This window comes from Candidatus Poriferisocius sp. (assembly GCF_965204145.1).
Lineage (GTDB): Bacteria > Actinomycetota > Acidimicrobiia > Acidimicrobiales > Bin134 > Poriferisocius.
Map to the genome: position 1 here is coordinate 3,304,202 of NZ_OZ241977.1, position 55,672 is coordinate 3,359,873.

The 55,672-nt window shown below is 64.8% G+C and carries 57 protein-coding genes and 4 tRNA genes (2 of these 61 cut by a window edge); 13 read left to right on the plus strand and 48 right to left on the minus strand.

What is annotated here, in order from left to right; all coding sequences use genetic code 11:
* From ACOGI7_RS15445 to ACOGI7_RS15500, 12 genes are all read right to left on the minus strand, one after another.
* On the minus strand, positions 1-1,422 hold the 5' portion of the coding sequence (locus ACOGI7_RS15445) for a DNA-directed RNA polymerase subunit beta (protein ID WP_419849630.1). 2,205 nt of this gene lie to the left of the window's left edge; 1,422 of the gene's 3,627 nt are visible here — the first part of the coding sequence; the start codon lies at positions 1,420-1,422; its stop codon lies off the left edge, out of view.
* Between the two features lie 208 nt (positions 1,423-1,630).
* A complete protein-coding gene (gene rplL / locus ACOGI7_RS15450; RefSeq protein WP_419849631.1) occupies positions 1,631-2,026 on the minus strand; it encodes a 50S ribosomal protein L7/L12 in 396 nt (131 codons plus the stop codon).
* Between the two features lie 68 nt (positions 2,027-2,094).
* Positions 2,095-2,676 carry a 50S ribosomal protein L10 gene (rplJ, locus tag ACOGI7_RS15455; protein ID WP_419849632.1) on the minus strand — a complete coding sequence of 194 codons (582 nt, stop codon included), beginning with the start codon at positions 2,674-2,676 and terminating at the stop codon, positions 2,095-2,097.
* Between the two features lie 204 nt (positions 2,677-2,880).
* Positions 2,881-3,582: a 50S ribosomal protein L1 gene (gene rplA / locus ACOGI7_RS15460; protein ID WP_419849633.1), complete on the minus strand. Its 702-nt coding sequence runs from the start codon at positions 3,580-3,582 to the stop codon at positions 2,881-2,883.
* A 14-nt stretch (positions 3,583-3,596) separates the two neighbouring features.
* Positions 3,597-4,022: a 50S ribosomal protein L11 gene (rplK, locus tag ACOGI7_RS15465; RefSeq protein WP_419849634.1), complete on the minus strand. Its 426-nt coding sequence runs from the start codon at positions 4,020-4,022 to the stop codon at positions 3,597-3,599.
* Positions 4,023-4,076: 54 nt separating this feature from the next.
* Entirely contained in the window at positions 4,077-4,922 is an 846-nt protein-coding gene (nusG, locus tag ACOGI7_RS15470; protein ID WP_419849635.1) for a transcription termination/antitermination protein NusG, read from the minus strand.
* A complete protein-coding gene (gene secE / locus ACOGI7_RS15475; RefSeq protein WP_419849636.1) occupies positions 4,919-5,194 on the minus strand; it encodes a preprotein translocase subunit SecE in 276 nt (91 codons plus the stop codon). The genes nusG and secE overlap by 4 nt, the downstream gene beginning before the upstream one ends.
* Positions 5,195-5,270: 76 nt before the next feature.
* Positions 5,271-5,343 (minus strand) — tRNA-Trp (locus tag ACOGI7_RS15480).
* 75 nt (positions 5,344-5,418) lie between these two features.
* Positions 5,419-5,604 (minus strand): hypothetical protein, encoded by a 186-nt coding sequence (locus tag ACOGI7_RS15485; RefSeq protein ID WP_419849637.1) that lies wholly within the window; start codon positions 5,602-5,604, stop codon positions 5,419-5,421.
* Positions 5,601-6,200 carry an RNA polymerase sigma factor gene (locus ACOGI7_RS15490; protein WP_419849638.1) on the minus strand — a complete coding sequence of 200 codons (600 nt, stop codon included), beginning with the start codon at positions 6,198-6,200 and terminating at the stop codon, positions 5,601-5,603. Before ACOGI7_RS15490 ends, ACOGI7_RS15485 begins: the two co-directional genes overlap by 4 nt.
* Before the next feature lie 91 nt (positions 6,201-6,291).
* Positions 6,292-6,368, minus strand: a tRNA-Met gene (locus tag ACOGI7_RS15495).
* Positions 6,369-6,409: 41 nt separating this feature from the next.
* A tRNA-Thr gene (locus tag ACOGI7_RS15500) sits at positions 6,410-6,482 on the minus strand.
* 75 nt (positions 6,483-6,557) lie between these two features.
* Between ACOGI7_RS15500 and ACOGI7_RS15505 the strand changes: the two genes are divergently transcribed.
* Positions 6,558-7,103, plus strand: a complete 546-nt coding sequence (locus tag ACOGI7_RS15505) for an N-acetyltransferase family protein (RefSeq protein WP_419849639.1) — start codon at positions 6,558-6,560, stop codon at positions 7,101-7,103.
* Positions 7,104-7,280: 177 nt separating this feature from the next.
* Positions 7,281-7,871, plus strand: coding sequence for an NYN domain-containing protein (locus ACOGI7_RS15510; protein ID WP_419849640.1), 591 nt, complete (start codon positions 7,281-7,283; stop codon positions 7,869-7,871).
* Between the two features lie 108 nt (positions 7,872-7,979).
* Here ACOGI7_RS15510 and ACOGI7_RS15515 read toward each other — a convergent pair.
* Positions 7,980-8,061 (minus strand) — tRNA-Tyr (locus ACOGI7_RS15515).
* Positions 8,062-8,140: 79 nt separating this feature from the next.
* Here ACOGI7_RS15515 and ACOGI7_RS15520 point away from each other — a divergent pair.
* A complete protein-coding gene (locus tag ACOGI7_RS15520; protein ID WP_419849641.1) occupies positions 8,141-8,629 on the plus strand; it encodes a YajQ family cyclic di-GMP-binding protein in 489 nt (162 codons plus the stop codon).
* A 24-nt stretch (positions 8,630-8,653) separates the two neighbouring features.
* On the opposite strand, the gene ACOGI7_RS15525 is transcribed toward ACOGI7_RS15520, so the two are convergent.
* The 3 genes from ACOGI7_RS15525 to acs form a co-directional block, all read right to left on the minus strand.
* Entirely contained in the window at positions 8,654-9,514 is an 861-nt protein-coding gene (locus ACOGI7_RS15525; protein ID WP_419849642.1) for a M48 family metalloprotease, read from the minus strand.
* A 71-nt stretch (positions 9,515-9,585) separates the two neighbouring features.
* Positions 9,586-10,077: a hypothetical protein gene (locus tag ACOGI7_RS15530; protein ID WP_419849643.1), complete on the minus strand. Its 492-nt coding sequence runs from the start codon at positions 10,075-10,077 to the stop codon at positions 9,586-9,588.
* On the minus strand, positions 10,074-12,032 hold the full coding sequence (gene acs, locus ACOGI7_RS15535; protein ID WP_419849644.1) for an acetate--CoA ligase: 1,959 nt from the start codon (positions 12,030-12,032) through the stop codon (positions 10,074-10,076). The genes ACOGI7_RS15530 and acs overlap by 4 nt, the downstream gene beginning before the upstream one ends.
* A 150-nt stretch (positions 12,033-12,182) precedes the next feature.
* Here acs and ACOGI7_RS15540 point away from each other — a divergent pair, with 150 nt between their 5' ends.
* Complete coding sequence (locus ACOGI7_RS15540) at positions 12,183-12,596, plus strand: DUF6941 family protein (RefSeq protein ID WP_419849645.1); 414 nt, start codon at positions 12,183-12,185, stop codon at positions 12,594-12,596.
* Positions 12,597-12,602: 6 nt separating this feature from the next.
* Here the strand turns inward: ACOGI7_RS15540 and ACOGI7_RS15545 are convergent, their stop codons facing one another.
* Positions 12,603-13,520, minus strand: a complete 918-nt coding sequence (locus tag ACOGI7_RS15545; RefSeq protein WP_419849646.1) for an SAM-dependent methyltransferase — start codon at positions 13,518-13,520, stop codon at positions 12,603-12,605.
* A gap of 166 nt (positions 13,521-13,686) precedes the next feature.
* Between ACOGI7_RS15545 and ACOGI7_RS15550 the strand changes: the two genes are divergently transcribed.
* Positions 13,687-14,451, plus strand: coding sequence for an acetoacetate decarboxylase family protein (locus ACOGI7_RS15550; RefSeq protein ID WP_419849647.1), 765 nt, complete (start codon positions 13,687-13,689; stop codon positions 14,449-14,451).
* Here ACOGI7_RS15550 and ACOGI7_RS15555 read toward each other — a convergent pair whose 3' ends face one another.
* From ACOGI7_RS15555 to ACOGI7_RS15645, 19 genes are all read right to left on the minus strand, one after another.
* Positions 14,452-15,396, minus strand: coding sequence for an SDR family NAD(P)-dependent oxidoreductase (locus ACOGI7_RS15555; protein ID WP_419849648.1), 945 nt, complete (start codon positions 15,394-15,396; stop codon positions 14,452-14,454).
* A gap of 27 nt (positions 15,397-15,423) precedes the next feature.
* Entirely contained in the window at positions 15,424-16,671 is a 1,248-nt protein-coding gene (locus tag ACOGI7_RS15560) for an alkyl sulfatase dimerization domain-containing protein (protein WP_419849649.1), read from the minus strand.
* A 35-nt stretch (positions 16,672-16,706) separates the two neighbouring features.
* On the minus strand, positions 16,707-17,972 hold the full coding sequence (locus ACOGI7_RS15565; RefSeq protein WP_419849650.1) for a sulfotransferase family protein: 1,266 nt from the start codon (positions 17,970-17,972) through the stop codon (positions 16,707-16,709).
* Between the two features lie 76 nt (positions 17,973-18,048).
* Entirely contained in the window at positions 18,049-18,948 is a 900-nt protein-coding gene (locus ACOGI7_RS15570; protein ID WP_419849651.1) for an Fpg/Nei family DNA glycosylase, read from the minus strand.
* A 51-nt stretch (positions 18,949-18,999) separates the two neighbouring features.
* Positions 19,000-20,214, minus strand: coding sequence for a cytochrome P450 (locus tag ACOGI7_RS15575; protein WP_419849652.1), 1,215 nt, complete (start codon positions 20,212-20,214; stop codon positions 19,000-19,002).
* 10 nt (positions 20,215-20,224) lie between these two features.
* A complete protein-coding gene (locus tag ACOGI7_RS15580) occupies positions 20,225-21,724 on the minus strand; it encodes an NADH-quinone oxidoreductase subunit N (RefSeq protein WP_419849653.1) in 1,500 nt (499 codons plus the stop codon).
* A 9-nt stretch (positions 21,725-21,733) separates the two neighbouring features.
* Entirely contained in the window at positions 21,734-23,305 is a 1,572-nt protein-coding gene (locus tag ACOGI7_RS15585) for a complex I subunit 4 family protein (protein WP_419849654.1), read from the minus strand.
* Positions 23,306-23,320: 15 nt separating this feature from the next.
* A complete protein-coding gene (gene nuoL, locus ACOGI7_RS15590) occupies positions 23,321-25,447 on the minus strand; it encodes an NADH-quinone oxidoreductase subunit L (protein ID WP_419849655.1) in 2,127 nt (708 codons plus the stop codon).
* A gap of 7 nt (positions 25,448-25,454) precedes the next feature.
* Positions 25,455-25,754 (minus strand): NADH-quinone oxidoreductase subunit NuoK, encoded by a 300-nt coding sequence (gene nuoK, locus ACOGI7_RS15595; protein ID WP_419849656.1) that lies wholly within the window; start codon positions 25,752-25,754, stop codon positions 25,455-25,457.
* Positions 25,755-25,797: 43 nt separating this feature from the next.
* The gene (locus tag ACOGI7_RS15600; RefSeq protein WP_419849657.1) at positions 25,798-26,295 is read right to left on the minus strand and encodes an NADH-quinone oxidoreductase subunit J; all 498 of its coding nucleotides are present in this window, start codon (positions 26,293-26,295) and stop codon (positions 25,798-25,800) included.
* The gene (locus tag ACOGI7_RS15605) at positions 26,292-26,825 is read right to left on the minus strand and encodes a NuoI/complex I 23 kDa subunit family protein (protein WP_419849658.1); all 534 of its coding nucleotides are present in this window, start codon (positions 26,823-26,825) and stop codon (positions 26,292-26,294) included. Before ACOGI7_RS15605 ends, ACOGI7_RS15600 begins: the two co-directional genes overlap by 4 nt.
* Positions 26,826-26,834: 9 nt before the next feature.
* Positions 26,835-27,887, minus strand: coding sequence for an NADH-quinone oxidoreductase subunit NuoH (gene nuoH / locus ACOGI7_RS15610; RefSeq protein ID WP_419849659.1), 1,053 nt, complete (start codon positions 27,885-27,887; stop codon positions 26,835-26,837).
* The gene (locus ACOGI7_RS15615; RefSeq protein WP_419851531.1) at positions 27,884-28,966 is read right to left on the minus strand and encodes an NADH-quinone oxidoreductase subunit D; all 1,083 of its coding nucleotides are present in this window, start codon (positions 28,964-28,966) and stop codon (positions 27,884-27,886) included. Before ACOGI7_RS15615 ends, nuoH begins: the two co-directional genes overlap by 4 nt.
* A gap of 92 nt (positions 28,967-29,058) precedes the next feature.
* The gene (locus ACOGI7_RS15620) at positions 29,059-29,709 is read right to left on the minus strand and encodes an NADH-quinone oxidoreductase subunit C (protein ID WP_419849660.1); all 651 of its coding nucleotides are present in this window, start codon (positions 29,707-29,709) and stop codon (positions 29,059-29,061) included.
* A complete protein-coding gene (locus ACOGI7_RS15625) occupies positions 29,696-30,196 on the minus strand; it encodes an NADH-quinone oxidoreductase subunit B (protein WP_419849661.1) in 501 nt (166 codons plus the stop codon). Before ACOGI7_RS15625 ends, ACOGI7_RS15620 begins: the two co-directional genes overlap by 14 nt.
* An 8-nt stretch (positions 30,197-30,204) precedes the next feature.
* Positions 30,205-30,570 carry an NADH-quinone oxidoreductase subunit A gene (locus tag ACOGI7_RS15630; protein WP_419849662.1) on the minus strand — a complete coding sequence of 122 codons (366 nt, stop codon included), beginning with the start codon at positions 30,568-30,570 and terminating at the stop codon, positions 30,205-30,207.
* 44 nt (positions 30,571-30,614) lie between these two features.
* Positions 30,615-31,454 carry a DegV family protein gene (locus ACOGI7_RS15635; RefSeq protein ID WP_419849663.1) on the minus strand — a complete coding sequence of 280 codons (840 nt, stop codon included), beginning with the start codon at positions 31,452-31,454 and terminating at the stop codon, positions 30,615-30,617.
* Positions 31,451-33,442: a DUF6049 family protein gene (locus ACOGI7_RS15640; RefSeq protein ID WP_419849664.1), complete on the minus strand. Its 1,992-nt coding sequence runs from the start codon at positions 33,440-33,442 to the stop codon at positions 31,451-31,453. Before ACOGI7_RS15640 ends, ACOGI7_RS15635 begins: the two co-directional genes overlap by 4 nt.
* A 46-nt stretch (positions 33,443-33,488) precedes the next feature.
* Entirely contained in the window at positions 33,489-34,211 is a 723-nt protein-coding gene (locus ACOGI7_RS15645) for a GNAT family N-acetyltransferase (protein WP_419849665.1), read from the minus strand.
* A 105-nt stretch (positions 34,212-34,316) separates the two neighbouring features.
* Between ACOGI7_RS15645 and ACOGI7_RS15650 the strand changes: the two genes are divergently transcribed.
* The gene (locus ACOGI7_RS15650; RefSeq protein ID WP_419849666.1) at positions 34,317-35,315 is read left to right on the plus strand and encodes a histone deacetylase; all 999 of its coding nucleotides are present in this window, start codon (positions 34,317-34,319) and stop codon (positions 35,313-35,315) included.
* The gene (locus ACOGI7_RS15655; protein WP_419849667.1) at positions 35,312-36,538 is read left to right on the plus strand and encodes a CCA tRNA nucleotidyltransferase; all 1,227 of its coding nucleotides are present in this window, start codon (positions 35,312-35,314) and stop codon (positions 36,536-36,538) included. The genes ACOGI7_RS15650 and ACOGI7_RS15655 overlap by 4 nt, the downstream gene beginning before the upstream one ends.
* Here the strand turns inward: ACOGI7_RS15655 and ACOGI7_RS15660 are convergent.
* From ACOGI7_RS15660 to ACOGI7_RS15670, 3 genes are all read right to left on the minus strand, one after another.
* Positions 36,531-37,610 carry an inositol-3-phosphate synthase gene (locus ACOGI7_RS15660; RefSeq protein WP_419849668.1) on the minus strand — a complete coding sequence of 360 codons (1,080 nt, stop codon included), beginning with the start codon at positions 37,608-37,610 and terminating at the stop codon, positions 36,531-36,533. The genes ACOGI7_RS15655 and ACOGI7_RS15660 overlap by 8 nt on opposite strands.
* Before the next feature lie 43 nt (positions 37,611-37,653).
* Positions 37,654-38,244: a PadR family transcriptional regulator gene (locus tag ACOGI7_RS15665; RefSeq protein ID WP_419849669.1), complete on the minus strand. Its 591-nt coding sequence runs from the start codon at positions 38,242-38,244 to the stop codon at positions 37,654-37,656.
* Positions 38,245-38,311: 67 nt separating this feature from the next.
* On the minus strand, positions 38,312-38,833 hold the full coding sequence (locus ACOGI7_RS15670; protein WP_419849670.1) for a nuclear transport factor 2 family protein: 522 nt from the start codon (positions 38,831-38,833) through the stop codon (positions 38,312-38,314).
* Between the two features lie 25 nt (positions 38,834-38,858).
* On the opposite strand from ACOGI7_RS15670, the gene ACOGI7_RS15675 reads away from it, so the two are divergent.
* Positions 38,859-40,556 (plus strand): N-acyl-D-amino-acid deacylase family protein, encoded by a 1,698-nt coding sequence (locus ACOGI7_RS15675; RefSeq protein ID WP_419849671.1) that lies wholly within the window; start codon positions 38,859-38,861, stop codon positions 40,554-40,556.
* Positions 40,557-40,565: 9 nt separating this feature from the next.
* Here ACOGI7_RS15675 and ACOGI7_RS15680 read toward each other — a convergent pair whose 3' ends face one another.
* Genes ACOGI7_RS15680 through ACOGI7_RS15690 form a run of 3 tightly spaced genes read right to left on the minus strand, consistent with a single transcriptional unit; the run spans position 40,566 to position 41,706 of the window.
* Complete coding sequence (locus tag ACOGI7_RS15680) at positions 40,566-40,970, minus strand: PIN domain nuclease (protein WP_419849672.1); 405 nt, start codon at positions 40,968-40,970, stop codon at positions 40,566-40,568.
* Positions 40,967-41,191, minus strand: a complete 225-nt coding sequence (locus tag ACOGI7_RS15685; protein ID WP_419849673.1) for a type II toxin-antitoxin system VapB family antitoxin — start codon at positions 41,189-41,191, stop codon at positions 40,967-40,969. The genes ACOGI7_RS15680 and ACOGI7_RS15685 overlap by 4 nt, the downstream gene beginning before the upstream one ends.
* A 53-nt stretch (positions 41,192-41,244) precedes the next feature.
* Positions 41,245-41,706: a nuclear transport factor 2 family protein gene (locus ACOGI7_RS15690; protein ID WP_419849674.1), complete on the minus strand. Its 462-nt coding sequence runs from the start codon at positions 41,704-41,706 to the stop codon at positions 41,245-41,247.
* A 50-nt stretch (positions 41,707-41,756) separates the two neighbouring features.
* Here ACOGI7_RS15690 and ACOGI7_RS15695 point away from each other — a divergent pair, with 50 nt between their 5' ends.
* A complete protein-coding gene (locus tag ACOGI7_RS15695) occupies positions 41,757-43,235 on the plus strand; it encodes an acetyl-CoA acetyltransferase (protein WP_419849675.1) in 1,479 nt (492 codons plus the stop codon).
* Here ACOGI7_RS15695 and ACOGI7_RS15700 read toward each other — a convergent pair.
* The 4 genes from ACOGI7_RS15700 to ACOGI7_RS15715 all read right to left on the minus strand — a co-directional run bounded on the left by ACOGI7_RS15700 (position 43,128) and on the right by ACOGI7_RS15715 (position 49,593).
* Positions 43,128-44,273, minus strand: a complete 1,146-nt coding sequence (locus tag ACOGI7_RS15700; protein WP_419849676.1) for a mechanosensitive ion channel family protein — start codon at positions 44,271-44,273, stop codon at positions 43,128-43,130. The two genes, ACOGI7_RS15695 and ACOGI7_RS15700, sit on opposite strands and share 108 nt — an antisense overlap.
* Before the next feature lie 33 nt (positions 44,274-44,306).
* The gene (locus tag ACOGI7_RS15705; protein ID WP_419849677.1) at positions 44,307-45,476 is read right to left on the minus strand and encodes an amidohydrolase family protein; all 1,170 of its coding nucleotides are present in this window, start codon (positions 45,474-45,476) and stop codon (positions 44,307-44,309) included.
* 76 nt (positions 45,477-45,552) lie between these two features.
* Positions 45,553-48,366: a hypothetical protein gene (locus ACOGI7_RS15710; protein ID WP_419849678.1), complete on the minus strand. Its 2,814-nt coding sequence runs from the start codon at positions 48,364-48,366 to the stop codon at positions 45,553-45,555.
* A gap of 90 nt (positions 48,367-48,456) precedes the next feature.
* Positions 48,457-49,593 (minus strand): acyl-CoA dehydrogenase family protein, encoded by a 1,137-nt coding sequence (locus ACOGI7_RS15715; RefSeq protein ID WP_419849679.1) that lies wholly within the window; start codon positions 49,591-49,593, stop codon positions 48,457-48,459.
* A gap of 76 nt (positions 49,594-49,669) precedes the next feature.
* Between ACOGI7_RS15715 and ACOGI7_RS15720 the strand changes: the two genes are divergently transcribed.
* Entirely contained in the window at positions 49,670-50,089 is a 420-nt protein-coding gene (locus tag ACOGI7_RS15720; protein WP_419849680.1) for a peptide chain release factor-like protein, read from the plus strand.
* 82 nt (positions 50,090-50,171) lie between these two features.
* On the opposite strand, the gene ACOGI7_RS15725 is transcribed toward ACOGI7_RS15720, so the two are convergent.
* Positions 50,172-51,089, minus strand: coding sequence for a 3-keto-5-aminohexanoate cleavage protein (locus tag ACOGI7_RS15725; RefSeq protein WP_419849681.1), 918 nt, complete (start codon positions 51,087-51,089; stop codon positions 50,172-50,174).
* 24 nt (positions 51,090-51,113) lie between these two features.
* Between ACOGI7_RS15725 and ACOGI7_RS15730 the strand changes: the two genes are divergently transcribed.
* Together ACOGI7_RS15730 and ACOGI7_RS15735 are read left to right on the plus strand one after the other, a co-directional pair.
* The gene (locus tag ACOGI7_RS15730) at positions 51,114-52,460 is read left to right on the plus strand and encodes an MFS transporter (RefSeq protein WP_419849682.1); all 1,347 of its coding nucleotides are present in this window, start codon (positions 51,114-51,116) and stop codon (positions 52,458-52,460) included.
* A gap of 62 nt (positions 52,461-52,522) precedes the next feature.
* Positions 52,523-55,006, plus strand: a complete 2,484-nt coding sequence (locus ACOGI7_RS15735) for an ATP-dependent Clp protease ATP-binding subunit (RefSeq protein WP_419849683.1) — start codon at positions 52,523-52,525, stop codon at positions 55,004-55,006.
* Positions 55,007-55,028: 22 nt separating this feature from the next.
* On the opposite strand, the gene ACOGI7_RS15740 is transcribed toward ACOGI7_RS15735, so the two are convergent.
* Positions 55,029-55,394 (minus strand): carboxymuconolactone decarboxylase family protein, encoded by a 366-nt coding sequence (locus ACOGI7_RS15740; RefSeq protein ID WP_419849684.1) that lies wholly within the window; start codon positions 55,392-55,394, stop codon positions 55,029-55,031.
* Between the two features lie 22 nt (positions 55,395-55,416).
* Here ACOGI7_RS15740 and ACOGI7_RS15745 point away from each other — a divergent pair, with 22 nt between their 5' ends.
* Positions 55,417-55,672, plus strand: partial view of a histidine phosphatase family protein gene (locus ACOGI7_RS15745; RefSeq protein ID WP_419849685.1) — the 5' end (the start) only. The gene runs 389 nt beyond the window's last position; only the first 256 of its 645 coding nucleotides appear in the window; its start codon is at positions 55,417-55,419; the stop codon falls past the right edge of the window.

Sequence of the window (55,672 nt, forward strand, 5' to 3'; positions counted from 1 at the left end):
GCGGCCGTAATGGGAGAAGTGGACGTCGCGCACTTCGAACCCGGCCCGCTCCCGGGACAGGCCGCCCGGGCCCAGCGCCGACAGCCGGCGGCGGTGGGTGAGCCCGGACAGCGGGTTCACCTGGTCCATGAACTGGGAGAGCTGGCTGGTGCCGAAGAACTCCTTGATGGCGGCGGCCACCGGCCGATTGTTGATGAGCGAGGTGGGGGTGATGGCCTCCACGTCCTGGGTGGTCATGCGCTCGCGCACCACCCGTTCCATGCGGGAGAGGCCGATTCGGACTTGGTTCTGGATGAGCTCGCCCACCGAGCGGATGCGGCGGTTGGCGAAGTGGTCCTGGTCGTCGAGGCGATAGCCCGGCTCGAACTTCACCAGGTGCAGCAGGTAGGTGCAGGTGGCCAGCACCTCGGCGGCAGAGAGCACCGGCTGATCGGGCTCGGGACGCAGGAATTGCTGCGGTGTGTCGGCGGGCGCCGATTCAGGGCGGTGCAGCGGCAGGCCGAACAGCTCCTCGATGCGGTCAAGCTCGGGTCCCAGTTTGCGGTCGAGCTTGTAGCGGCCCACTCGGGACAGGTCGTAGCGCCGGGTCTCGAAGAAGGCGTTGCGGAAGTAGTTGCGGGCTGCCTCCACCGACTGGGGCTCGCCGGGACGGGCTCGCTTGTAGATCTCCAGGAGGGCTTCGTCCTGGGTGGCGTGCTGATGCTTGTCGCTCTCCCACTGGTCGGCGAGGAAGTCGAAGTGGCCCACGAACCGGTCCAAGAAGCCGGGAGCGTTGTCCTCGTCGTAGCCCAGCGCCCGCAGCAGGGTGAAGAGGCTCATGCGGCGCTTGCGGGCCACCCGGGCACCCGCGGTGGGGTTGCGGCCGGGCTTGTGCTCCACGTCGAATTCGATCCACTCGCCCCGATAGGGGTGGATGGTGCCGGTGACCAGCTGGTGCTTGCTCAGGTTGCGAAGCCGGAACCGCTCGCCGGGCTGGAAGATCACGCCGGGGGAGCGCACGAGCTGGGACACCACCACCCGCTCGGTGCCGTTCACAATGAACGTCCCCTTGTCGGTCATGACCGGGAAGTCGCCCAAGAAGACGATCTGCTCGATGATCTCGCCGGTGTTGCGGTTGGAGAACCGGGCCTGCACCAAGATGGGCGCCGAGTAGGTCATGTCCTTCTCTTTGCACTCTTCCACCGAGGTGCCCCAGCGGGGGCCGGGGTTCAGGTCTTCATCGTCGGGGTCGAACTCCAGCTCGAGTTGCAGGGTCTCCGAGAAGTCCTTGATGGGGCTGATGTCGCGAAAGGCATCGGCCAGGCCTTGCCGGATGAACCACTGGAAGGAATCCTTCTGCACCGCGATGAGATCGGGCAGAGGCAGCACCTCCTCCAGGTTTCCGAAGGAGTAGCGGTCGCGGGTCGCCGTACGGGGGGCCAAGGTGAGCTCCTGAGGTGGTGTGGTGGATGGGCAACGCCGGTTGGCTCGTCGAATCCCTGAACGTCTACGGGAGGGGGTAATCCTGTAAACGCGGCCGCGTCAAAGTAGAAGGCGTGGCCGGGGAGACAAGCGAGCGGGTATCCGGGAATGATACGTGGCGCGGGCATGGTTTACAAGCCATGCCCGGCAGGAATTCGCTGGTTGTGCGTTATTTGAGCTCGACAGCCCCGCCGGCGGCCTCGATGAGTTCTTTGGCCTTCTCGGCATCCTCCTTGGAGGCCTTCTCCAAGATCGGCTTGGGAGCGTTGTCCACGAGCTCCTTGGCGTCTTTGAGGCCCAGGTTGGTGAGGGTGCGCACCTCTTTGATGACCTGGATCTTCTTCTCGCCGGCGCTGGTCAGGACCACGTCGAATTCGCTCTGCTCCTCGGCACCGCCGCCACCGTCGCCGCCATCGGCGCCGGGGGCCGCCACCATCATGGGCATGGCTGCGGCCGGGGCTGCGGCCTCCACGTTGAAGCGCTCTTTGAACGCCTCTTTGAGCTCGGACAGCTCAAGCACGGTCATGGACCCGATGGAGTCCAGAATCTCGTCAACCTTGGACATTGCTGTTCCTCATTCCTTTTGTTTGTTTTGGTCGTGTTTGTTTTGTCAGTTGTCGATTTCGGAGCGGATCAAACCGCCGCGCCGCCTTGGTCGGTCAGCGACTCCAACAGCCCGGCGGTTTCGACCAGCGGAGCGTCGAGGAGCCCGGCCATCTCGACCAGGGGGGCGTCGAAGAGCCCGGCCATCTCAGCCAGGGGGGCTTCCAGCAGCCCGAGGATCTCGGCCAGGATCTCGGTCCGGGTCCCCAGCTTGGACAAGGCGCTCACTTCGTCGGACGAGAGCACCTGGCCGTCGAGCACCCCTCCCTTGATTGAGAGGAAGCTGGAGTCCTCGGCGTACTTGCAGAGGGCCTTGGCCAACGAGACGGCATCACCGGGGGAGCCGTCTTCTCGGGTGCCCACGAAAGCCAGCGCAGTCGGGCCCACCAGCATCTCGTCGAGGTCGAGGCTCAGCTCGCGGGCCGCGAAACGGGTGAGGGTGTTCTTGTACACCTTGTACTCGCCACCGGCCTCGCGCAGCTGGCGGCGCAGATCGGCCAAGGCCGGCACGTCGAGGCCGCGGTAGTCGGTGAGGACCACTGCCTCGGTCGAGGAGATGCGGTCGCGCACCTCGTCCACGACGGCCACTTTCTCGGGGCGGGGATTTTCCATCAGATTGCTGAACCTTCCGCGAAAACCAGCAATGGGGCGCCGCTGACGTGCGAACGCCCCACGAGTTTCGGGAGGGTTCACCTCGGCAGGCCGGTCGACGGCTCGATCAGTTGGAAACCGAGTGTCAGCCGATTAAGCGGTGCTGGGCACTGCGCCTGATGTCTGCGGCAAATCGATAAATTGTGAGCGCCAAAAGGTACCAGATCAGTTGCTGGCACCCAAGTCGGCGGGGTCCAGCCGGACGCTGGGTCCCATGGTGGAGGAGATGGCGACCTTGCGGATGTAGCGGCCCTTGAGGGCGGCCGGCTTGGCCCGGTTGATCTCCTCCATGACCGCTCGGATGTTGGCCACCAGGGCATCGGCCTCAAAGCTGACCTTGCCCACCGGCACATGGACGTTTCCTTGGCGGTCGGTGCGATATTCCACCTTGCCGCTCTTGAACTCGCCCACCGCTCGGGCCACGTCATCGGTTACCGTGCCGGTCTTCGGATTGGGCATCAGCCCTCGGGGTCCCAGCACCTTTCCGAGCTTTCCCACCACCGGCATCATGTCGGGGGTGGCGATGGCCACGTCGAAGTCCATCTTGCCGCCCTGCACCTCCTCGGCGAGATCGTCGGCCCCCACCACGTCGGCGCCGGCCTCGCTGGCCTGCGTTGCCGCCTCGCCCTGGGCGAACACCGCAACCCGAACGTCGGTGCCGGTGCCGGAGGGCAATGAGACTGTTCCCCGGATCATCTGCTCGGCCTTGCGGGGATCGACCCCCAGTCGGGCGGCGAGCTCCAGAGTCTCGTCGAATTTCGCGGCCGACAAGCTCTTCACCAGCTCGACCCCCTCCTGGGCGGTGTGGGGGTGCTGCTTGTCGTAGCGCTGGGCGGCGTCGCTGTACCGCTTGCCTTTCTTCGCCATGTCGGTTCTCTTTCCTACTCCACCGTGATGCCCATGCTGCGGGCGGTTCCGGCTACCTGAAGCTTGGCTTGGTCGAGGTCGTCGGTGTTGAGGTCGGGCATCTTGATCTTGGCGATCTCGGCGCACTGGGCGTCGGTGATGGTACCGACGAGTTCGCGGCCCGGCTCCATTGATCCCTTCTCCAGTCCTGCTGCTTCCCGAATGAGGAAGGAAGTGGGCGGGGTCTTGGTGATGAACGTGAACGTCCGATCCTCATAGATCGTGATCTCCACTGGGATGATCTGACCTCGCTTGTCCTCGGTCTTGGCGTTGTAGTCCCGGCAGAAGTCCATGATGGCCACGCCGTGGGGGCCAAGGGCGGTGCCCACAGGGGGTGCGGGGGTGGCTTGGCCCGCAGGAATCTGGATTTTGATTGTGGTGGCGACCTTCTTTTGAGCCATGGCTCTTTCCCTTCCGGCTTGGTCCTCGCGCTGCTTGAGAGAACGTGAATCTTCTTACAATTTGGCCACTTGGGAGAACTCAAGCTCCACAGGCGTCTCCCGGCCGAAGATATTGACCAAGACCTTCACCTTGAGCTGATCCTCGTTGATCTCGGCCACCTCGCCGGAGAAGTCGGCGAACGGGCCCTCCTTGACTCGGATGGTCTCGCCCACCTCGTAGAGCAGGCGGGGCTTGGTGCGGCGAACAGTTTGCTCCCCGTCGGTCTTGACTTGGAGGAAGTTCTCCACGTCTTTGCGCTTGAGAGGCGACGGCTTGCTGCCCCGGCGCCCGTGGCCCACAAAGCCGGTCACGCCGGGGGTGTTGCGGATCACGTCCCAGGAGACGTCGTTCATCTCGACTCGAACCAGCAGATAGCCGGGGAACATCTTCTTCTTGGTGGTGACCTTCTTGCCGGCTTTGAACTCCACCACGTCTTCCATGGGGATGACGGTCTCGTGGATGTAGCTCTCCATGTCCATGGTCTTGCGACGGGCTTCGATGTTCTGCTGGACCTTGTTCTCATAGCCCGACTGGGTGTGGACCACGTACCACTTCCCGGGCATGTCATAGGGGCTGATGGTCTCGGTCTCTTCTTCAGCCTTCTCGTAGACCAGTTCTTCGGCGTCGATCACCTCGGCCGCATCTTCTGACAGGGCAGCGTCGTCAAGAAGGCTGTCGCTAACAGGGTCGGGGACTTCAAGGTCGGCCGGGGCGCCCGGCCCGGTGGGCAGGAGTGCGGCCGCGGCCTCGGCGGCGTCGACCGGTGTGGCGGCGTCGACCGGCTCGGATTCCGAGTCGGGGGCGTCGGTGGTGGTGGGGAAGAGATCGGTCATCGCGGTTTCGTCTACCTCAGGGCTCATCGATCGAACAACTTCAAAATGGCTTCGCTGAAACCCCAGTCGAGCAGGCCGATGGCCGTGGTGAGCAGCACCAAGACGACCAGCACGACGATGGAGTAGTTGACAACCTCCTCGCGCCGGGGCCACGACACTTTGCGGAGCTCGCCCCGAACCTCGCGCAGGAACTGGGCCGGACCCACCCGCTCTTCGCCGGGGCGGGGCTGATTCCGAGGCTGGCGGCGGTCGCGGACCGGGTCGCCCTCTTCATCGACGAAGCCCTGCCTTTTGGCCATCCTCTTCTGTTGTCTGTTCAGGTCACTCATGATGACTCCAGTGCGCCCGGCACTGCGGAGACGGGGATTGCTTGCGCAGGGCAGGAGGGACTCGAACCCCCAACCGCCGGTTTTGGAGACCGGTGCTCTACCAATTGAGCCACTGCCCTTCGTTCGTTAGGGGCAAGACAAGGCTACAGCGCTGGCCGGGGTCATCCCAATACGAAATCACGGGGGCAGGGCGACTAGCGGCGGGTTCGCCGACGGTAGAGAAGGGTAATCAAGGCCAGGGTGGTGGCGGCCAGGAAGCGCCTGATGAGTTGTCGGCGCCGGTCGTATTCGTCGAGCCGGGCCATGACCTTCCACACCAGGGTGGGGGGCGCCTCGGCCGGGGGGCGGTGGTCGAAAGACCGGGAGGCGTCATTGATCATGAGGCCGCCTCGTCTTGGCCTTCTTGATTTTGTTCTTCTTGATATAAGGGCGCGGTTTGATCGGCGCCCAGTTCGGCCGTGCGTTGCAGCACGGCGCGCAGCCGTTGCCGGGCCCGATGGAGCCGGACCTTGGCCGCCGAAGTCGTGATGCCCAACTCGGCGGCGATCTCGCTATGCGAGAGATCGTGCAGATCACGCAGCACCACCACTTGGCGCAATCGCTCAGGCAGCGCCCGTATCGCTCGGTCGAGGTGGTGACGCAGCACAGCGGCCTCGGCTCGCAGGCTCGGGTCCTGCTCTGGCCGCAGATCGACGATGGGCACGTCGCTGCCCAGCTCTTCGGTGCGCTGGCGGGATCGGCGGCTCAAATGCGTCGACGCGCAGTTGCTGGTGATGCGGTACATCCAGGTGGAGAAGCTGGAGTCGCCCCGAAAGCGGCGGATCGCCCGGTAGGCCCGGACATAGGCGTCTTGCACCACGTCACCGGCGTCGTCTCGATTGCCGGTGAGCCGGTAGGCCAGGGCGTAGATGTCCCGGTAGGTGGAGCGGACCAGCTCGTTGAACGCGTCGCGGTCGCCGCGGCGGGCGGCCTCCACCAGCGCAGCGTCCTCAGGGACCGGTTGACGAGATGCGGCGGGTTCGATGGGGCCAGATTATCCCCGGCCCGCAGCGGGGCGAAAGGGTGGGTGGTAGCGGCGGCCAGACTCGAACTGGCGACCTCTCGATTATGAGTCGAGCGCTCTTACCGACTGAGCTACGCCGCCCCGGGGCCATTCCGCGGCTGGAAACCGCCGAAGAGACCCTGAGCCTCCTGAGAGAATCGAACTCTCGACCTTTTCCTTACCATGGAAACGCTCTGCCGACTGAGCTAAGGAGGCGGGCTGGGAACTCTATCCCTTTGCGACGCCAATATTGCCACTCTGTGCCAGGGGCGGGAAAGCCAGAATTGGGAGGTGACGAACGGTACGGTGCAGCCGGTGGCGATTCGAGCAGCGAGGCTGTCTGATGCCGATGGCATTCGGGAGATCGTCAACTACGAGATCCTCAACGGGACCAGCATTTTCGAGTTGGAGCCTCGAACCGTGGCTGCCCAGCGCACCTGGCTGCAAGACCGCAGCGGGGTTCACGCGGTGCTGGTGGCCACGCCGGATGACGACGATGACACCGTGCTGGGCTTCTCGTCGCTGTCGCCCTTCCATACCCGACCGGCCTACAACACCACGGTGGAGAACTCGGTGTATGTCCACCAGGACCATCGCGGCAAAGGCATCGGCCGAGCGCTTTTGGTGGAGATAATCGGACTGGCCCAAACCCACGGGTTCCACACCGTGATCGCCCGAATATCCGGGGGAAACGAGGCATCGGTCGCCGTCCACCGCTCCGTTGGATTCGAAATAGCCGGCACCGAGCGCGAAGTAGGCCGCAAATTTGGCCGGTGGATAGACGTAACCGTGATGCAGCTCATGCTGCAAGACTGGAGTGGGCCGGGGAGAACCTGACGCTCTCAGTTGGGTTGTTCAAACCGGGGCCCGGCATAGGGGCAGGCCGAGACTGAGGTAAGTGTCAGATAGAAAATGCGCGTTGATATCCGATCGTTCTCGCGCTACCTTTCAGTCATCATTCCCCGCCCGGTGGACGGATCGTTTTGATCCATCCCCGGGCGGGTGTTTTTTGTTATGCGCACCATTGTGCTGGTCGACGGCCAGAACCTTTTTCACCTTGCCAAGCGTGCATGGGCACCCGCGGTTGTGAGTCCTTCATCTCCGTACGCATGGCCGAGCTACGACGTTGAGGGACTTGCTGGCGCACTGGCTTCGCGCGTCCCCGGGCGAATTCTCAGCGAGACCCGCTTCTACACCGGCGTGCCTGATCGGCCATCGCAGAAGTTCTGGCACAGCTTCTGGACGAACAAGCTCTGGCATCTCCGGAACAGGGGCGTCCACGTCTATGCGGGCAGAGTGAGCTCGTGGGGACAAGAGAAAGGTGTGGATGTCAGCCTGGCACTCGACCTTGTGCAAGCAACCCACGAGCAGCGGTATGACGTCGCGATCATTGTCAGCCAAGACTGGGACTTTGGTCCCGCTATACGGCTTGCCAAGACCATCGCCCAGGCGCAGGGACGGAATCTGGTGTTCGAATCAGCATTCCCTGTTGGTCCAGGAAGTTCGTCAAACAGAGGTGTACCCGGAACAAAGTGGGTTCCCATTGACAAAGCCACCTACGACGCTTGCCGCGACCCGAGGGACTACCGCCCGAAGAGACGGTGAATCGGCGAAGCGGCCAAGCACGAAGGAACCACGCCATCCATTGGACTAGGTGGCAGAGATGAGAACACTTGCGTTCACAAGGTTCCTATGTCCTGACACATCGCAAAGTGGGCCGGGGAGGATTTGAACCTCCGAAGGCTATGCCGACGGGTTTACAGCCCGTTCCCTTTGGCCGCTCGGGCACCGACCCAACGAGGGACAACCCTACCGGCCTGCGAGGTTGCTTCCCCACTCGAATACCACGGGGAATGGTGCGGTAGGTTCGGGTGATGCCTACGTTTGATGTTTCTTCTGAGCTGGACATGCAGGAGGTCCGCAATGCGGTGGACCAGGCGGCTCGGGAGATTCACAGCCGCTATGACTTCAAGAACACCGGGAGCGAGGTGGCGCTGGGCGAAGGGGTGATCACGCTGAGATCGTCCAACGAGGACCGGCTGGCCGCGGCCCGTCAGGTGCTGGAGGAGAAATTGGTGCGGCGCAAGGTGTCGCTGAAGGGGGTGAACTACGGGTCGGTGGAAGACGCGGCCGGAGGGACGGTTCGCCAAGAGGCGGCGCTGGCCGCGGGCATCTCGGCCGACAAGGCCCGGGAGATGAACAAGTTCATCAAGAACTTGGGAATGAAGGGGGTCTCGTCGCAGACCCAGGGCGGCCAGCTGCGGGTGAGCGGCAAGAAGCGGGACATGCTCCAAGAGGTGATCGCCGCGCTCAAAGAGGCCGACTTCGCCATCCCCTTGCAGTTCGGGAATTTCCGGGACTGACCGGCTCTCCGCGAGTTTGGCTGTCTAGTAGGCCTGGGGGGCCCACTCGCCGGCGCGGAGGCGGCGGATGCGCTCCTCGGCGGAGGGGTGGGTGCTGAACAGGCTGCGGAAATTGGCCCGGCCAGTGAGGGGGTTGACGATGTAGTGGGATGCCTGCTCCACCGGCACGTTGACCGGGATGCGGTGGGAGGCGGCGTTCAGCTTTTCAAGGGCTCGGGCCAGGGGCTCGCCGTCGCCGATGAGGCGGGCGGCGGAGGCATCGGCCTGGTATTCCCGGGTGCGGCTGATGGCCATTTGGATCATGCTTGCGGCGATTGGGGCCAAAATGGCGGCCAGGATGACTCCGACCAGTTCCCCAGGGCCGTTGTCGCGGCCTCGTCCGCCGAAAAAGATCATGCCCCACACCGCGATGCGGGAGGCGAAGGTGATGGCCATGGCGATGGCCGCGGCCACCGAACCGATGAGGATGTCGCGGTTGCGGATGTGGGCCAGCTCGTGGGCTAGCACTCCCCGAATCTCGTCCCAGCTCAAGTGATTGATGAGCCCTTCGGTGATGGCCACCGCGGCGTGCTTGGGGTTGCGGCCAGTGGCGAAGGCGTTGGGCTGGGGATTGGGGCTCACGTACAGCTTGGGCATGGGAATCTGGGCCTTGGCGGTGAGCTCTTCCATGATGGCGTGATACTGGGGGAGCTGCGCGGAGGTGACTGGCACGGCCCGGGCCGAGGCGATGGCCAGCTTGTCGCTGAACCAGTACGAGCCGCCCACCACGACCACCGCGATGACAATTCCAATGGCCAGTCCGCCGCTGCCGCCCAGCAGCCCGCCGACGGCTACGAACAGGGCTGCCATCAGCACCAGCAGGAGGATTGTCTTGATCGTGTTCATGCCCAGGGTCACCCCAATTTGAAGATCAGATTCTGAAGGTCAGGCTATCGGCCGACGGCGATTTTCGCTCGTCAGCGGTCGTAGTAGCCGGAGTAGACGTAGACACAGGGGACGTCGGACTCGGCGTACATCTCCACGTTGCGGGGGTCGTCTTCGAGGGCATAGAGCAAGTCGAATCCGTGGCGGCGGAGGTTGTTTACCTCAGTGGCTTTGTACGCCCGCGACGAACCGCCGCTGTTGGGGGGCCGCAGGATCAGCAGGTCCCATCGGACCTGGTGCGTCTTCAGCCAGGACACCGTGGCGTCGAGCAGGTGCCAGGGGCGGGCGGTGAGCAGCACCACGGTGATGTCGGGGGCCAGTGAGCTGACCAGGGCCACCGCCGCCTCCAATGGAGGGTCGTCGGGACAGCCGGCGAAAAACTCATCCCAGCGGCGGGCTTTGGCCAAGTGCTGGCGACTGCTGGCGTCGGAGATCACCCCGTCCACATCCACGATCACCGCGGGACCGCCGGCGATGGGGCCTTCGCGCCATCTCCAGTGAGATGTGTCGGGTGGGCTGCTCAATCTTCTTGGGGGGATTCGGCGGCCCGGGTGCGGATCTCGTCCACCACCGACTGGTCGGCCAGGGTGGTGGTGTCGCCCAGGCTGCGGCCCTCGGCCACATCCCGCAGCAGACGGCGCATGATCTTGCCCGAGCGGGTCTTGGGCAGGTCGGGAACCAGCACCACCGTCTTGGGCCGGGCAATGGGCCCCAGCTTGGTGGCCACATGCTGGCGGACCTCCTCGCCCAGCTCGTCGGTGGCGTCGTGGCTGCCCCGCAGGATCACGTAGCCGATGATGGCCTGGCCGGTGGTGTCGTCGGCCGCGCCCACCACGGCAGCCTCGGCCACCGCGGCATGGTCCACCAAGGCCGACTCCACCTCGGTGGTGGAGATTCGGTGGCCGGAGATGTTCATCACGTCGTCCACCCGGCCGAGCAGCCACAGGTAGCCGTCGTCGTCGACTTTGGCCCCGTCGCCGGCGAAATAGCGGCCCTCGAACCGGCTCCAGTACGTATCCCGGTAGCGCTCGGGGTCGCCCCAGATGCCCCGCAGCATCGACGGCCACGGGCGGGTGATGGTGAGGTAGCCGCCGCCTCGCTCCACCGGGCGGCCGTCGTCGTCCACCAGCTCGGCGAATACCCCGGGAATGGGATGGGTGGCCGACCCCGGCTTGGTGGTGGTCACGCCGGGCAGCGGGGAGATCATGTGGCCGCCGGTCTCGGTCTGCCACCAGGTGTCCACTATGGGGCAGCTGCCCCCGCCGATGTGGGTGTGGTACCACATCCACGCCTCGGGGTTGATGGGCTCGCCCACGGTGCCCAGCACCCGCAGGCTGGACAGGTCGTGCTTGGCCGGCTCTTGAGCGCCCCACTTCATGAAGGTGCGGATGGCGGTGGGGGCGGTGTAGAGCTGGGTGACGCCGTAGCGCTCCACGATGTCCCAGAGCCGGTCGCGGCCCGGGGTGTCGGGGGTGCCCTCGTAGATCACCGAGGTGGCGCAGTTGGCCAGCGGGCCGTACACGATGTAGCTGTGGCCGGTGACCCAGCCGATGTCGGCCGCGCACCAGTACACGTCGGTGTCGGGCTTCAGGTCGAACACGTACTTGTGGGTGAAGGCCACCTGGGTGAGGTAGCCGCCGGTGGTGTGCATGATGCCCTTGGGCTTGGCGGTGGTGCCCGACGTGTAGAGCAGGTAGAGGAGCGCCTCGGAGTCCATGGGCTCGGGCGGGCAGTCGGCCGACGCGTCGGCCATGAGGTCGTGCCACCACAGGTCCCGACCCTCGGCCATGTCGACGTCGGTGTCGCAGCGGTTGACCACCACCACGTGCTCCACCGAGTCGGCCCCCTGGCTGAGGGCGGTGTCCACGTTGGGCTTCAGCATGGAAGGGGCGCCCCGGCGGTAGCCGGCATCGGCGGTGATGATGAGTCGGGCTTCGGCATCCTCGCAGCGGTCGACGATGGCGTCGGGGGAGAAGCCGCCGAAGATCACCGAGTGGGCCACGCCGATGCGGGTGCAGGCCAGCATGGCCACCGGCAGCTCGGGGATCATCGGCATATAGATGGCCACCCGGTCGCCCGCGCCCAATCCCAGGCCCTTGAGCACGTTGGCGAATTTGGACACCTCGGCGAGCAGGTCGGCGTAGGTGATGGTGAGGGTGTCGCCCGGCTCACCCTCCCAGTGGAAGGCGATCTTGTCGCCGTGGCCCGCTTCAACGTGGCGGTCGAGGCAGTTGTACGAAACGTTGAGGGTGCCGCCGACGAACCAGCGGGCAAAGGGCAGATCCCATTCCAAAACAGTGTTGAAATCGGTGTCCCAGCTCAGCAGCTCGCGGGCCTGTCGGGCCCAGAACGACTCGAAGTCCCTCTCCGCCTCGTCATAGAGCGAGCGGTCGTTGGCCAGTGCGGCGGCGGCAAAATCGGAGGACGGAGCGAAGGTGCGCTCTTCGACATAGTAGTCCTCGATGGTGGCTTCAGCCATGGTCGGTCCTTTCCGATGCTCTCGCGGAACAGCGCGGCGAGCCTACATTCTGTCGTCTCACAGAGGTTTTGGACACTTGGCATTCTGCCGCCCCAGAGGGGTTATGGTCATCTAGTGACGTATCTGCGGGCAGAGAGCTGATCGGCGATCATGGAGATCAGGGTTGCCACGCTGTGCGATTTCGCCCAGGTGCGGGAGGGGCTGCTGTTTGTGAGCTCGGCGGGCATCACCCGGGTGTATCGGGAGTCGTTTCCCGCTCCGATCGGCGTGATGCTGGCCTTGGTGCTGGAGATGTCGCCGGTGGAGGCGGCCAACGCCAACAAGATCAGGGTGCGGGTTGAAGACGCCGATGGGCAGAAGCTGGCCGAGATGGTGGGAGAAGTGCAGGTGAAGCTGGGCTCGGGCCATGATCCGGGCGAGCTGGTTAACGTGCCGTTTGTGGCCGATTTTCGGGCGATGAAGCTTCCGACGCCGGGTCGCTATCAGGTGGCCATCCACCCAGAAGTCGAAGGAGCGAACCCGGTGGCGCTGGGGTTTCGAGCCGCAGTCCGGGCCAAGGCCTGATTCGGATCAGCTCGGCGTCGGCACGTCCCATTCGACCACGGTAAAGCTGCCCAGACCGGCGGGGTCGAGCAGGGCTTCGGCTTCGATCGCTCGGCTGCGTCCGGCCAGTGCGGTCAGATCGCCTTGGGCGGCACCGGCCCGCCAGGCGGCGGTGCCTTCGGCCACCAGCTCGTCGATACCGTGAGCTTTGAGCCAGTTGGCCTGGTCGGTGACCCTGGTGGGAGGACACACCGTCGAGAGTTGGTCCAAGGCCACTTCGCAGGTGATGTCCTGGGTACCGGGGGCGGTCCACGGATCGTCGCCCCGCTCGTGGCCCCGATAGGTCCGCAGCCATTCGGGCCAAGGTCGAGCAGTCATTTCCTCGGTGGTGCTCATGTAGTCGATGACCACCACGGTGCCTTGGTCCAGGATCGACAGAGCTTGAGACAGCCAGGCGCCGGCCTGGTCTTGCCGGGGGGTCAGGCGAGTCTCGGGACTGGGGCGGTGGTCGCCCACTTCGCTGCCATTGGGGTCAAAAAGGCGCAGTGGGAGGTTGTCGAGCAGCTCGTTGGCCACGATCACCCCAGTGATCGGGCCGTCGGGCATGTCGGCCCGTGAATCGCCCATGGTATGGGCGGCGCGTCCCGCGGCGCTGCGCTCGACGTTGATCCAGCGCAGTGCAGGCATGCAGCCGGGCCGGCTCTTGGCCACGGTGCGGGCCAAAGTGCCCGGTCCGGCCCCGGCATCGATCACAGTGAACGGGTCGGGCTGGCCCAACTCGCCCCACCGGCAGTCCAGCATCCGGCCCAGCACCGCGCCGAACAGCGGCCCGACCTCAGGGCTGGTGATGAAGTGGCCGCCGCGCCGTCCGGCTTGACCCGACTCGTAGAACCCATGCTCAGGGTCATACAGCGCCCGTTCCATGAACTCGGCGAACCCTGTCATCGAAATCAGAGAACCTTGCTACCAAGCACGGTGAATTCCACCGTTCCAGTATGGCGATGCAGGCAACTGGGAACCTCAGCGGTGCGCTGCATTTGTGTTGTCAATACACTGTGGCCATCGAATTAGCGGAACCGTGTGGATCGCGGTATCCGGCACTGGAGGCACCATGTCTGAGACCCCGATGAGCCGGCCCGGCGAGGTCGCCGGCTGGCCGAAGCTGACCGTCACGTATCGGACCGATCCGGCTGGCATTGAGCAAGTTCTCCCGCCGGGGCTTACCGCGGGCGAACCGATCGTCACTGTGGGGGTGTACTGCGTGCCCGTGCTGGGCGAGCCCGAATACGGCGTGAGCGTGAAGGTGCCAGCCAGCTGGAAGGGCGTGAATGGTCAGTACAGCCTGGGCTTGGGCATCGACCAGGAGGCCGCCATCTTCATCAGCGGCGAGACCAACGGCCAGCCCAAGTACCCGTGCGACATCCGCTTCTATCGCCTGGGCAACCGGGTGGAGGCCCGGACCATCCATCAGGGCTACACGTTCCTCGAGTTCGAGGGCGATGTGACCGGAGCGGTGGAGCCGATGGCTGGAGAGTTCACCGAACACGAGTGGTGGACCAAGTACTCCCGGGCCATTGGCGGTGCCGAGAAGCAATACGACTTCCCGCCTCACGTCGTGGATGTGGCCACCACCTTCGAGCAGACCCACGTCGAGGACATCGACGGCGAGCTGCGGTTGCTGGACAGCCCCTGGGATCCCGTAGCCCGCTATTTCCCCATCGTTGAGCAGCTCACGGCGCAGTTGGTGACCAATCGGATGATCGACCGGCAGATCACCAACGCCGGCCCGCTGGATCCCGATGCGTTCTGGCCCAGCGCCGACGTCATCAGCGGTTCCCGTTGGCCCGGCACCCGAGGCGGCCCCCGCCAGCCCTAGCTAGAACGACAAGCCGACGAGGCGCTCGCTGAGCTCCCACAGCGCGGCCTCGGTGGGCGGGTTGTAGATGTGGGGGGCGTAGCCGATCTCACCTGTACCCGGCTCGGCCACGCTGCAGTCGGCCAGGTACCTGCCATTGTGGTCGGCCATTTCCGGGGCGGTTGCGGCCCAAACTTGGGTGGCGGCACCGGATTCCAGGGTCTTGTATTGGAGGCCTTGGCCTGAGGACGAGCTGGCTTTGGCTCGCTCTCTCATGCCCTCGATCATCTCTTTGGTCATGTGCCGGCCCAGCTTGGTGGGGATCGCGCCGGGATGGACCGACAGCGAGACCAGTTCATCGCCGCAGCGCCGAGCCAACTCGGCGGCGAAATGGATGTTGGCGCTCTTCGACCGGCCGTAGGACACCCAGGGGTCGTAGGGGGTGGTCTCGAAGTTGGGATCTTCGAGATCCACGTCGGAGATGCGGTGGCCCCCCGACGACAGGGTTACCACCCGAGGATTCTCGGCTTGGAACAGCAGCGGTAGCAGCCGGGCGGTTAAGGCGAAGTGGCCTAGATGGTTGGTGCCGAATTGCATCTCGAAGCCGTCGGAGGTTCGGCCGAATGGGCAGCACATCACCCCCGCGTTGTTCATCAGCACGTCGATGCGGTCGAACTGGTCGGCGGCCTCGGCGGCGAAGCTCTCCACGCTGGACAGATCAGAGAGGTCCAATTGGTGCGTCGACAGGTTGGCATCGGGCACCGATGAGCGAATGCGGTCGGCGGCCTCGAGATTGGCCTCGGGGTTCCGGGCCAGCATGGCCACCCGGGCCCCGCGGGCGGCCAGCACCCGGGCTGACTCCTCACCCAGCCCGCTGGTTGTGCCAGTGATCATGTAGGTCTGCCCCGACAGGTCAAGCCCGTCAACAACCTCTTCGGCGGTGGACTCTCGCTTGAATGAACTCATTATTGGCCTTTCCCCTTGATGGGCTGTTCAGTTGTCTAGCAACTTCAACTGGTGCTTGAGCCATCGAGTCAGCCACATGTTCTCGGACCGCTCCAGCAAGCGCTGGTGGGTTTGGCGGGATAGCTCTAGAGCTCCGGCATGATCGGGCTGGTGGCCGAGAACGATATCGAGCAAGTGGAGTGCTTCTTCTGGGTTGTCAGCCGCCAGTTTCTCGCCGGCTCGATCAACGATCCGCTCCGCGCCGGCCAGCTCCACCAAGTCGGCGTCCACCGACCGGGGGCCGATGTCGTAGAGCTCCGTGGTGGATTCGGCGTGGAACCAGCCGCTGTAGTGCTCCCAGATTGAGCGCACCCCCCACGACACCTTGCCGTAGCCCTCTCCCAGCTCCAGTTCCGGGGGCAGTGAGATCTCTCTCATGAGCGTGCGGACGTCTTTGCCCTCGTTCATCCCCTTCACGGTCTCGTCGTGTACGTAGAGGGTTCCATCGCGAAAGGCGGTCAACTCGGCTTCGATCACGTCCTCGCCGACAACCGGAGCGTGATGTCCGTAGAGGATCATCGCCGGAGCGAGGTCGAGCACCGTCTGAGCCGCCTGGGCGCAAACCAGGGCATCGCGGTAGCGGTCGCCCCGAATGGTGGACAGATTGGGAAAGTGGCCGAACGGGCAGCCGAACAGGTTGCCGGTGAGGCAGATGCGGTTTTGCGGAAGCCAGACGATCAGTGAATCGTTGGTCTCCGCGCCGGGGCATCCGATGAGCACGACGTCCAACCCGCCCACGTTGAGTTCCAGCCGGTCGTCGAAGAGCACATCAGGAGTGGGGGCATCCTGCGGGTTGAAGTGGGTGTATCCGTGGTCGCGGTAATGGCGGTTCATGACCGCGTACTCATCGTCAAAGGCGAACCCGGCACGTTGGGCCCGAAACCAGGCCAGGCGGTTGTCGTAGCTCTGATGTTCGGGGTTCCCGCCTTGGGCAATCACCTCGAGGCCGGGGTAGAGCTCTCGAAAAAAGGCCGTCCCCCCGACGTGGTCCACGTGCCCCTGGGTGAAAACCAGATGTCCGATGGGGGCATCTGAGTGGGTGGAGAGGTTGTGATGGTGGACCGGCGCCTCGATCCCCATGCCCGAGTTGACCAGCACGCTGGGACCCCCGGATTCCAGGAGATAGACGTTGGAGAAACCCTCCGACATCACCACGAAGTCGTTGATCCGCTCACAGCGGCCGAATCTTGCCGGGGTGGGATCCACCGGACGAGAGCGGTAAATCGGTGTGCGCATTCAGGGGTCCCTTCTCTTGTGATGGTCCACGTAGCTCATCCCATCTCCCCTTCGGGCTTAACGCCGAACGCATCGAAGTAGAACTTGAAGCGCTGGCGCATCTTCGACGGATTGACCCCGAAGTCGCCTTCGAGGTCGTAGACGATTTGGCCGTGCTTGCCCCGGGGGTTTGCCCCCACGTAGTCGGTGATCTCTCTTTGAGACTGCTCGGTCTCGGGAAGTTCGGCAGTTTCGTGGACCCGTCTGACCACCGCGGCGTTGTCGGCCATGAAGTCGTGGAAGTGGACATCGACCCGCTGTTCCGGCGGCAGCAGGTGGAAGTGCTCCACCATCCGCCGCAGGAGCCGCTCGATCCGGTCGGGCCAGTACTCGGCCAACTGGGCGATCCTTACCGACTTGCGGGTCATGCGCTGGCCATAGGCCAGCATGGTTATGGCCGATTGGATGACCGACACCGGATCCCGGTAGGTCATCACGTAGGTGGCATCGGGGAACATGGCCCTGAGCTCGGGAAGGTTCTCCAGGTGCATGGGCGACTTCAGCACCCAGCGAGATGGCGAATCGGGAGGCTGACGGTGCAGCAAGAGCTTCAGCATGGTCTTCAGATACTCGTAACGGGGCAGTTGGTCGCTCGCGTAGTAGTGGTCTCGAAAGCGGGGGGCGAAGCTGTTCCATTCGAAGCTGTAGGTTGAGAAATCCGAGTACATGAGCGAGATTTCCTCGTCGATGGTGTCGGGGGCCATGTCGTGCATGGCGGCGATCAAGGGCGCAGACTGAACCGACATCTCCCACCCCTCCGCACTGCGCTGGTACCGGGGGTCGGTGCCATCGGGGAGCATCTCGTCATCAGGTCGGGGCAGCGGTTCACTCGCCTCCCAGCACGGCAGTGAGCGCATTCTGGAGTCGGCAGCCAGCAGATTCACCAGATGGGTTGTCCCGGTGCGGGGGAGCCCGACAACGATGATGGGCTGTCGAATCTCGATGTCGTGCACATCGGGGTGGTGCTTGAGATAGTCCATGACCAGCAAACGGGTACGGGTATAGCCAACGAGTTGTGTTCGCAGCATGAACCGCCCCAGACCATTGATAGTTGGGTCGGTGCCCCAGTCTTCGCAGATGAGGTCGAGGCGCTGGAGGAAGTCATCGGGGCCGTAGTCGCTCATCCCTGCTTCGGCACAGGCATCGGCCAGGATCTCATCTCGGTCGAAAGAGACGGTGAGTGTGTCGCCGAATTCTCGGGCGCTGATTTGGAACTCAGTCAGCTCTGGTTCGGCGAGATCGGCGATTCGGATTTCGTTCACGGGCACTCTCTCAACAAGCGTTCTATGGGAGTCGGTTGATCATTCTAAGTTCCGGAAGTGGCGTCAAAGATGGGAGTCAGTCTTCGAGGTCTTCGATGTTGCGGGGCCAATCGTCTTTGAGGAGACGGGATAGGGAGCGGTCGGCCAGGATGCGGCCGTCGGTTTGGCACTGGGGGCAGTAGTTGACCTCGTTGTCGGCATAGACGATCCGCTGAACCGGGACCGCACATATCGGACAGGGCTGGCCGTACTTGCCGTGGACGGCCATGTCGTCGTGGAAGGCAGTGACCTTATCTGGGAAGCCGTCGCCCACCGTTTGGCGATGGCGCTCGGTCCAGTCGACCAGCGTGGTTCGAGTGGCCTCATAGAGCCGGGCGACCTCGTCGCTATCGAGATTTTCGGTGCGTTGCACCGGGGACAACCCGGCGTGGAACAGGATCTCGTCGCTGTAGGCGTTGCCGATGCCGCTGAACACGGTGGGATCGCAGAGGGCCCGCTTCAGCGTGCGGTTGCGCCCAGTCAGGGCGTCGCGGAACTCGGCCTCGCCCACTTCTAGTGGCTCCACCCCGCCCCGGTCGTGTTGTTCGATCAACGCGTCGGCCCCTCGGATCAGCCACAGCGATGCCTTCTTGCGCTTGCTGGCCTCGGTGAGCACCAGGGTGCCGTGGTCGAAGTCGAAGGCGGCTAACCCGATCTTCCCCGGCGGCTTAGCCCCCACCTCATCCCGCCACCGCAACCGCCCCGCCACCATCAAATGGATCACTAGGAATAGTTCGTCAGCCCCACCTAGTTCCAGCACCAGCCGCTTGCCCAACCGCTGGGTGCCGACCACCTTTCGCCCCTCAGCCTCGTTGATCGGAGGATCAAACGTCTGAAGCAGGCTGATGCCGACTATTCGGATCTTGCGCAGCTCCCGGCCCACCACATGCCGATCCAGCGCCTCCAGATAGACCACCACATCAGGCAGCTCAGGCATTTCAGCAATGCCGCTCTGTCTGGACCATCAGCCAGAGATTACGGCTTGGGTTCAGGGTTCGTAGCGGTAGCGGATGGGGCACTGGTCGACATGGTTGACCATGACCCGGGGTAGCCAGCGAGGTTCGGCGGTGAGCTCGAGGTCGCGGGTGTGGCGGGCAATGATCGCGGCGGTCTCTTGGAGTTCGGCCCGAGCGAGCGCCTGACCAAGGCAGAAGTGCGGGCCCATGCTGAAGGTGAACGACCAAACCGTGGGGTCGCGGGTGATGTCGAATCGGTTGGGATCGGAGTAGCGGGCCGGGTCTCGGTTGGGACCGCCGATGATGATGCTGAGCGGCTCACCCGCTTCAAATTGAAGCCCTCCGGCCTCTGCGGCGGTGTTTGCCTTGTTGCCGCTGGCGTAGAACGCGGGCCGGTAGCGGAGCACCTCCTCCACCGCACCCCGTTTGAGCCTTTCGGGGTCGTGGCGCAGCAGTTCCAGCTGGTCTGGGTGGCGGGCGAACTGGAGGAACGTGCTGGTCATCATGCTGGCCGTGGTCTCAATGGCGCCGCCGAAGATGTTGGTGAACAGCACGATCAGCTCATCATGGCTCAGCCGGTGGCCATCCTCCTCGGCTTCGATCAACCGGGTGAGCAGGTCATCGCGCGGGTTTGACCGTCGGCTCTCCACCAATTCGCCAACAAAGGACATTAGAGCGGCGAATGTGTCGTTGGCCCGGTCCCGGATCTCTTGGGTCACGTTGGGGCCGAAGGCGTCGGCACCCGCTCCTGCCATCTGCTTTCCGATGTTGGCTGCTTCGTCCATCTCTATGTCGAGGAAAGCAACCACCGACATGAATGGGATGGCGGTGATCTCCTTTCTGACGTCGAACTCGCCTGATTCTGCATGCCGCTCAAGAAGCGCCCGAACGTGCTCGCGGGTCACCGGGCGGACCTTTTCCACTGATTTCGGAGTCAGGGCTCGGTTCACCAGGCTCCGGAGTCGGCGGTGGTCCTCGCCATTGCGGGCGCCTATCGAATAGCGCCGCCACTCATACAGCGGGTCACCGGGCTTGAAGCCTCGCTTTTCGATGTACTCAAGACCTTCATTCTCAAACTCGGGGCGCTTCTTGATCTCCTCGGCATCAGACCAGAGCAAAATGGCTTTCATGCCGTCGGGGGTTACGGCGGTGCGGTGATGGTCCCGAAGCTCGGCGATGATCGGATAGGGGTCAGCCCAGTAGGCGTCATCATCGAGCGGGATGACCGGTGCGGCGGCAACTGGCACGCGCGGGATCTTAGGGCAGGGCGATGAGGGTGCCTTCGGTGAAGTGGGTGATGGCGGCGGGGTAGATACCGAACAGGAGCGTGGCCGCGGCGGTGAGGCCGAGGGCAGCCACTAGGGAAGGAGGTACCCGCAGAGACGAGGTGTCGGCCTCTTCGGGGGCGTCCTCGAACCACATCATGCGGGCCACCTTGGCGTAGTAGAACAGCGCAATTACCGAGTTGACTGCGGCGATGGCGGCCAGGGAGTAGCCCCAGCCGGTGTCGGCTTCCACCACGGCCCGGAACACCGCGAACTTGGCGAACCAGCCGCCCAGCGGGGGGATTCCAGCCAGGGAGAATAGGAAGATGGTCATGAGGATGGTCATGCCTGGGGCGTATTTGAACAACCCGGCATACGAGCGAATCTCACCTGAAGCGGTGCGGCGGGCCACGGCGATGATCACCGCGAAGGCCCCCAGGTTCATGGCGGCGTAGATCAGTACGTAGATGATCACCGCGGAGAGGGCTTCGCCCCCGATATCGCCGGCCACGGCCAGGGGGGCCAGCATGAAGCCAGCCTGCGACACCCCGGAGTAGGCCATGAGGCGCACGATGTTCTCTTGGCGCAGGGCGATGAGGTTTCCGGCAGTCATCGAGCCTACGGCCAGGATCCACAGCAGCGGCTGGTATACGTCGTCCCGTCCCGGGAATCCGGCGTGCACCAGTTGCATGAGGGCCACGAACCCGGCTGCTTTGGAGGCCACGGCCAAGAAGGCGGTCACCGGCGTGGGCGCGCCCTCGTAGGTGTCGGGTGCCCACATGTGGAAGGGGAAACCCGACACCTTGAAGGCGAATCCGACGATCACGAAGATGATGGCCAGAATGACCACCGGGTCGGCATCGCCGCCCGACACTGCGTCGGAGATGACCGAAAGACGGGTATCGCCGGCCAGCCCGAACAGCAGCGACATGCCGTACAGCATGATGGCCGAGGCGAACACCCCCATCAGGTAGTACTTGAGCCCGGCCTCGTTGCTCTTGGGGTCGGCCTTGCGCCATGCCGCCAGCAAGTAGGCGGGAATCGACAGCAGCTCCAGAGCCACGAAGATGGTCACCAGATCGCGGGCCGATGCCATCAGCACCATGCCCATCACCGCCGACAGCATCAAGCCGTAGTACTCGTTCTCCCAGTAGTCGCCTTCGGCCACGTAGTTGGTGGACAACAGCACCACGATGTAGGCGACCACGATGAACATGGCCTTCAGAATCAGCGCGAAGTCGTCCACCACGAAGGCGCCGCCGAACATCTCCCGGGTGGTCCCATCGGCGGCCAGGGTCACGATTGGGATCAGCGCCACCAGCAGCCCGATGCCGGCCAGCGCCGAGGTGTAGGCCCGTCCCCGCTCCAACAGCACGATGTCGAGCAGGGTGACCACCGCGCCCACTCCCAGCAGGGTGAGCTCGGGCGCGACGGCGTGCCAATCGATGTCCGGTCGGACGAAGCCGACGATCGATGGCAGGGACGAGAGCATCGGTATGGCCTACTTACCTACCGCCGCGTCGAAGCACGTTCCGCTGGTCGCGGAGTCCAGGCATTCGCTGAGCGAGTTGACCACCGCGGGATCGGTAGCCCCGAACAGCAGGTGGGGGTACACGCCCAGCACCAGAATCAGGATGAGCAGCGGCGCCCAGGCCATGTACTCGGAGACAGTGGCGTCATGCACGTGGGGGTCGTTGGCGAACTCCTCTCGAGGGGTTCCAAAGGCCGTCTTCTGCAGCATCCACAGCAGATAGCCGGCGGCCAGCACCGTGCCCAGGGCGGCGATCACCATGTACGACCGGAAGGTCTCCTCGGCCAGCACTGCGGCGGGGTTGTAGGAGGCCAGGATGGCGGGGAACTCGCCCCAGAACCCGGCCAGGCCGGGCAGCCCCAGCGAGGCCATGGCGCAGAACCCGAGGATCCAGCCCATGCGGGGGGCCTGCACCAGCAAGCCGCCCAGCCGGGACATGTCCAGGGTGTGGTAGCGCTCCTTCACTGATCCGGCCAAGAAGAAGAGCATCCCGGTGATGAGCCCGTGGGCCACCATTCCGAACACCGCGGCGTTGATGCCGAAGTCGGTGAGGGTGGCGATGCCCAGCATCACGAAGCCCATGTGGGCCACCGACGAGAACGCCACCAGCCGTTTCAAGTCCCGCTGGGCCAAACAGCCCAATGCGCCGTAGATGATCCCGATCACCGCCAGCAGCCCGATGAACGGGGCCCACTCGGCGGCGGCCTCGGGCAGGATGGGGATGGCGATGCGGACGAATCCGTAGGTGCCCAGCTTTAACAGCACCGCGGCCAGGATCACTGACCCCACTGTGGGGGCCTCGGTGTGGGCATCCGGCAGCCAGGTGTGGAACGGGAACATGGGCACCTTGATGCCGAATCCCAGGAACATGCCGCCGAATACCCAGACTTGCGACGACTTGGCGATGCCGGCGGCCGCCTCGGGCAGCAGCCGCATGTCGAAGGTACCGGCATCGGCCAAGAAGTACAGGGCCAAGAAGCTCACCAGCATCAGCGCTGAGCCGAACAGGGTGAATAAGAAGAACTTGATGGCGGCGTAGCGCCGGTTCTCGCCGCCCCACACCCCGATCATGAAGTACATGGGCAACAGCACCACTTCGAAGAACACGAAGAACAGGATCAGGTCTTGGGCCGCAAAAGTGCCGATCATCCCGGTTTCCAGGATGAGCAGCAGGATCAAGAACGCTTTGGGGTTGTGCGGTTCGGGGAAGTGGTTCCAGGAGTAGATCACGCACAAGGGCACGATCAGCATGGTGAGCAGCATCAGCGGCAGGGAGATGCCGTCGACGCCCATGATGTAGCGGGAGTCGATGACGTCTATCCAGCCCTTGTCCACCACGAAGTTGAGGGCGCCGAAGTTGTCGTTGTCGATGAACTGGATCAACAGCAGCAAGCCGAAGACGGCCACCGCCAAGGTGGTGGCCAAGGCGATCAGCTTGTGAAGCTGCTCTCGGTCCTTGGGGATGAGCAGCATGACGGCCGCGCCGATGATCGGCAGGAACGTCGGGATACTCAGCCCCCAGTCGTTGAGAAATTCACCCATATGTATGTGCGCTCCCTAGATGACGATGATGAAGATGCCGGCCAGGATGGTGGCGGCGGCGAACATGATGGCGGCGTACTGCTGCACCTTGCCGGTTTGGATGCGGCGCAGCTCCTCCCCCGAGCTGTCGGAGATCTTCCCGGTGGCGTTGACGATTCCGTCCACCACCAGCTGGTCAACCTTGTGGTAGACGATTTCGCCGGCCTGCACTGAGCGGGTGCCGGCCTCGTTCACCACCCGGTCGATCACGTTCTGGTTGGTCCAGTACGCCGCCTTGGCCAAAGGCCCTTTGACGAAGCCGACTATCACGGTGGTGTACAGCCAGTCGAGGTAGTACTTGTTGACCAGGATTCGGTGGCCGAGGCGGGCCACTGCCGATCTCGAAGTGGGGCCATCGGGCAGTTCGGTGGCAGTCGGACTCACTGCCCGAACCCGGACGAAATAGTAGTAGTAGGCCGCACCGATGCCGATCAGGGCCACGATCACCGACACGATGGCCAGCGTCCAAGACGGGGTGGCGTGCTTGATGGCCGGGAAGTAGCTCACGCCGACGGGCTCCACCCACTGGAGGAACTTCTCCTCCCATGACGCGGGAACGAGCTGGAAGCCGGCCGGGAAGTTGATGAACCCGGCTACCACGGCCAATCCGCCCAGGATCCACAGCGGCACGGTGATCCGGGGGCCAGACTCATGGGGGGTGCCGTGGCCCCGGAACTCGCCGAAGAAGGTGAGGTACACCACCCGGGTCATGTAGGCCCCGGTGAGCGCCGCGGTGATCATGCCCATGGCCAGCATCACGGTGTAGGCCCCGTTGCCCCCGGTGCCGCCGAACAGGCCCCAGCCGCCGGTGCCCACCAGAATCTCGTCTTTCGACCAGAATCCCGACAGTATGGGCAACCCGGCCAGCGCCACCGTGCCGATCATGAACGTGCGGTAGGTGTGGGGCATGGCCTTGCGCAGGCCGCCCATGTCCTTCTTCATGTCGAAGGAGTGCACGGCGTGGCTGACCGAGCCCGAGCCCAGGAACAGGCAGGCCTTGAAGAAGGCGTGGGTGAACAGGTGGAACAGGGCCGCGGTCCATGCCCCCACGCCCAGGGCCAGCACCATGTAACCCAGCTGGGAGACGGTGGAATAGGCCAGCACTCGCTTGATGTCGTTTTGAACGAAGGCCAGGGTGGCGCCCACCAGGGTGGTCAAGCCGCCGATCAGAGCCAGCGTGTTGATGCTGGAACCGCCGATGGAGAAGCCCTCGAAGAACACCCCGTAGAGCCGGGCCACCATGAAGATGCCGGCCACCACCATGGTGGCGGCGTGGATGAGGGCCGACACCGGGGTGGGCCCGGCCATGGCGTCGGGCAGCCAGGTGTGGAGGAAGAACTGCCCCGACTTGGAGATGACCGCGGCGGTGAGGCACAGCGCGGCGGCCAGCGTGACCGTGTGGCTCATGGTGCCGGTGATGGCGGCCTCGTTCACCCCGATCACGCTGAAGGTGCCCGCGCCGAAGAACAGAATCGACACCCCGATGATGAGGCCCATGTCGCCCACCCGGTTGGTGAAGAAGGCCTTGAGGGCGGCGTCGGAGTTGTCCTTCTCCTCCCACCAGTGGCCGATGAGCACGAAGGAGCACACCCCGACCAGCTCCCAGCCCACCAGCATCTGGAGGGTGGTGGAGGCGGTGACGAAGAAGAGCATCGACGCGGTGAACAGGCTCAAGAAGGCGAAGAAATGGGTGTAGCGGCGGTCGCCGGCCACGTAGTCGGTGGAGTAGATGTGCACCAGCAGCGACACCACGGTGACCACGAAGATCATCATCACGGCCAGGCCGTCGATCATGATGCCCGCGCCGATGGCCTTGTTGTCGTTGGTGAGCCAGGTGATCGATCCGGTGAGCGCGCCGCCCGCGCCGCCCTCCACCTCGCTGATCCACTGGATGGCGGTGATCAGGCCGAAGACGAATGAGGCCCCGACCGCGGCGATGCCGATCTCAGAGCCTCCTCGGGGGAACCGCTTGCCGAACAGCAGGATCAGCAGGAACGACACCGCGGGGAACAGCCAGATCAGCCAGGCGTTCTCCAGGAACCAGCCGGAGGCGGCGACGGCCTTGCCCGCGGTTTCGGCGGCGGCGATGTTCGCAGTCAGCACCGGTCCATCACCCCTTCATCAGATCGACTTGGTCCAAGTCGATGGATCGACGGTTCCGGTACAGCAGGAGAACAATGGCCAGGCCGATTCCCACCTCGGCGGCGGCCACGGTGATCACGAACAGGGCGAAGATCTGGCCCATGACCGTGTCGTGGAACGCCCCGAAGGCGATCAGGTTGATGTTCACGGCGTTGAGGATGAGCTCGATGGACATGAGCACCAGCACGCCGTTGCGGCGGGCCAGCACGCCGTAGACCCCGATGCAGAACAACACCGCGCCCAGGAGGAGCATCTCATTTAACAGCATCAGAGATCGGCTCCCGAGGCGAACGAACTCAGCGCGACAAACATCAGCCGCCCTCCTCTCGGCGGGCGATCACGATGGCGCCGATGAGGGCGGCCAATAGCAGCACCGACACCGCTTCGAAGGGCACGATGTACTGGGAGAACAGCTCGTCGGACACCTGCGCGGTGGTTTGCGGGCTGGCGTCGATCTTGACGTCCTCGAAGCGGTCCACCAGTGCGCCGATCATCACGGCCAACAGCAGAAGGGCGGTCAGTATGGCGGGGAACTTGCGCTTGTGGTCGGTCTCTTCGTCCTGGTCGAAGTCCGACCGGGTGAGCATGATCCCGAACAAGAACAGCACGATCACCGCGCCGATGTAGATGAGCACTTGGGTGATGCCGGTGAACTCGGCACCCACCAGCAGGAACAGGGCGGCCACCCCGGCCAGCACGATCACCAGGTACAGGGCGGCGTGGACGATGTCGCGGGTGGTCACCACCCGCAGGGCGGAGGCCACCATCACCGCGGCGATGATCCCGAAGGCGACGTGCTCGGCGATCACCGGGGAACCTTCAACACCTTCTGTTCGGATCCGGGCTCATAGGACTCGAAGTCGGGAACGGTGTCCATCCACTCGCTGAGGCGCTCTTTGTCGTGGAGCAGGTCGGCAATGCGGGGCTCGGAGTACTCGTATTCGGGGCTCCAGAACAGCGCCTCGAACGGGCAGACCTCCACGCAGATGCCGCAGTACATGCACAGGGCGTAATCGATGTCGAAGCGGTCGAGCGCGTTCTTCTGTCGGGGCTTGCCCCCTTCGCGGCGCGGCGGCGCCAGGTACTTGTGGCCCTCGATGTAGATGCACCAGTCGGGGCACTCACGGGCGCACAGCATGCAGGCGGTGCAGTTCTCCTCGTGGAGGGCGATCACCCCTCGAGCCCGGTCGGCGGGCATCTCCTTGACGTGGGGGTACTGCACGGTGTGGGCGTGGTTGGAGGGGGCGGGCACCACGGGGGGACCGTCACCGAACAGGGTGCGGAACATAGTGCGGGCGGTGACCTTCAGCCCCGTTATCAGTCCTGGTACCAGTGCCATGGCGAGCTCCTACAAAACGACCTTGAAAATACCGGTGACAACGATGTTCACCAGTGACAACGGGATGAGGAACTTCCAGGCGAGGCGCTGAAGCTGGTCCTCTCGCAGCCGCGGATAGGTGAAACGGAACCAGAAGATCAGCGCGGCCACGGCCAAGACCTTCACCAGCATGATGACCGGTCCGGCGATGTTGAACCCCCAGTGGGTGAGGTCGCCCCACGGCAGGGCCCAGCCGCCCAGGAACAGAACTGCGGCCAGCGCAGCAAAGGCAAAGGCGGTGCCGAACTCGCCCATGAAGAAGAACAGGAATCGGAAGCCGGTGTACTCCACCTGGTAGCCGCCCACGATCTCCGACTCGGCCACCGGCATGTCGAACGGCGGCTGGGTGGTCTCGGCCTGCACTGCCACCAGGAAGATGAAGAAGCCCACGAACTGGGTGATGATGAACGGGTTGCCGATGCCGCCCCACCCGAAGATCTCCCCGTTGGCCTGGGCGGTGACGATCTTCTGAAGATCCAGCGTGCCGGCCTGGATGACCACGCCCATCACCGCCAGCACCAGCGGCAGCTCGTAGGCGATGAGCTGCCCGGCAGCCCGCAAGCCCCCCATGAGGGCGTATTTGTTGGCCGAAGCCCATCCGGCCATCAAGATGCCCACCACCGACAGCGACGACACCGCCAGGGCGTAGAAGATGCCCACATCCAACTGGGCCACCACCGCGTCGGGGCCGGTGGGGATCACCACGTAGATCAAGAAGGTGGAGACCAGCACCACCAGCGGGGCCAAGGCGAACACCGTCCGGTCGGCCTTCTCTGGGAAGATGTCCTCTTTCTGAATGAACTTCAGCCCGTCGGCCAGCAGTTGGAGAGTGCCGTAGGGGCCGGCCTCCATGGGGCCCAGCCGGCTCTGCATGAAGCTCATCATCTTCAGAAGGAACACATAGCCCAACACCAGCGCGGCGGTGGGGACGACCAGGGCGACCACTCCCAGTTTGATGATGGTCGACGCCCAGTAGGGAATTTCGACAGCCAGCAGGCTTGACATCGCGGCGGCCCCGGTCATCGGTCGATGTCTCCGAGGATGAAGTACAGGCTGGCCAGAATCGTGATGATGTCGGGCACGTACACGCCCTTGAGCAACCACGGGGTGATGGAGATGTTGGAGAAGCTGGCCGAGCGGATCTTGACCCGGAACGGCACCAAGTCGCCCTTGCTCACGATGTAGTAGCCCATCTCGCCGAGCGGGTTCTCGGTGGCGGCGTAGGCCTCCCCCGCGGGAACCTTGATGATGCGGGGAACCTTGGCCATGATCGGGCCTGAGGGCAGCCCGTCCAAGAGCTGATCCACGATATGGGTGGCCTCTCGGGTCTCTTGGAGCCTCACCCAGTAGCGGGCGAAGGAGTCGCCGTCGGGGTGGGTCCACACCTTCCAGTCCACCTGGTCGTAGGCCAGGGCCTCATGGCCGTCGCGGCGCAGGTCCCAATCCACCCCGCTGGCTCGGATGTTGGCACCTGAGAGGCCGTAAGCCAGGCCGACCGCGGGGGGCACGATGCCGATGCCCCGGCTGCGGGCCTGGAAGATCTCATTGCCCAGCACCAGCTCTTCGAACTCGTCGCAGAAGTCCCGCATCTTCTCCATGACCTGCTTGGTGTCCTCGATCCAGCCCTTGGGCAGGTCGTCTTTGAGGCCCCCGATGCGGTCGAAGTTGGGATGGAAGCGCCCGCCGGTGGCCGCCTCGATCTGGTTGAGCACGAACTCTCGGTCTCGGAAGGCCATGAACACCGGGGTGAGGGCCCCGAGCTGCACGGCCATGTCGCCCAGGAACAGGGTGATGTTGGCGATCCGGCTCAACTCGAACAGCACCGTGCGAATCCACTGGGCTCGGGGAGGCGCCTCCACCTCCATGAGCTTCTCGGCGGCCAGGATGAACGGCACTTCGTTGGCGAAGCTGCCCAGCCAGTCGATTCGGTTGATGAGGGTGGTGACCTGGGGGTAGGTGCGCACCTCAGCCAGCTTCTCGTAGCCCCGGTGCATGTAGCCCATGATCGGCTCGGCCTCCACCACCTGCTCGCCGTCGAGACGGGCCACCAGCCGCAGCGTTCCGTGGGTGGCCGGGTGCTGGGGTCCGATGTTGAGGGTCATGCCCTCGGTCTCGATCTCCACGTTCAGCCGGGCGTCGGCGGCCTGGGTGGCCACGTAGGCGAGCTGCTGGCGCTGGTCGGTGCCCACCGCGGTCATGAGTCTTCCTCGCCGGGGAACAGTTCCACGTCCACGATGCCGGGCCACGGCTTCACCCGCCGAGCCAGCAGGGGGAAGTCCTTGCGGAGGGGGTTCCCCTCGAACTCGCCGGGCAGGTAGATGTTGCGGAGGTCGGGGTGGTTGTTGAAGTGGATCCCGAACATCTCCCAGGCCTCGCGCTCGTGCCAATCGGCCCCGGGGTACACCCCGATCAGGGTGTCGATGCTCAGATCGCCGTCGGGAAGGTCGGCCTTGATGGTGATGCCCATGTGCTCGGAAATGGAATAGAGGCGCATCACCATCTGGAACCGGGTCTCGCCGCCGGCATGGCCCTGCTCCATGGGATCGGCCGCTTTGGGCTCGGGGTTGTCCTCTTGGGCGTCCATGTCCCGCCCGAAGGGGGAGGGCAGCCAGTCGATGGCCGAAAGCCAGTCGAAGAACTGGCAGCCCAGGAGGTCGCGCGCCGCGGTGGCCGCATCAGCCCACGAGTCGCGGGCCACCCGCACCCACAAGTCGCTGCCACCGATGATGTGATGCTCGGCGTACCCGTCGCCCAGCGCGTCGGCCAACTGGGAAGCCCAAGCCTCCCGGCGTTCGTCGGGCTGCGGTTCGGCTTCAGCGCTGGTATCGGTGTCAGTCGACGACAATTGGGTCACCTCGCCACCGATCGGCCGGGTCTTCGTTGCTGATGCGCTCCTGAAGCAGCACGATGCCCTCCAGCAGAGCCTCGGGCCGAGGCGGACAGCCGGGAACATATACGTCTACCGGAATGATCTGGTCGACACCCTTGGTCACTGAGTAGGAGTCCCAGTACGGTCCTCCGCAATTGGCGCAGGAGCCCATGGATATGACGTATTTCGGGTCGGGCATCTGCTGGTAGAGGCGGAGAATCGACGGCACCATCTTGTCGGTGACTGTTCCCGAGATCACCACCAAGTCGGCCTGGCGGGGGCTGGCCGGAAACGGGATCACCCCGAGGCGCATGACGTCGTAGCGGGGCGAGCCGATCACCGCGCCCATCTCGATGGCGCAGCAGGCCAGGCCCCATTGGTACATCCAGATGGAGTACTTCCGGCCGAGGTTGAGCAGCTTGGTCAGGGGCTTTGGAGCTTTGCCGCTGGCGACCAGTCCCACTGCCTACCTCAGATCCACCGGAGGACACCCTTTCGCCAGGCGTACACCAGGCCCAGCGCAAGGATGAAGATGAAGATGGCCATCTCGACCAATCCGAACGTGCCGTAGGCCTCCAGCCGGGTGGCCCAGGGGAAGATGAACACCGCCTCGACGTCGAACATCACGAACAGGAGGGCGAACACGTAGTACCGGATGTTGCTCTGCGACCAGCCCAGCCCCACGGGGTCGACGCCGCTCTCGTAGGTGATGTATTTCTGGGGCTGCGACCGGGTGGGTCGCAGCAGGCTTCCCACTCCCAGCATCCCGAAGACCAACGCGCCCGCCAGCACGAGGAAGAAGACGACTAGGAGGTAGTCGCGGAGGAACTCCGACACGGCTCGAAGGTTACCGACGGCGTTTTCTACGGGCCAAGACGTACTTAGGGGGCGGGCACCATGGCTGCGGCGATAACCCCGGGGCCCGCGTGGGTGCCCACAACCGGCCCGATGAGGGCCACGGTCAGGGGGTTCTGAGCGGGGGATTCGCCCAGGCTGGCCACAAACGAGTCGATGTCATCGGCCGCACCATGGGCAACGGCCAAGTGCTCCAAGTCCCCGGCTTCGGCCACTTGCGCGGCGAGCCAGTTTCGGGCCTTGCCCCTGGTTCGCTGCTTGCCCGCTTCTTCCACGACACCGGAGGTGAGGTCCAGGCAGGGTTTGATCGACAGGGCGCTGCCCAAAAGAGCCTGTGCGGTGCCGATGCGCCCGCCCTTCTTGAGGTTGTCCAGCGTGTCCAGCACGGCATAGATGAAGACCCGGTCTTTCATCTCGGCCAATTGGGCTTGGATTTCATCCGCGCTGCACCCGGTCTCCGCGGCGGCGGCCGCAGCCTTCACCATGACCCCTAGGCCCACCGACACTTTGCCGGAGTCCACTACCCGGACGTCGACTTCGCCTTCCAAAGCCCGGGCCGCGGACTGAGCTGACTCCCCGGTGGCCGACAGGGCGAACGACAGGTTCACGCACACCACTGCCTCGGCCCCGCCCTCGGCCAACCCCCGGAATGCGGCTTCGAACGCGCCGGGAGCCGGAGCGGCAGTGGACGGCAGATCGTCGCTGGCGGCCATCTTCTCGTAGAAGTTCTCCGCCGACAGGCCGACTCCGTCGGTGAACTCCTCGTCGCCGAAGCGGATGGTGAGCGGGACCACGGTGATCTGGTAGCGCGCGATGTCGGCGGCGCTGAGGTCGCAGGAACTGTCGGTGACTATTCGAACGGTCATGGCGCGACACTACTTTTTTGCGGCTCGGATTTGGAGCGATGACGGGACCACCAGTTTCGAGCCCACCACAGCATCAGGATGGCCAGCGCGGCGACGGCGATCCCCACCCCGGTTCCTGAGAGCGACGTTGCCCGCACTGTCAGCTGGGATTCGCCCAACGCCAAGAGCCCGGTGGGGGAGTTGACCTTGATCTCCAGCACGGCATCGCCCGACGTTTTGACCTGGACGGGCACCTGGACCTGGTTCACGCCGGGGGAGAGCCGCCAGATCAGAGAGTCCCCGTTGGGGAAGTCCAGCTTGTCGCTGTTGAGGTCCAGTCGCACGGTGACATCGTGGTCGAGGTTGTTGCGAATGAGCATGGGGATGCTCTCCGATCGGCTGGTCAGGGTGACCCGCTGGCGGCTGGGGGGTTGGATGGCGGCCACGGTGTCCCGCACGGTCTGGGCCACCACTGCCAGATAGGCGTCTCGCTCGGTCTCGGTCAGCCCGTAGGTGCCGGACAGGAGCAGGGCCCGGTCCAAGGTCTCGATCAGCTCCCGTTCGGGGGTGCCGACGGTGGCGATGGGGTTGACCATGTTCTGGTAGGACTGGGCGATGCGCTGGCCGTCGCTCAAGGCCGCCTCGTAGTCCTCCCCGAATCCGTTCTCTTCAGCGGGGCGCACCTGTCGGAGGACTTCGGGCTTGAGGCTGTCAACAAAGGTGGCAGGATCGACGGGCGAGAGGATCGGAGCGGCGCTGATCTCGTCCAGCAGCACCCCAAGACCAGTCGAGCCGGGGAGTGCGTCCAGCGGCGGGGCCAACACGATCCCCCGGAGCTGCTGGGGGTCTTCAAACCAGCGGACGGCCAGATCGGCCAACACCAGATAGGGGGCGGCGTCGGTGCTATCGGCCCGGGTGAAGTGAGCCGTTGCCGTGCTGTCGATGGCCACCGCCTTCATCGGGTCGTCGAGGGCGGGCAGCAAAAATGAAGTCCTGGCCGATGTGCTGACCAACTCGTCAGCCGGGTCGAGCAGGGCTTCGGGCACTAGCACCAGCTCGACTCGTTCCCGTTGAAGCCGATAGAGCAATTCGGGGGAGGCCGAGGTGGTCAGCACCATGATGGTGCGATCGGTCTGAGCGCGGAGGAACTGGTCCAGCACCGCGGCCCCCGCCTCGATCTGCCAGCCGATCTGGAGGCTGAGGTCTTGGTCGATCCACGCATCGCTGTCCAGGGGAACGTAGGTGTTGCTGGTGATCTGCCGATTGCTCGCGGCCTGTTGGAGTCGGGTCAAGAGCATGGCGTGCTCGGGACGCTCGCTAATGGCCAGGGCGTCAACCAAGTGGGGATCAACAGAAACGGCGGCCAGAGGTTGGGGGCGAACTCGGGGGTCGAATACGTCTGCCAGTGTCTCCAGGCCTTCGCTGGTGGTTCCCAGATCCACGCTGCCATCCGGGCTGACGGCTGGGGGCCCGCTCACCGAGAGCACCGTGCTCACCAGTAGAGGAGGCTGGTTGGAGTCGGGCTGGGGGGTGCGGACCAGGAAGGTGTGGACGGAGCCCAATCGAATGCCCTCGGGACTCCGGAGAACAAGGCTCAACGGGTACACGCCTTCGGCGGGCAGTGAGAGGAGCGGCCCGGTCGCTCCTGTCTGCTGCCCGGTGGTGGCCACCTGCAACGAGGCGATTCCGTTGACGTCGGGCTCAGGGACGGCCAAACGGGAAATCTGGTGCAGAACCAATCCGGTGGAGGGATCGGCCAGTCGGTCCAGAAAAGCCGATCGCGACCGGATGGGCAGACCGACGTCGATATCCACTGTGGATCCGTCAGGGGCGCCGAGCAGCCGGAGGGAAACTCGGAAAACGTCCTCCTCGGCGATCCACATGCTTTGGCTGACCAGCTCGAGGCTAGGAGGGTCTTCTTCCGGGCGTGCATCGCCGTCTTGGGCAGTTGCAGCGGGAAGCCAGAAGGCGGGCGCAGCGATCAGAACCATGGCCGCGATCAGGCCCACTGCCCCACGGGCCGGCCATCGGCTTCCCGAATCTCTCGGGCGGGGCTCACTGCCCAAGGCGCAGTTCCAGTACTTGCAGGCCGGGAGGAACTTGCTCGAAGCCCAGGCGCCCATAGAGCCGCAGCGCCCTTGTGTTGTGCTGGGGGGTGTTGACCCAGGCGTGGGTTGCGCCCCAGCGGGCCATCCACCTCAGCCCGTCGATAATGAGGGCGGCTCCGGCTCCCTGTCCCTGTTGGTCGGGCGAGATTGCCAAGCGCTGGAGATAGCCGGCCGGGCCGCTGCGCCCGGAGATGGCATATCCGGTCAATCCAGTATCGGCGTCTTGGTGGGATACTCGAAAATGCCTGAAGGGAGTGGCCCGCAAAGCGTCGGTCAACCCGGCCTGGTCCAGCTGCCAAAGGGGCTCGAATGCGGCATGGTCAACCGCGAGCACCGAGGGTCGGTCGCGTCGGCGGGCCCTTCGAATGGCGATACTGCCATTTCGATGGGGAGAGTTGTCTTGAAGCGGGCGAGCTTGGATCGGCCGGGACAGCAAGGCGAGCTGCTGGCGGGGTTCGAATCCGGCTCGAATGAATGGCTCTGATTCCAGGTGCGACAGTGCCGAAGTCCGCAGGCGCTGGTATCCCCGCGCGATAGCGGTTTCGACCGCCGCGGCTGCGGTGGACTCGGACACCGCTTTGCCCGGGATCAGCAGGATGAGCAGGCCCGTCCCCGCCTCGCCGGCCCAAGGCCTGAGCCGCAGACGATCTTGCCCGAGTCGGAGCGTCACAGATTTCTGCCCCGATCGTCGGCCCAACATGCCACTGAGGCTAGTGGTCACGTTTTGGAACGGCTGTGCGGTGTTGGAGTGCGGAGGCGGGGGTACCGTGGGGTCGTGTCGGTTCTGTGGATTACCGATGACCGCTTTCTCGACCACGACACCGGGCGTTCCCATCCGGAGCGGCCTTCCCGGCTGCGCGCCGTGATCGATGGGGTGTGGCAGGCCGAGCTCGCCGACGCGCTGGTCCCGACCGAGCCCCGGATGGCCACCGACTCTGAGCTGCTGTCTGTCCACCATCCTTCGGTGCTCGACTCAGTTCACCGGGTGGCGAACGCCGGGGGCGGCCGGCTGGACCCCGACACCGTGCTGTCCGCCGAGTCGGAGGCGGCGGGCCGTCTGGCCGCAGGGGCGGGATTGACGGCGGTTGAGGCCTTGGACAACGGGCTGGCCGATGCCGCATTCTGCGCAGTTCGCCCACCGGGCCATCACGCCACGCCGGTCCGGTCGATGGGCTTCTGCATGTTCAACAGTGCGGCGGTCTGCGCGCAGTCGCTGGCTGATCGGGGTGAGCGGGTGCTGGTGGTGGACTACGACGCCCACCACGGGAACGGCACCCAAGACATTTTCTGGGAAGACAGCCGGGTGATGTACGTGTCGTGGCACCAGTACCCGTTCTATCCGGGGACCGGCGGCCTGCTGGAGCGAGGCGCGGGGGCAGGTGTGGGCACCACCATCAACCTGCCGATGCCCATGGGAGCGACCGGCGACGTCTATCTCCGAGGATGGGAAGAGGCCGTGCTGCCCGCGGTGGAAGCCTTCGTACCTGATTGGCTGGTGCTCTCAGCGGGATTCGACGCCCACCGAGCCGATCCACTCACCAACTTGGGCTTGGCCGCCGGGGATTTCGCCGACCTCACCGATGCGGTCATTCAGACGGTTCCTCCTGGTCGGCGCATTGCCTTTTTGGAGGGTGGCTACGACTTGGATGCCTTGGCCGACTGTGCCGCCGCCGCAGTGGCCTCGTTGGCCGGCACAGCCTGGCGACCGGAGCCGGCCACCGGAGGCGGGCCGGGCGCGGAGGTGGCCGCGGCGGCGGCCGCGCTGTTGCCGTGAGCCTCAACCGTCTGGCCCCCGTCCGGGAAGAGGCCCGAGAGTTGGCGGCGCGGTTTGCCGCCGACGGCTACCGGATCTATCTGGTGGGTGGGATTGTGCGTGACGCGATGCGGGATCGACCGCTGGACACCGCCTTCGACCTGGATCTCACCACCGACGCCCAGCCAGATGCGGTGAAGTCGATCTTGGAAGAGTGGGCCGACACTCTGTGGACTCAGGGGGAGCGGTTCGGCACCATCGGCGCCCGCCGGGGCGACCGCCGGGTTGAGGTCACCACCCACCGCACCGAGCGATACCTGCCCGACTCTCGCAAGCCCGAAGTGGCTTTCGCCGATGCCATCGAAGCCGATCTCTCCCGCCGCGATTTCACCATCAACGCCATGGCCGTCGAGCTGCCCGACGGCGAGTTGGTGGATCCCTTTGGCGGGGCATCCGACTTGGAGGCTGGGCGCCTCCACACTCCGCTTGACCCGGAGGAAACGTTCAGCGACGACCCCCTCCGCATGTTGCGGGCGGCCCGCTTCTTGGCGCAGTTCGACCTGACCGCGGATACGAACTTGGTAGCCGCCATGGCTGCTATGGCCGACCGGCTCAGCATTGTGGCCGACGAGCGGATACGCGACGAGCTGGACCGGCTCCTCGCACTACCCGACCCCGGTCTGGGCTTCAAGCTGCTCTTTGAGACCGGTCTAGGCGAACGGGTGTTGGGACCGGTGGGCGATGGCAATGCGGCGGTGGCTCTTCTTCGCAAGGTCGGTGATGATCCAGTTGCCCGCTTGGCCGCGCTGATGGCTGATGCCGGAACGCCTTCCGATGTGCGGTCGGCGCTGTCAGAGCGACGAGCAACCTCTGCGGTCAGCCGTGCAGTGTTTGCCGTGTTGACCGCGGCGCGCCAAGCCGTCGACCATCCACCCGCATCCCTTTCTGAACTGCGCCGCTGGGTGGTTGATGCTGACCCTCATTTGCACCAAGCAGTGATGTTGGCGACAGCCTTGGGCGCAGAGGCTTCGTTGGTTCCCGATGTGGCTGCCCTCATGCAGTCCGAGACCGACCTCCTCGGTCCCCCGGTGCTGGATGGTGAGGAGATCATGGCCCTTCTCGGCCTCGACCCCGGCCCCGACGTGGGAAGAGCGGTCGACGAGTTACGCCGCCATCGTCTCGACTCCGGCCCCCTCACTCCCGAGGAGGCCCGCACCCACCTTTTGAGGTGGCGTTCTAGATGACCTCGCCTCGGGCGTAGGCCTCGACCATCTCGCGGGCGGCCTCGTCGCGGTACTGGATGGGGGGGCTCTTCATGAAGTAGGCCGACGGGCCGAGCAGGGGGCCGCCGACGCCGTGGTCCAAGCCGAGCTTGGCGCAGCGCAAGGCGTCGATGATGACGCCGGCGGAGTTGGGAGAGTCCACTACTTCCAGCTTGAGGTCGATGTTGAGGGGCACGTCGCCGAAGCCCCGGCCCTCGAGGCGGATGTGGGCCCACTTCCGGTCTTCCAGCCAGGGCACATGGTCGCTGGGGCCGATGTGTACGTCATCGGCGGCGATGCCCTTGTCGAGCTGGCTGGTGACCGACTGCGTCTTGGAGATCTTCTTGGACACCAGCCGGGACCGCTCCAGCATGTTCATGAAGTCCATGTTCCCGCCGAAGTTGAGCTGGTAGGTGCGATCCAGCTCAACGCCTCGATCCTCGTAGAGGCGGGCCAAGGTGCGGTGCAAGATGGTGGCGCCCACCTGGCTTTTGATGTCGTCGCCCACCACGGGCACGCCGGCTTCGGTGAAGCGCCGGGCCCACTCCGGGTCGGAGGCGATGAACACTGGGATGGCGTTCACGAAGGCCACGCCGGCCTCCAAGCAGCACTCGGCGTAGTAGCGCTGGGCCTCCTCGGATCCCACCGGCAGATAGGAGATGAGCACGTCGGCACCAGCCCCCCGCAGCGCCTCGGCCACGTCCACCGGCTCGGCTGGGGACTCCTCGCACTGGGTTCGGTAGTACTCGCCGAACCCGTCCAGGGTGGGGGCCCGCTGCACCCGCACGCCTAGATCGGGCACGTCGCAGAACTGCACGGTGTTGTTGGGCTCGGCCCCGATGGCCTTGCCCAGGTCGAGACCGACCTTGGAGGCGTCCACGTCGAAAGCCGCCACCGGCACCACGTCGTTGATGTGATAGCCCCCCAGCACCACGTGCATGAGGCCGGGGACCTGGTCGTCGGGCTCGGAGTCGGCGTAGTAGTACAGCCCCTGCACCAGAGAACTGGCGCAGTTGCCGACACCGGCGATTGCAATGCGGATGGGATTGCTCATAGCGGTTGCCCTCCTTGGGCGAAATCGGATCGATCGGCGCTGATCATGGGTCGGTCGGTTCGGGACTCGGCCGGTTGTCGCGCTCGTCGGCGATCAGCCGGTCGAGCCAAACCAGGTCGTGTTCCCGGCGCTCCTGGTCCCTCTGGAACAGGGAGCGCACATAGGGATCGTTGGAATGAACGGGATCGCGGCGGGCCATGGCTTGCAGGCTGACCAAGTGGGCTCGGCGCAACTCGAAGAGCGCCAGACGCCGGTCGGAGGGAAGGAAGCGGCAAAAGGCAAGTTGCAAGCGGAAGCGCCGCTCGTTGTTGGCATCCTCTTGCAACAGCTCCAGCAGGTGATCTTCGCCGGCTTCGGTGATCTGGTACACCTTGCGGGTTCGGCCTGATTTGGACCGCGTGCTGCGCTTCTTGCTCCGGCGAGCATTCTCCTCAGAGGTCTGGTCATCGGTGACGAGCTCGGGGGCCACGGCGGTGGAGCTCACCCAGCCACGCCGCTCCAAGCGGGCCAAGGCGGGATAGAGTGCGCCGTAGGAATTGGCGTATCCGCCGACCAGAGACTTGAGGCGCTTGTTCAGCTCATAGCCGTGGAGGTCGCCCTCCTTGAGCAGTCCGAGCACCGCGAGATCCAACATTGGATCGCGATTATATCGAAACGCTATATCAGGTCAACTTGTTGGTGCGCGATAAAGGTGTCGGTCGTCAGTCGAACAAGGCTACTGAAGGATCTTCTGGGCCGCGGATTGATCGGGGATCGTGGGGGTCGGGGTTGGCGTTGGGCACGGTTACGGAGTGGTCGGTGATGTAGTTGCGGTGGTCGATGGCCCATTTGCCGTCTCGGCGGGACCACTGGTCGACATAGCGCCCTCGGGTGAAGATGTCGGCCGTGTCGGGGCCATCGCCGAAGGGCAGGGTCCGCAGCGCCACCGTCACGTAGGCCTCGCTCACTGCTCGATCCTCGTCCACTTGGATCAACACGTTGGTGATCTGATGGGAATGGGTGGACATTCCGGCGTGAGCGGTCCAGACCCAGTCCACGAATTCGTGACCGGTGCCCTGGAAGATGTCCTCGCCGTAGTCGGCGGTTCCATCGGGATGCCACACCGCGTAGGCCGCCGGTTTGTCCATCCGGTCGAGGGCCCGGCAATAGCCGTAGATCACCTCGGTGATGGCCTGCTTGGCCGCCATGGTTTCAAGAACATCCGCGCTGATGGGGTCAGTCATAAGCCCATTCTCTATCGTTTCGCCCATGTCAGACCTCATCATCCGCGGCGGCAATCTGATTGACGGAGTCGGAAACCCGGTCCGACCTGCCGATGTGCGCATCAAAGGGGGCGTCATCACCGAGGTGGGCCCGAGCCTGGCCCCCGACGGCGAGAGCGAACTGGATGCCGGCGGCTGCTACGTATCCCCCGGGTTCATCGACTCCCACACCCACTTGGACCCGTCCATGTTCTGGGACCGGGGTTGCGACCCCATGCCCCAGCACGGGGTGACCACCGCGCTGATCGGCAACTGCTCGCTGTCGCTGGCCCCGGCCAAGGCCGAGAATCTCGACGAGCTCATCGACGTGTTCTGCTACATCGAGGACATGCCGATCGCCGATTTCGAGTCGGGCATTCCCTGGTCATGGGGGTCGTGGCGCCAATACCGGGATGCCATGAACGAGGGTGGGATCGCCCTGAACATGGCCTCGCTGATCGGCCATTCCATGCTGCGCATCTACGTGATGGGTGATGATGCCTGGACCCGGGAGGCCACCGAGGAGGAGATCGCCGCCATGGCCGCCGAGATGGCCGATGCCATGGAGGCGGGCTGCTACGGATTCAGCACCTCGTTCTTCGACTTGGACCGCCGCAGCCGTCCGGTGCCCAGCCGGCTGGCTTGCGATGGGGAGCTGAGCGCGTTGGCCGATGCGCTGGCTGCCGCGGGCCACGGCGTGGTGGAGTTCATCCCCAACCTCACCGGCGAGGATCCCGAAGCCGACATCCGCCGGATGGCCAAGGTGCTCGGACCCCGGGGGGTGACCTCCATCTGGAACGGGGTTTCCCACAGCGACATGGCCCCGCACCGCCCGGACGAGTACATGGCGTTCACCCAGGCGATTCGGGATGAGGGCTGCGATATGTGGCCCATCTCCTCGCCCCGCACCGTGGACCTCAACGTGAGCTGGGACCAGACCATGGTGTTCATGATGCTGCCCAAGGGGTGGAACCAGATCATGGGAGTGGCAGGCGAAGCCCGACGGGAGATGCTGGCCGATCCTGGCTGGCGGGAGATCGCCCGCAACGAGTGGGACGCCACCGAGAAGTCGCTGTTCCCCATCAATCGGCCCGACTTTGCTCGGTTCACCTCGGTGACCCGCTCCGAAAACGAGAGTTGGCTGGGGCGCTCGCTGGCCGAGTTGACAGAGGCTCGGGGCGGTCACCCCTCGGATGTGTTCGCCGACTGGATTCTGGAGAACGATTTGGAGCCCGGCGTGGTGGCCATGGGGGTGAGCAACAGCAACATTGACGCCGTAGCCCAGATGATTGCCGACGATCGCTGTCTGATCAGCGCCTCCGATGCCGGGGCCCACGTGCAGATGATGTGCGCCGCGGGCGATACCACCTTGCTGTTGACCCGCCATGTGCGCGAGCGGGGCGATCTCGAACTTGAGCAGGCGGTTTATGAGATCACCGGCCGCCAAGCGGAGATCTTGGGGTTCAACGACCGGGGTCGCCTGCTGCCCGGCTATGCCGGCGACGTCACGGTGTTCGACTTGGACGAGCTCTCCTGGGACACCGACGGGTTTGTGTCCGACCTGCCCTCGGGCGCTCCTCGCTTGCGACGGCCCTCCGGCGGCTACCGGGCCACCGCGGTCAACGGAGTGCTCACCCAGGTGGAAGGCTCGCTCACCGGCGCCAACCCCGGCGCGGTGCTCGACGCCAACACCCCGGCGCCCTGAGCCCGACCGCTAGGACGTCGCGGCGATCTTAAGGGGGAACAGCTCCGCCACGCGGTGAAAATCCTGATCCGCGGTCAAGATCTCTGATCCGGTACGCAGCGCGATGTTGGCGATCATGCAGACGATGTATCCCGGTGGGGTGACGCCGTTGGCCCGGCAGACCCGGTTGATGCGAGCCGCGCCCTCGAAATCGGCCACATGGTCCACCGAGACCCAGGACACCGATGTCAGCAGGTTGTAGAGCTGTTGGTGGCTCTGGGTGTCTTTGGCCCCTCCCAGCACCTCCATCAGCACCGGTTCGGTGACGGCCACATTCTGGCCGCCCTCGGCGATGAGCTCGACCAGCTTTCGGTGGGCAGAGGAATCGGTGCCCCGGTCGAACTCCATCCACGCTGAGGTATCGGCGAGGATCACCCGACGGTATCGATGGGCTGAATGCCGGTATCGGGCGGTATCTCGCCGATGAGCTGTGCTCCCTGCATCGACAGCATCTCGTTAGTGGTTAGGGGCTGGCCGGCCGAATGGCGAAGGGCGAGATGGACGGCCTCGGTCTTGGTGCGCACTCCATAGCGGCGCATGACGATGTCGATGAGCCGGTCGTCGATCTCAATATTGGTACGGGTTCGGTCGTCCACGACCCCATATTACACCTAACAGGTGTAAGAGGTGTGGCTTAGGTGTAACGAACTCAATAATCCTTGCCTTTGGAGGCGTTGTGGGCGCCCCAGCCGTCGGGGATGTAGCCGTCCATGGTCACCGAGCGCTCGATAAACAGCCAGCGGCCGTCCACCACCCCATATCGGTCGATATAGCGACCCCAGTGGTCAAGGCCGTGCTCCATGATCACGTGGTAATAGCAGCGTCCCTTGGCCTCGGTGGGCGAGATGATGTCGATCTGGTGGGTGGCGGTGTGGTGGCGGATGTACTTGGGGGTGCCACCGCCGATGTCGGACAAGGTGTCCTGGGCGCCGGTGAAGATGGTGCGGATCTCGTCGATGCCGTATTTGTCGGGCTGCGTCGGCGTCCGCATGATGGCGTCGGGGGCGAACAGATCCATCACTTGGTCGAAGCGGCCCGAGTCGCCGTTGGCGTTGTACCGGGCCACCAGGTCCCGGATCGACTCCCGAGCGATCAATTCCCACTGCTCCATGGCCCGACGGTACATCGTCTCGGGGCGCTGTGGGCCGTTAGGGTGCTGGCGTGACGATCTCAGACAGAGCGCCGGTGTTGGTGGGGGTGGGGACGGCGACCCAGCGGCTAGACGACCCCACCGAGGCAAAAGAGGCGGTGGCGCTGATGGCCGAGGCGCTGGCGGTGGCGGCCGATGATGCTGGGGCTGGCGGGTTGATCGACCGCCTCGACCAGGTGAGGGCAACCAAGGGCCTTTGGAGCTACACCGATCCGGCTCGCTGGGTGGCCGATGCCGTGGGGGCGACGCAGGCCCGCAGCTATCTGGCCGACGTGGGCATCCCTCAGACCGCGGTGATGGGCGATGCTGCGGCCTCTATCGCATCGGGCTCAGCCGACGTGGTGGCCGTTGTGGGCGGAGAGGCCAAGTACCGGGGCTTGCGGGCGTCGATCACCGGTATCGATGCACCCGACACCGACCAAGGAGGGGCCGAGCCCGACGACTTCGTCACTCCCCATGGGACGATCATCAGCCAGGCGGAGATCGACCTCAGGCTGGTGATGGCCACCCACCACTACGCCATGATCGAGAACGCCCGCCGGTTTGCCGACGGCCAGACCATCGAAGATCACCGCGACACGGTGGCCGGGCTGTGGGCTCGCTTCGCCCAAATTGCCGCGGCCAACCCCGACGCCTGGTTCCGAGACGGACTCGACGCCGCGGCCATCGCCACCCCGGACGACGGCAACCGGATGCTGGCCTGGCCGTACACCAAGTGGCACAACTCCCAATGGAACGTGGACCAGGCCGCCGCGCTGATCTTCTGCTCGGCGGGAACTGCTCGGGCACTGGGCATCTCGCCGGATCGCTGGGTGTTCCCCTGGGCCGCCGCCGAGTCTAACCACATGGTGCCGGTGAGCGAGCGGCCCGAGCTCCACCGCAGTCCGGGCTTCGCCCATGCCGGGCGGGCAGTGGGCGGCCACACCGGGATTGCGCCGGCCGAAGCCGACCATGTGGATCTGTACTCCTGCTTCCCCATCGCGGTCCGCACCCAGGCGCTGGAACTGGGCCTCGACCTGGGCCGAGATCTGACTGTGACCGGGGGCATGACCTGGGCTGGCGGGCCGCTCAACAACTACGTGATCCAGGCGGCGGCGAAGCTGGCCCAGGTGCTGCGGGCTGATCCCGGTTCAACCGGGCTGCTCACTTCGATCAGCGGCATGATCACCAAGCAGGGCACCAGCGTGTGGTCGACCGAGCCCCCGGCGAAGCCGTTTGCCAATATTGACGTGACCGACGCAGTAGCCGCCGAGCTCCAGCCCAAGCCCTATCGCACCGGCGACAACGAGCAGGCCGAAGTGGTGTCCTACACCGTGATCTGGGGCCGTGAGGGTCCGGAGCGGGCGGTGGCCATCGGCGAGTTCCCCGACGGCGCCCGGACTCTACTCGTCTCCGCCGCCCCCGCCGTCATGGCCGCCGTCGTCGCCGGGGAGTTCTGCGGGCGCAGCGTCATCGCCGGTGCCGACGGGTCGTTCACGCCCACCGACTGAGTCGGGCGAGCGCGGCTCGGCGTTGTCGCTCTCGTTGCGGATCCACACGGTGCGCTGGGGGAAGGGAATCTCGATGCCGGCCTCGTCGAAGGCCTTCTTGATGCGGGCCCGGAGCACGCGTCCAACCCCCCACTGCTCGCTGGGGTCGGTCTTGACCACCAGGCGGATGACCACCGCGTCGTTGCCCAGTTCTTGAACCCCCCACACCGAGGGCTCCTCCAGGATGGTGAGGTCTGGGTTGTTCTCCCGCCACAGCTCGTCGGCCACCGCCTTCATGATCTCGCTGGCCTGATCGATGTCGGTGTCGTAGCTAACCCCGATGTCCAGGATGGCCCGCGACCACAGTTGCGAGTGGTTGGCCGTGCGGTGGATCTCCCCGTTGGGCACGGTCCACACCACGCCGCTGACGTCTCGCAAGGTGGTGGTGCGCAGGCTGACCTTCTCGATGGTTCCCGAAGTGTCGCCCACATCCACCACGTCGCCCACTCCGAACTGGTCCTCGATCAGGATGAACATTCCGGCCAGGAAATCCCGCACCAGCGACTGAGCCCCGAAGCCCACCGCCAAACCGGCGATACCGGCACCGGCGATCAGGGGGGCCAAGTCGATGTTGAGCTCGCTCAAGCACAGGAGCGCAGCCACCGCCAGGATCAGGGCAGTGGCCAGGCTCTTCAGCACGGCGGCGATGGTCTCGATCCGCTGGGAGCTGCGCACTTGGCGCTCTTGGATTCGGTTGATGGCCTTGGCCGCCCGAGCGCCGAAGTCCAATTTGCTGGCGCTCTCCAACTGCTCTTCGGTATCGGTCTCGGCCTGGTTCACTAGTCGGCCCACTGCCCGCTCGATCACCTTGTGGACGATCTTCTTGATGATCCAGGCCACCAGCAGGATGAGGATGATCCGAAGGGGCCGCTCCACCACCCAGCCGATGATCTCGGCCAGCCGCTCATTCTGGGTGTTGTCGAAGACCAGCTCGCAGAAGAATCCGGGATCGGGACCGCAGGCGTCGGTGACGGTTGCCGCAGGAACTACCAGAGCCATCGGCTCAGCGTACCGGCGTGCCCATCAGATGAGTCAGTCCAGGCGGTACACCCGAGCGGCGTTGTCGTGGAGGACCTTGGCCAACAGCTCATCGCTCAGGTTCCCAAGCGCCCACTGCGCATAGTCCCGGGGATACTGGGCGGGTGTGGCCGGGCCGGGATGCTGGCAGGTGGGGTGGGGGTAGTCGGTCTCGTACAGGATGTTGTCGGGGAACCGCTCGATGGCAGCCACCGCCCCGTCCTGCTCGAACCAGAAGCAGCCGTAGATCTGGCGCTCGAAGTACTCGCTGGGCAAGAGGTCGTACTCGGGGTGCTCCAGATGCACGCCGCCGTTGCGCCATTGCCAGTCGAATGCCTCGAGGGCCGGGGGAATCCAACCGGCCCCGCTCTCCACCGACACCAGTTGCAGCTCGGGGAACCGGTGGCACACCCCGCCGAAGATCAGGTCGGCGATGCAGCGCATGTTGTCCAAGAAGATGAGCGACGACACCTTGGCGAAGTTGGTCATCCACCCCATCTCGGCCTCGTCGACCATGAGGGTGCCCATGTTGCCGCCGCCCACATGGAAGCTCACCGCCAATTCCGCTTCTTGGGCCAGCGCCCAGACGGGATCCCAGTGCTGATGGCCCAGCGGGGGCTGGCCATAGTCCTGGGGCTGGTTGCAGAAGTTGATGGCCCGGTGGCCGAGTCCGGCGCACCGCTCGATCTCGGCCAGTGACAGCTCGATATCCCAGAACGGCACCGCAGTGATGGGGATGAGCCGGTCGGGGGCGGCCGAGGTCCAGTCGCAGAGGAAGTCGTTGTAGGCGGCCACGCACTGGGCCACCACCTCCCGGTCGCCGAGGCGCAGGAAGTAGCCGTTGCCGAACCCGCCCACGTTGGGGTACAGGATCTGGGCCCAGATGCCCTGGCTGTCCATGAACTCCAGCCGGGCCCCGGCGTCGTACATCGAGGGGGCAATGTCGTCGTAGGTCTCGGGGATCTTCAGCGGCATGAGCCCGTCGAACCCGGCCATGGAGTAGTAGCCCGGCGAGCCCAGCGACTCGCCGTTCACCATCCAGGTGTCCCGCCCGTCAACCCGCTCAATGTGGGGCACCTTGTCGTGCAAGCTGGCCGGCATCCTCGCCGTCCACACATCGGGCGGCTCGGTGAGATGCGTGTCCACATCAATCACCTTGAACCGCTCAAACAGATCCGTGTTCATGGGGCAACGGTACTTCTCGGGCGTTGATCAGTCCGATGGCAGCGATCAAATTGCGCTCGATTGCGGACTGGTTGGCCTAGCTGAAGTTGTCCCACCGGTAGGCGAGGTCGTAGCCCCAGCAAAGGAATACGTCATCAATCCGCAGCGCGCACGAAGTGTTGCCGGCAACGACGAGGTTCTCGAAAGTGCCTTCGGGGGCGTCGCTTTGGCCGATGTTGTTGTTGCCCCAGCAGGTGATGGTCTGGTCGGTGCGCATTCCACAGGTGTGGTTGTACCCGGCGGCGATGTACCAGAAGGCACCTTCGGGGGCGTCGGTCTGGTCGTGTTCGTTCGAGCCCCAGCAGGCAATGGCTTGGTCGGTTGCCAGTCCGCACGAGTGATAAACGCCGGCGGTGATGACCGAAAAGGTGCCTTTGGGGGTATCGGTCTGTCCGTATTCGTTGTTGCCCCAGCAGGTGATGTTCTGGTCGGTTCCCAGCCCGCAGGAGTATTCACCGGCAGCAGCGACAGCGGTATAAGTGCCATCGGGCACATCGAGCTGTCCAAATTCGTTTGACGATGGATAGGTGCCCCAGCAGTCAATTGTCTGGTCGGTGCGAAGCCCGCAGGTGTGGCTTTCTCCGGCGGCGATGGAGAGGTAGGGGACATCCGGGATGTGGGCAATGTCCTCAGATGCTATTGGGCCGTCCAGATAGGCATTCCACCAGCAGGAAAGGCTCTTGTTGAAGGCCAGCACACAAGTCTGAACGTCGCTGGCCGCGACGTCGACATACGTGCCTTCGGGTGCATCGGATTGGCCGAATTCGTTTCTTCCCCAGCAGGTGAGGGTCAGGTCAAGGCGTCGGGCGCATTTGTGATAGCTGCCGATGGCGATGGACGAATAGGCCTTGCTGGGATCACCGAATTGCCCCTCATAGGAGAGACTGCCCCAGCAGGCGACGATGCCGTTGGTTCGAAGGCCGCATGAGTAGTAGTCGTCGCCAATCATGGCGTCGAAGAAGGTGCCTGCCAAGACTGCGGTGAAGGTGTCGTCGGGCGCATCCAGTTGGCCGAAACTGTTGTCGCCCCAGCAGGTAATGGTCTGATCAGTTCGGATACCGCAGGAATGGCCGAAATCAACGTCTACAGCGATGAAGGTACCTTGGGGAGCGGCTTCTTCGCTGCCCCAGCAGGCAATGGTCTGATCAGTTCGGATACCGCACGCTTTCGTTCTGCCGGCTGCGACGGAGACGAATGTGCCGGAGGGGGCATTTGTCTGTCCGTGATCGTTGTCGCCCCAGCAGCCAATGGTTTGGTCGGCTCGGATGCCGCATCCGAATCTGTGCCCAGATGAGACAGACGTATAGGTACCGCTGGGGTATTCATTTCGATGGCCCCAGCAAGAGATGGATTGATCGGTGTGCAGTCCACACCAATAGGGGCTTGCGGACAGGCCCGCGTCGCTGGTCCAGTCCACGGCGGTGAACTGCCTGTCTGGAATAGTGGCCTGTTCAAGCCAGTTACCGCCCCAGCAGGTGATGGTTTGGTTGGTGCGCAGCCCGCAGGAGTAGCTGCCACCGGATGTGACGCTCGTATAGGTGCCTTTGGGGACGTCGATTGGGCCGCCGTAGTCGTTGTCGCCCCAGCAGGTGATGGTCTGGTCGGTGGCAAGCGCGCACAAACCAGCCGTGATCGCGGTGAAGGTGCCGTAGGGGAAGTGTTTGGCACGATGTTGGAGATTGCCCCAGCAAGCGATGGTCTGATCGGTGCGCAACGCACATGAGTGCTGACTTCCGGCCGCGATGGTGGTGAAGGTGCCGTCAGGTGAGTCGGTCTGGCCGTACTGATTGTCGCCCCAGCAGGCGATGGTCTGGTCGGTGGCGATTGCACACAAGTAATCGGACGCGGTTGCGATGGCGGTGTACGTGCCCTCGAGGGCGGAGAGTTGGCCATCCCAGTCGTCGCCCCAGCAGGCAATGGTGTCATCAGTCCTAATGCCACACGAGTGGTTGTAGCCGGTCGCGAGAGCGGTGAATGTGCCATCGGGTGGCGTTGATTGGCCAAAGTAGTAGTCGCCCCAGCAGGCGACGGTGCCGTCGGTGCGAATGCCACACGAGTGTGAGCGTTTGGTCGCGATAGTTGTGAATGTGCCCCCAGGTGGGTTGCTTTGGCCTTGCTGATTGCTGCCCCAGCAGGCGATGGTTTGGTCGGTAGCGAGTGCGCAAAAGTGGTAATCCCCAGTTGCGATAGTGGTGTAGGTGCCTTCGGGTGGCTCGATTCGTTGGTATGAGTATCCTCCCCAGCAGTTGATGGTGCCGTTTACTCTCAGGCCGCAAGTGCGTTGTCCGCTAGCGACGACAGCCTTGTACCGGTTTGGGGTGGCAGGGGCGGGGATTCGATTCAAATAGCTCTGGTATTGGTTGGGGTCTTCGGTGCGCCAGAGTTCGATGGCGACGCCGAAGGCGGGGTTCTCGCCGGGGAAGTAGTTGACCAGGGCGCAGGTTCTGCCATCGGGTGAGTACCAGTCGCCTGCGCCGAAACCGTGGCGGTATGTGCAGACGACGTCGGCAGACGGGAAGTTTGTCGATGCGGCAGCGGTGTTTGTGGCGCTGCGGGTTGTTTGGTTTTGTTTGCCAGAAGAACCGGAATTTCTGCTGCCTTGCTGGGCCGCACGGTTGAGGTAGTTCTGAAATTGGTCGGGATTTTCGGCGCGCCAGAGTTCGACGGCGAAGCTCAGAGCGGGATCCTCGTTGGGGAAGTAGTTGGCTAGTACGCAGGTGGAGCCGTCGGGTGAATACCAGTCGCCCGTGCCGAAGCGGTGGCGAGCTTCGCAGTCGCGGGCCGTGACTGTTGCCGCATCATTCTCGTCAGCAACCGCGGCGTTGGTCGAAGCGGCTGTGATCGCTGCCATCAGGGCGAGGCCCGTGAAAAGGCTCACCCATCCCTTGCTCATTGCCATATAGACGCCCAAACACCGCGCTTGGTTCCGCAAAAGCGCCGACTATGCGTCGAGGGGGTTGTCGGGGGCGGCGTCGAGGAGGGCGCGGCCGAGTTCTAGGGCGGGGCCGGTGCCGGCGAAGACGTGCTGGGTGCCGGCGTGGATGTCACGGAAGGCCCGCTGGAGGCCGCCGGAGCGGAGAGCGTCGGTGCCGGCCAGAAGATAGGCGCGGCGCAGGATGTCGGCGCCCTCCTGGGTGACGAACACGGTGGCCTGGCGGGTGAGGATCACGTCCATCGGATCGACCACGCCGGTTTCCACCACATTGCGCTCGGCGGTGGCGAAGGTGTCGTGGAGCCAGCCTCGGGCCGCCCGGAAGCGGGACTCCAATTCCCCGATCTCATGAACGAAGCGGTCGTTTTGGGCCAGGGGGGTGGCATCGCCCATGCGGTGTTTGGAGCGGGCCACCGAGTGCAACTCGTCGAGGCCCCGCTGCACCACTCCGATGGCGAATCCGGCGTGGCCGGCGGCGGTGAGCGGCATCACCCCCAGCTTGTAGAGGGGGCCGCCCCGGTACACGGTGAGATCGAACATGTCGAAAGTGGAGGTGGCCGGTACGTACACGTCATCGAGGGTGTAGTCGTAGCTGGCGGTGGCTTGGAGGCCCATCACATCCCAGTTGCCGGTGATCTGGGCCTTCTCCACTGGGTAGATGGCGAACAGGAAGCGTGGATCGACGCCCTCGGGCTCCTCGGTGAACACCCCCGCGCCGGCCCACTGGGCGTGGTTGATGCCGCTGCCGAACGAGTAGCGGCCATTGAGGCGAAAGCCGTCGTCATCGGGAGTGGCAGTGCCGTTGGGGGCGAACTGGCCGGCTGACAGAGGCACGCCGTCAGCGAACATGCGCTCGATGTGCTCATCGGGGCACCAGGCTGCGAAATAGGCCGTGGCCGCACAACTGGCCATCAGACACCAGCCCACCGATCCATCGGCCCGGGAAATCTCGGTCCAGATGTCGATGCACTCGTTGACCGGTAGTTCGAGCCCTCCCACCGCGTCCGGCACCATCACCTTGTGCAGTTCGGCATCCACCAGCGCGTTGACCGTCTCCTGAGGGATAGGCATCCCATCGGTCTTGGCCGCGTTCTCGTCGATCAGCGAACGCAGCTCCCGGGCCCGGTCAAGGTATTCGCTGGCCATGCCTCAAACCCTAGAAGCCAACGCCAACACAGGGGAACCCGCAGAGGGTTTGAGGCTTGCCAGTAAGGTCGGCGGCGTGGACCGGGTGCTTTCGTTTTCCGGCGGGGCGGTGCCGGTGTCGGCGGTCGTTTGGCGCTTTGACCCCTCTGGTGGCCCGGGTGGCCAGCATGCCAATCGGTCGAATACCCGGGTGGAGGCGGCAATCGACCTTGCCGTGGCTGGTGACATAGCCCCAAGTGTCCGCCAGAAGTTGATCGACCGACTGGGCGGGGAGTTGCGAGTAGTGGTTGACGACACACGATCTCAGGCTCGAAACCGCGAGATCGCGCTCGATCGCCTGGAGGAGCGGCTCCGCAGTGGGCTCGTTACCGCCAAGTCGCGAAAACCGACCCTCCCATCGCCACGGGCTCGACGGCGCCGCCTCGACGAGAAGCGTCGGCGAGCCGAGACCAAGCGAAGTCGAGCACGAATCGACCCCTTCAGCTTTGACCGGTAGAAGCACTCTTGAGTGCCGATTGTCGAGTGCGTCCTCTGGAGACCGGGGTGATGGAGGTGGAGCTCACCGCCGCGGCGGGGCTTTAGACCCCGGCGGTTTGGCGGGCGGGGAGGCCTAGGATCTCGACGGCTTGGGTGGCGGTGGCCACGGGGCGGCCCATGTCGGTGGCTAGGGCCGCGACTTCGGTTACTAGCTCGTGGTTGGGACGGGGTCGGTTCCCGGCGTAGTCCTCGTGGCCGACGCGGAGGTGGCCGCCTCGTTCCAGGGTTAGCTGGGGGATTGGGGACTCGATGAGGTCGCCGCCCACCAAGGCGGCGAACCAGGGCAGGTCGCAGTCGGCCAGTTCCAGCATTTCCAAGTAGGCGTCCAGCGCCTTCTCGGTGGGAGGCAGCCCGAAGCTCACGCTGTCGCCGATGGCGAAGTAGCCGCCCGGTCCGCCGAAGTAGAACTTCACGAAGGAGCCGGGGGTGAGCTGGCCGAAGCGCCAGTACGACAGCACGTTGCGGAGGAAACCGGGTTCGAAGATGGCGAAGTGCATGCCCAGGCCCAGTCGGTTGCACTGCTCGATGGCCACCTCCATGTCGGCGAAAGAGTTGACATAGACAAAGCTGTTGGGATCGGGCAAGCCGTTGGCCCCGGCCTTGCCCAGGATCATGGATCCAGGGTCGATGAACCCCAGCCGCTGCAATCCCCCCTCGGCCAGATGTTCCAGGTGGCCGAGCTTCTCGGTCATGTTCTGGCCCCACCCCAGCGTGGGGAGTACGAGCACGTCGGGGTCGGCGGCCACCCACGGCTCGAAAGTGGCCCGGTACTCGGCGGCGGCCTCGGCCGCCGGCACTCGCATGTTGGCGATGTGGCAGTGGACGATCGTCGCCCCGGCCTCGATGCAGGCCAAGCCCTCCTCGATGAGCTCCTCCCGGCTGAGAGGGACGTGGGGATTTCGGTCTCGGGTGGTGGTGCCGTTGAGGGCGACTTCGATGATGACGGGCGTGATGTCCATGACCTGAGAGTACCGTCGGGAGTCGTGAGCCGGGAGTGGAAAGCCCTGTGGTTGGTGTCGCTGGCTTCGGCGGCCAGCTCCCTAGACGTGACGCTGATGTTCGTGGCCTACCCGGAGATCATCGACACCTTCAGCGACACCCCGGCCACCCAGGTGTCGTGGGTGATCAGCGGCTACAACATCATGGTGGCGGCCCTGCTGATCCCGGCAGGGCGGCTGGCCGACCGCATCGGCCACCGGCGGGTGTTCCTGTGGGCCATCGCCATCTTCGTGACCGGCTCGGCCGCAGTGGGGCTGGCGCCCAATGCGCCGGCCATGATCGCGGCCCGGTGCTACCAGGCCTTCGGCGGTTCCAGCCTCATCACCTCCGGTTTGGCCCTGGTGATGTCCACCCTCGGACCTCAGCGCCGGGTCATCGCGGTGGGCGTGTGGTCCACCGTAGCGGGGGTGGTGGCCTCTCTCGCGCCCACGCTGGGGGCGTTGGCCATCGAATTCGCCTCCTGGCGGGCCGGTTTCTTCCTGGTCGCTCCAGTGGGGGTGGCGGTGCTGGCCCGCCGGAGCCTGATCCCCGAATCAGCGGCGGACGAAGACGCCGAACTGCCCGACATGGTCGGGGTGGTGATGGCCGGGCTCAGCACGGCCGCCCTCGTGCTGGGCATAGTGCAGTTCAACGAATGGGGATCGGACGATCCCCGGGTTATCGGGGCGTTCGCGGTGGCCGTAGTGGGAATGGCGGCATTCCTGGTTCGCTGCGGTCGGCACCCCTCACCGGTGATCGATCTCGCTTTGTTCCGAAGCCGGGTGTTCGCGTCCACCGCGGTAGTGGCGGTGCTGGTGGGGGTGGCGTTCTTCGGCATCTTCCTGGCACTGGTGCAATTCCTCAGGGGGCCATGGGAGTACAGCACCCTGGAAGCCGGACTGTTGCTCACTCCGCTCACTGCGGCGTCCAGCACGGTGGGCTACGCCACCGGCCGGATCATGGAGCGGTTCGGCCACCGAGTGGTGATGGTTCCCGCGGCCGGCTGCATTGCCTTGGGCTGCCTGTGGGTGGCGGTGTTCGCCGGTGCGGAGAGGGAGTGGGCGGCGGTGTGGTTCCCGGCTGCGCTGTTGATGGGCTTCGGAGTGGGCACCGCTTTCCCCGGGGTCAACAGCGCCATCGCCTTTGGCGTGCCCCCTGGCCAGCTGGGCCTGGCCGCGGGCACTGTCCAAACCGTCATCCGCATCGGAGGTGCGGTGGGAGTGGCCGCCGGTGTGGCCATGCTGGGAGGCGATCTGGACGACTACCACCTGTTTTTCACCGTATTAGCCATCGTTTGCGGGGCGGCCGGACTGGCGTCGTTAGGCATGGCGACCCATAAGAAGGAAAATTGAGTGGAATACCCTCAACTTTTGGCGGTTATCCATAGAGGAAGTAGTGATTTGAGACGAGGTGCATGCTGATGCTTGACCCCAACCGGTGGACGCTGAAGACCAGGGAGGCCTTCAACGACGCCACCGCCATGGCTCAGTCGAAGAGCCATCCCGAGGTGACCCCCGACCACCTGCTGCTGGCCCTCATCGGCCAGGCCGATGGCGTGGTGCTGCCCGTATTGCAGCGCACCGGGGTGGCGTTACCCGAGCTCAGGGCCCAGCTGGAGGCCGTGCTGGGCCAACTGCCGTCGGCTTACGGCACCGAGGTGCGCACGTCCCGCGACTTGGTCAAGACCATGGAGACCGCCGATGCCGCCCGCACCGAGCTGGGCGATGAGTACCTGTCGACCGAGCACCTGCTGCTGGCCATGGCCGACCGAGTCGGAGTGGGCCGCAACCATCTGCTGGAGGCGCTGGCCGAGGTGCGGGGATCCCATCGGGTGACCTCAACCACTCCGGAAGACTCCTACCAGGCGTTGGAGAAGTACGGCCGAGACCTCACCGTGTTGGCCCGTGAAGGCAAGCTCGATCCGGTGATCGGCCGGGACGAGGAGATCCGCCGCACCATCCAGGTGCTGAGCCGCCGCACCAAGAACAACCCCGTGCTGATCGGCGAGCCCGGCGTGGGCAAGACCGCCATTGTGGAGGGCTTGGCCTTGCGCATCGCCGACGGGGATGTACCCGAAGGGCTGAAGAACAAGCGGCTGGTGGCCCTCGACATGTCGGCCATGGTGGCCGGGGCCAAGTACCGGGGTGAGTTCGAAGAGCGGCTCAAGGCAGTGCTGAAGGAGATCACTGACGCCGACGGCGAGGTGATCACCTTCATGGACGAGCTGCACACCATTGTGGGGGCGGGCGCGGCCGAGGGGGCCATGGATGCCGGCAACATGATCAAGCCCATGCTGGCCCGCGGGGAGCTTCGCATGATCGGCGCCACCACGCTGGACGAGTTCCGCACCCATATCGAAAAGGACGCCGCCCTAGAACGCCGCTTCCAACAGGTGTACGTGGGCGAGCCGTCGGTGGAGGATGCCATCGCCATATTGCGGGGGCTCAAGGAGCGCTACGAGGTACATCACGGGGTTCGCATCCAAGACGCGGCCTTGGTGTCGGCGGCGGTGCTTTCGGACCGGTACGTGACTGGGCGATTCCTCCCCGACAAGGCCATCGACTTGGTGGACGAGGCTGCCTCCATGCTCCGCATCGAGATCGACTCCATGCCCACCGAGATCGACGTGGTGGACCGCCGCATCCGCCAGCTGGAGATCGAGCAGGTGGCGCTGGCCAAGGAGTCCGACGAGGTGTCAGCCGAGCGCCTTGAGGCTCTGGAGGAGGAGCTGGCCAACCTGCGAGAGGAACTGGCCGGGATGCAAGCCCACTGGCAGTCGGAAAAAGAGGCTATCGGCCAGATCAGAACGCTGAAGGAAGAGCACGATGCCCTGAGCACCGTTCTCGATCGAGAAGCCGATCTGGAGCGGGCCGCGGAGATCCGCTACGGCAAGCTGCCCGAGCTAGAGCGCCAGATCGCCGAGGCCGATCAGCGGCTGGTGGAGCTGCAAACCGACCGGCAGATGCTGAAGGAAGAGGTGGACCCTGACGATGTGGCCTCGGTGGTATCCCGCTGGACCGGGGTGCCGGTCACCCGCCTGATGGAAGGCGAGACCGACAAGCTGCTGCGCTTGGAATCGGTGCTGAGCCAGCGGGTGATCGGCCAAACCGAGCCGGTGCACCTGGTGGCCTCGGCCATCCGTCGCAGCCGGGCCGGGCTGTCCGACCCGAATCGTCCCATCGGGTCGTTCCTGTTCATCGGCCCCACCGGAGTGGGCAAGACCGAGCTGGCCCGGACGCTGGCCGACTTCTTGTTCGACGACGAGCGGGCCATGGTCCGCATCGACATGTCGGAGTACATGGAAAAGCACAGCGTGTCCCGCCTGATTGGAGCGCCGCCCGGCTATGTCGGTTTCGACGAGGGCGGCCAGCTCACCGAAGCAGTGCGGCGACGCCCCTATGCGGTGGTGCTGCTGGACGAGATCGAGAAGGCCCACCCGGAAGTGTTCAACGTGCTCTTGCAGCTCTTGGACGACGGCCGGCTGACCGATGGGCAGGGCCGCACGGTGGACTTCACCAATGCCGTGCTGATCATGACGTCCAACCTGGCCGTGGATCCCAAGGAGTACTTCCGCCCCGAGTTCGTCAACCGCATCGACGACATCGTGACGTTCGGCGAGCTGAAGCCCGAGCACTTGGCCCAGATCGTCGACCTCCAGATCGACCGCTTGGCAGAGCGCCTGTCGGACCGCCGCATTCACCTGGTGGTGGCCGACGAGGTGCGGGCCAAGCTGGCTGCCGACGGCTACGACCCGGCATATGGGGCCCGTCCGCTCAAGCGGGTGATCCAACGAGACCTGGCCGACCGCCTCGCCGAGTCCGTCCTCAGCGGAAAGATCGCCGAGGGGGCAACGGCAACGGCGAGCCTCGACGCCTCCGGAGAGATAATCGTCGGCTGAGGCTGGCCGGCGCTTGTGTCAGTCAGTCGTCGTCTTCGAACTCTATGCCGAGTTCGGCGGCCGCCATTCGCAGGGCGGTGTAGGCCTGGGCGCTGGCGGGCCAGCCGGCGTAGTGGGCCAGATGCACCACCCATTCGGCCAGTTCATTGGTGGTGAGATCGCCCGACTCCAAGGCCGGCTTCAAATGGTGGGGGAGAATCGGGCCGTTGCCGGTGGCGGCGATGGCGGTCAGGGTGACGAGCCGCCGCTCCCGCCGACCGAGTCCCGGACGAGCCCACACGTCGGAGAACACCCGCTTGGTGAACCGCAGGTACAGGTCGTCGCTGTCGGGGGGATCGACCAGCATGATGTTGTTCCAGGCGACACGATCTGCTTCTTTGTTGTTCATCTGCGCAGCGTAGGCTGTAGCGGTGCAGATCGCCCTCATCCGCCACGGCCAGCCTGAACGAGAGTGGAATGCTGACAAGGTGGCCGATCCTGGTCTGAGCGAGCTGGGAAAATGGCAGGCGGAGCGCCTGGCCGACTGGCTGGAGCACGAGCCCTTCGACCACATCATCTCCAGCACCAAGCGGCGGGCCATCGAGACCATCCAGCCACTGGCCGCCCGATTGGGCATGGATATCGAGCTCGAAGAGGACTTCACTGAGATCGACCGCAACTCCAAGG

Coding starts and splice junctions, on each gene's coding strand:
- ACOGI7_RS15670 (WP_419849670.1), bottom strand. CDS start 38,833: ATGACTGACCCCATCAGCGCGGATGTTCTTGAAACCATGGCGGCCAAG.
- rplJ (WP_419849632.1), bottom strand. CDS start 2,676: ATGGAAAATCCCCGCCCCGAGAAAGTGGCCGTCGTGGACGAGGTGCGC.
- ACOGI7_RS15740 (WP_419849684.1), bottom strand. CDS start 55,394: ATGAACAACAAAGAAGCAGATCGTGTCGCCTGGAACAACATCATGCTG.
- rplA (WP_419849633.1), bottom strand. CDS start 3,582: ATGGCGAAGAAAGGCAAGCGGTACAGCGACGCCGCCCAGCGCTACGAC.
- ACOGI7_RS15585 (WP_419849654.1), bottom strand. CDS start 23,305: ATGGGTGAATTTCTCAACGACTGGGGGCTGAGTATCCCGACGTTCCTG.
- ACOGI7_RS15525 (WP_419849642.1), bottom strand. CDS start 9,514: ATGAACACGATCAAGACAATCCTCCTGCTGGTGCTGATGGCAGCCCTG.
- rplL (WP_419849631.1), bottom strand. CDS start 2,026: ATGTCCAAGGTTGACGAGATTCTGGACTCCATCGGGTCCATGACCGTG.
- ACOGI7_RS15485 (WP_419849637.1), bottom strand. CDS start 5,604: ATGATCAATGACGCCTCCCGGTCTTTCGACCACCGCCCCCCGGCCGAG.
- ACOGI7_RS15675 (WP_419849671.1), top strand. CDS start 38,859: ATGTCAGACCTCATCATCCGCGGCGGCAATCTGATTGACGGAGTCGGA.
- ACOGI7_RS15700 (WP_419849676.1), bottom strand. CDS start 44,273: ATGGCTCTGGTAGTTCCTGCGGCAACCGTCACCGACGCCTGCGGTCCC.
- nuoK (WP_419849656.1), bottom strand. CDS start 25,754: ATGCTGTTAAATGAGATGCTCCTCCTGGGCGCGGTGTTGTTCTGCATC.
- ACOGI7_RS15555 (WP_419849648.1), bottom strand. CDS start 15,396: ATGAGTTCATTCAAGCGAGAGTCCACCGCCGAAGAGGTTGTTGACGGG.
- ACOGI7_RS15545 (WP_419849646.1), bottom strand. CDS start 13,520: ATGACAGGGTTCGCCGAGTTCATGGAACGGGCGCTGTATGACCCTGAG.
- ACOGI7_RS15725 (WP_419849681.1), bottom strand. CDS start 51,089: ATGGACATCACGCCCGTCATCATCGAAGTCGCCCTCAACGGCACCACC.
- ACOGI7_RS15715 (WP_419849679.1), bottom strand. CDS start 49,593: ATGGCCAGCGAATACCTTGACCGGGCCCGGGAGCTGCGTTCGCTGATC.
- nusG (WP_419849635.1), bottom strand. CDS start 4,922: ATGAGCCCTGAGGTAGACGAAACCGCGATGACCGATCTCTTCCCCACC.
- secE (WP_419849636.1), bottom strand. CDS start 5,194: ATGGCCAAAAGGCAGGGCTTCGTCGATGAAGAGGGCGACCCGGTCCGC.
- ACOGI7_RS15560 (WP_419849649.1), bottom strand. CDS start 16,671: ATGCGCACACCGATTTACCGCTCTCGTCCGGTGGATCCCACCCCGGCA.
- acs (WP_419849644.1), bottom strand. CDS start 12,032: ATGGCTGAAGCCACCATCGAGGACTACTATGTCGAAGAGCGCACCTTC.
- ACOGI7_RS15665 (WP_419849669.1), bottom strand. CDS start 38,244: ATGTTGGATCTCGCGGTGCTCGGACTGCTCAAGGAGGGCGACCTCCAC.
- ACOGI7_RS15605 (WP_419849658.1), bottom strand. CDS start 26,825: ATGGCACTGGTACCAGGACTGATAACGGGGCTGAAGGTCACCGCCCGC.
- ACOGI7_RS15710 (WP_419849678.1), bottom strand. CDS start 48,366: ATGGCAGCGATCACAGCCGCTTCGACCAACGCCGCGGTTGCTGACGAG.
- ACOGI7_RS15580 (WP_419849653.1), bottom strand. CDS start 21,724: ATGCTCTCGTCCCTGCCATCGATCGTCGGCTTCGTCCGACCGGACATC.
- nuoH (WP_419849659.1), bottom strand. CDS start 27,887: ATGACCGGGGCCGCCGCGATGTCAAGCCTGCTGGCTGTCGAAATTCCC.
- ACOGI7_RS15705 (WP_419849677.1), bottom strand. CDS start 45,476: ATGAACACGGATCTGTTTGAGCGGTTCAAGGTGATTGATGTGGACACG.
- ACOGI7_RS15735 (WP_419849683.1), top strand. CDS start 52,523: ATGCTGATGCTTGACCCCAACCGGTGGACGCTGAAGACCAGGGAGGCC.
- ACOGI7_RS15570 (WP_419849651.1), bottom strand. CDS start 18,948: ATGCCTGAGCTGCCTGATGTGGTGGTCTATCTGGAGGCGCTGGATCGG.
- ACOGI7_RS15510 (WP_419849640.1), top strand. CDS start 7,281: ATGCGCACCATTGTGCTGGTCGACGGCCAGAACCTTTTTCACCTTGCC.
- ACOGI7_RS15615 (WP_419851531.1), bottom strand. CDS start 28,966: ATGACCCTCAACATCGGACCCCAGCACCCGGCCACCCACGGAACGCTG.
- ACOGI7_RS15550 (WP_419849647.1), top strand. CDS start 13,687: ATGTCTGAGACCCCGATGAGCCGGCCCGGCGAGGTCGCCGGCTGGCCG.
- ACOGI7_RS15540 (WP_419849645.1), top strand. CDS start 12,183: ATGGAGATCAGGGTTGCCACGCTGTGCGATTTCGCCCAGGTGCGGGAG.
- rplK (WP_419849634.1), bottom strand. CDS start 4,022: ATGGCTCAAAAGAAGGTCGCCACCACAATCAAAATCCAGATTCCTGCG.
- ACOGI7_RS15690 (WP_419849674.1), bottom strand. CDS start 41,706: ATGGAGCAGTGGGAATTGATCGCTCGGGAGTCGATCCGGGACCTGGTG.
- ACOGI7_RS15660 (WP_419849668.1), bottom strand. CDS start 37,610: ATGAGCAATCCCATCCGCATTGCAATCGCCGGTGTCGGCAACTGCGCC.
- ACOGI7_RS15635 (WP_419849663.1), bottom strand. CDS start 31,454: ATGACCGTTCGAATAGTCACCGACAGTTCCTGCGACCTCAGCGCCGCC.
- ACOGI7_RS15520 (WP_419849641.1), top strand. CDS start 8,141: ATGCCTACGTTTGATGTTTCTTCTGAGCTGGACATGCAGGAGGTCCGC.